Raw genomic sequence first — 40,479 nt, 5'->3', positions numbered from 1 at the left:
CACTGATGCTCAACCACCCCGCCATCGCACAGTCCGCAGCCGTCGGCGTCCCCGACGACAAGCGCGGCGAGTCGGTGAAACTCTTCGTCTTGCTCAAACCCGAGTACATCGGCTCCGTCACCGAGCAGGAACTCATCGACTGGGCCCGCGAGAACATGGCCGCCTACAAGTATCCGCGCCAGATCGCGTTCCGCGAGTCGCTACCGGCAACGGGCGCGGGCAAGGTGCTGCGGCGGTTGCTCAAAGATGAATGATCACACGGTTGCACTTGCCAGTGGCAGTGCAGCAGCGGCCTCACGGGGAAACCAAAGCTGCGCCCGCCTCGTCCGGCCACCTTATGGCTTGATGCAAGTCTGTGGTGATGACACTGGTAGGACGACAATTCAGAACACTACCTAATGGGCTAGCCATGAGCTTAAATCAGTTAGCATGTTCTTGAACATGAGTAGTTTGATGAAACACTACGCGGCGATACGCGACGCGATCGCCAACGCCTGCGGCGCCCGCTGATCAGCGCGGGCGCGCACTGGGCAATAAAGAAACAGCCGGCACCGCATGCGCTGTTCACGGGGGCAACTGCCCCGGAGGAGACATGGCACACACCGCCGCACCGGAGCGCACACAACAGGGCAACGGTATCACCACCCCGGACACCGCCGGGCACGTCTGTGGCGGCCCGCGACTGCGGGTGGAGAACCTCACCGTCTCGTTCGACGACGGAGAGGGCGGAGCACACATCGCCCTGCGCGATGTCTCCTTCGACATCAAACGGCGAAGCTGCGTGGGCATCATCGGCGAGGCTGGTGCCGGCAAGACGCTCACCGCACGATCGCTGCAACCACACCACCTGCCCGCCGATGCCCGCATGGACGGCCGCATGCTGCTGGATGGGGAGGACATCCGGGAGTGGCCGCCCGGCAGCGCCGGCATCCAGGTGCTGACACGCAATCCGATGAATGTGCTCAACCCGGTTCGCACCACTGGTCAGCAGCTCACCGACGCCTTCCGCCATCGCCACGATATCTCCGATCGGTTCGCCCGGCAGCTCGCCCTGGAGGCGATGGAGCAGGTGGGCATACCGACGCCGCGGCGCAGCCTGAGCCGCTATCCCCACCACTTCTCCGGTGCCATGCGGTACCGGGTGATGGCGGCGGCCCTGACCATCAACCCGCCGCGGATGCTGGTGATGGATCAACCGCTGGGACTGGACCACGGGGCGCAGGCGGAGCTCACGGGACTGCTGTGCGATATTGCCGACCGCGTCGGGTCGGCAGTGCTGCTGTTGAGCCGCACCCCGGCCCTGATCGCCGGCCACTGCGACCGGCTGGTGAGCCTGTACGCGGGCGAGTTGATGGAGAACGCGCGCACGGATGATCTGCTGCAACGACCGGCGCACCCGTATACGGCGGCACTGCTCGAGGGTGCCGAGGCAGCGCAGACCGGAATGCCCCCGGCCGCGACGGCGTGCACCACCTCGGAGGGTTGCCTGTTCCGTGGGATTTGCCCACACGCCATGGCCGGTTGTGAACGCAGCCAGCCGATGGTGGTGGATCAACGGGGTCGCCGGGCGCGGTGCTGGCGGCATGGGGAGTTGAATCTGAGGGCGGTCGGGGGGTGATCGCGGGATTGGTCAGGGGATGGTGGACCTGAAGGTCCACCATCTCAAAAAAAACGGCGCCCCTCGGGGCGCCGCACTCCTCCTCCAGGTATTACTCCCGGTTGATCAGCGCTTCATTGATTCGAAGAATTCACTGTTGACCTTGGTATCCTTGAGCTTGTCCAGGACGAACTCGATCGCGGCCAGTTCGTCCATGGAATGCAGCACCTTCCGCAGGATCCAGATCTTCTGCAATTCGTCCTGGGGCATCAACAGCTCTTCACGGCGTGTGCCGGAGCGGTTGATGTTGATGGCCGGGAAGATACGCTTCTCGGCGATGCGCCGGTCCATGTGCACTTCCATGTTGCCGGTGCCCTTGAACTCCTCGTAGATGACATCGTCCATGCGCGACCCGGTCTCCACCAGCGCCGTGGCGAGGATGGTGAGGCTGCCGCCTTCCTCCACATTGCGGGCGGCGCCGAAGAAGCGCTTGGGCCGGTGCAGGGCGTTGGCGTCGACACCGCCGGTGAGCACCTTGCCGGAAGACGGCACCACGGTGTTGTAGGCGCGGGCGAGACGGGTGATGGAATCGAGCAGGATGACCACGTCGTGCTTGTGCTCGACCATGCGCTTGGCCTTCTCGATGACCATCTCGGCCACCTGCACGTGCCGGCTCGCCGGCTCGTCGAAGGTGCTGGAGACCACCTCGCCGCGCACGGAGCGGGCCATCTCGGTGACCTCCTCGGGCCGCTCGTCGATGAGCAGCACGATCACGTAGCACTCGGGGTTGTTGGTGGTGATGCTCTGGGCGATGTTCTGCAGCATCATGGTCTTGCCCGCCTTGGGGGGCGAGACGATCAGGCCGCGCTGACCCTTGCCGATGGGGGCGCACATATCGATGACACGCGCGGTGAGATCCTCGGTGCTGCCATTGCCGCGCTCCAGCCGGAAGCGCTCGCGGGAGAACAGCGGCGTGAGGTTCTCGAACAGCACCTTGTGCTTGGCGTTCTCCGGCGGCTCGAAGTTGATCTCGCTGACCTTGAGCAGCGCGAAGTACCGCTCGCCCTCTTTCGGCGGCCGGATCTTGCCGGCGACGGTGTCACCGGTGCGCAGGCTGAAGCGGCGGATCTGACTCGGGGAGACGTAGATGTCGTCCGGGCCGGCCAGGTAGGAGCTGTCGGCGGAGCGCAGAAAGCCGAAGCCGTCCTGCAGGATCTCCAGAACGCCGTCGCCGTGGATGTCCTCGCCCTTTTTGGCGTGGGCCTTGAGAACGGAGAAGATGAGATCCTGCTTGCGCGAGCGGGCCATGCCCTCGATTCCGAACTCCTGAGCAAGATCGAGGAGTTCCTTCGCGGGCATTTTCTTGAGTTCAGTCAGATTCATGGTGTCGTCTGTCAGTGAGTGTTCGCTCGGATTTACGGGCCGCGCCCTGCCCCGGTGAGGGACACCGGGATCGTTGTTATCGCAAGGATTGTGCTTCTGTTCCCTGGAGCAGTGGCCGCGGGAGCGACCGGCTGCGCCGGCGCCAGGACGCCCGTTCAGATGTTGCTGTCGATGAATGCCGCCAGCTGCGATTTCGACAGGGCGCCGACTTTCGTGGCCTCCACCTCGCCATCACGGAAGAGCATCAGCGTGGGTATGCCACGGATGCCGAACTTCGGAGGCGTCTCGGGGTTCTCGTCGATGTTGAGCTTCGCAACCTTCAATCGGCCCTCGTATTCTTTTGCCACTTCTTCGAGGATCGGCGCAATCATCTTGCAGGGGCCGCACCATTCCGCCCAGTAATCCACCAGCACCGGCCCGTCGGCCTGCAGCACGTCCTGATCGAAGTTGTCATCCGTAACAAAGACTATCTCTCCGCTCACGGTTGGGTGCCTCCCGAGTGCCTGGTTCGGAGTCTTCCGGAAAAGTCGACAGTTGATGGAATGCGAAGCGGGGATCCGCGTCGGGCGCGCTCGCTGGAGTCGAGGCGGCCGGTTGATTGATGACAGCAACGATAGCCGCGGTGAAACGGCGTGTCAATCATCGACCATTGAGTGAATGCAAATCCGAGCAACATTGCAACCGCCCCCTCGCACGCATTAACCTCGGCTGCAGATATTAATGAGAATAGCGGGTGCCGTGTTGGCACGGAACGCCCACAACCCGGAAACATGAATGTGTCCACCCTGTTATCCAGATTCCAGTGGAAGCCGGAGCACCTGCAACGGCTGGCGTTCCCGTTAACGGCGCTGCTGGTGGTGATGGTTGCCTACGGTTCCGCACGCCTCACATGGGACATCATGCCGGCTCCGGAGCCTTCCACCTCGGCACCGCCCCCGCGGGATGGGGCAGGAAGCGGGGACGTTGCGGGCGGGGGCGAGTCGCTTGAGTCTATCGCCCGCTGGCAACTCTTTGGCGAGGCGGACTCGCGCGACGATGACGATGGACGCATTGACGCGCCCGAGACGAACCTCGCCCTAGAGCTCAAGGGCGTGTTCTATAGCCCGAAGGCCGGCCGCGCCAGCGCGCTGATCAGCAGCCGCCGGGACGGAACGCGCCAGTACCGGGAAGGAGACAGTCTCGCCGGTGGCAGCATCGAGGCCATCTACGAGAACCGGGTCGTACTTCGCAGACAGGGCGCATTCGAAACATTGTCGCTGGAGGCAGCGCGCATCCCGCTTGATCGAACGGTCGACGATCTGGATACAAGTCTCGCGGACGGAAAGGCCAGCGGGACGCCGACGGCCGACCAGGGTCAGGGGGATGGCAGCGGGGAAAGCGACGAACTGGAACACTACCGGCAGCAGCTGGCCGACGACCCGCGGCAACTGTCCCAGATGGTCGGGCTGCAGCCCGCCACCGAGGATGGCGAAATGGTCGGCGTACGAGTCTCGCCCGGCGAGGATGAACGCGTCATGGAGCTGCTGGGGCTGGAGCCCGATGACGTGGTGACGTCCATCGGTGGCACGGCGCTGGACAGCCCCTCCCGCGCCTTCGAGGCGGTGCAGGGCCTGGAGGGCGGCGAGCCGGTGGAACTGGGCGTGCGCCGTGACGGCGACGAGCAGACGCTGCAGATCGATTTCAACTGACAGGAACCACGATGATGACATGGCGCACACTGCTGCTGCCGGCAGCCCTCACCGTCGGCCTGCTCTCCGCGGCGGCCGCCCAGGACGACGCCGTGGACGTGGACAGCGACGACCGGGTGACCCTGAACCTGCAGGAAGCCGACATCACGGCACTGATCAACACGGTGGCCGATGTCACCGGCCGCAACTTCATCATCGACCCGCGGGTGCGCGGCACCGTCACCGTTGTCACCAGCCAGCCCATGGACGAGGACGCCCTCTACCGGGTGTTTCTGTCGATTCTGGAAACCCACGGGTTCGCCACCATCCCCACTGGCGACATCATCAAGATCGTGCCGGACGCCACGGCGAAACAGCTCGCCACCGGGGACTCGCCGGAGGCCCCGGGCGACATGGTTACCGCCGTCATCCACGTGGAGAACGTGCCCGTAGAGCAGCTGGTGCCCATTCTGCGCCCGCTGGTGCCCCAGGAAGGCCATTTGGCCGCCTACCCGCCCGCCAACGCGCTCATCATCTCCGACCGCGCCGGCAACATGGAGCGGATTCAGCGACTGGTGGACGACGTGGACCAGGCCGGCGACGAAGATGTGGACATCGTCCCGGTGGAGAACGCCTCCGCCAGCGAAGTGGCGCGCATTCTGCAGAGCCTGCAGCGCACCGACGCCGAAACGCGCCCCGGGGCGGAACTGCGCATTGCCGTGGACGAGCGCACCGGCAGCATCCTCCTCTCCGGCGATCATCACCAGCGGCTGCGCATGCGCGCACTCATTGCCGAGTTGGACGAGCCGGACGACGAAGAGGGCGACACCCACGTCATCTATCTGCGCTACGCCCGCGCCGAGGACATGGTGGAGACGCTCACCGGGGTCAGCGAGAACATCCAGGAACGGCGCGAGACGGAGAGCAGCGCCGACGAGCCGGCCGTGAGCATTCAGGCCGACGAGGCCACCAACGCGCTGGTGATCACCGCCCAGCCCAACCTGGTGGACTCGCTCCGCCGGGTGATCGAGCGCCTGGACATCCGCCGGGCGCAGATCATGGTGGAGGCGGCCATCGCCGAGATCTCCACGGAGCGGGACGCCGAACGGGGCGTGCAGTGGTTCGTCGACGGCGGCGCGGAAGGGGCCGCCGGCCTGACACGGTTCGGTGGCATCGGCACCCCGGTGGAGAGCCTGCTCACGCTGGGGACCGACTCGCCGCAGGTGGATGACGGCGTCAGCGCCGTGATCGGTGACCTGGACAGCCGTGTCCAGTTCGGCGCATTCGTGCGCGCGCTCTCCCAGGACCGGGACACCAACATCCTGTCGACGCCGTCGCTGGTGACCATGGACAACCAGGAGGCGGAAATCCGCGTCGCCGAGAACCGCCCGTTCGTCACCGGCCAGTTCAGCCAGGAAGGCCGCAACGTCGCCAACCCCTTCCAGACCATCGACCGCGAAGATGTGGGCATCATTCTCACGATCACGCCGCAGATCAACGAGGGGGACGCCATCCGGCTGGATATCGAGCAGGAAGCCTCCAACGTCATCGGCGAGACCTCCGAGGCCGGGCCGATCACCAACCGCCGGACCATCCAGACCAGCGTGCTCGCCGACGATGGCCAGGTCATCGCCCTGGGCGGCCTCATGGACGACGAAGTGCAGGAGCAGGAGCAGCGCGTCCCCGGGCTTGGTTCGCTGCCATTTCTGGGAGAGCTGTTCCGCTACCGCTCCACCAGCGAGACCAAGCGCAACCTGATGGTGTTCATGCAGCCGAACATCATCCGCGACAGCGCTACAGCCGAGGGGCTGACCGGCCGCAAGTACAGCTACATGCGTGCGCAGCAGCTGGATCAGCGCGAGCGCGATACCGGCCTGCTGCGCGACACGGACTCTCCAACGCTGCCGCGGCTGGACCGACCGGAGCTGCCGACCCCCTTTGCCGGTGACTGACATGGACACCACGAACCCGGACAGCCCGCCACAGACTGCGCCCGGCGCCGGCAGCGGGCAGCGGCCGTCGTTCGCCTTTGCGCGACGGCACGGTGTGTGTGTCACGGCGCTGGAGCCGGACCATGCGCAGGTCGCCTACCGGCCCGGCGCAGCCACCGCGACCTTCCAGGAGCTGCGCCGCAGCCTCGGCGTGCCGCTGCAGCTCGAGCGCATGGAGCCGGAGGCGTTCGAACAGCTCCTGCAGCGGACCTACGAGCGCGGCACCGGTGAAACCCAGCAGATCGTCGACGATATCGGCGACGACCTCGACCTCAACCGCATCGTCGAGAGCCTGCCGGAACCGGAGGACTTGCTGGAGAGCGAGGACGACGCGCCGGTGATCCGGCTCATCAACGCCATCCTCACGGAATCCATCAAGGAGAACGCCTCCGATATCCACATCGAGCCGTTCGAGAACCGCCTGGTGGTCCGTTTCCGCGTGGACGGGGTGCTGCGCGAGGTGCTGGAGCCCCAGCGCGCCCTGGCGCCACTGCTGATCTCACGCATCAAGGTCATGGCTCGGCTGGACATCGCCGAGAAACGCCTGCCCCAGGACGGCCGCATCGGCCTGCGGGTGGCCGGCCGCGCCGTGGATATCCGCGTCTCCACCCTGCCCTCCGGGCATGGCGAACGGGTGGTACTGCGCCTGCTGGACAAGCAGGCCGGCCGCCTCGATCTAAAACACCTGGGCATGCCCGAGACGCTGCGCCAACCCCTGGACACCATCATCCACCGCCCCCACGGGATCGTGCTGGTCACCGGCCCCACCGGCTCCGGCAAGACCACCACGCTCTATGCCGCGCTGACCGAACTCAACGACCAGAGCCGCAGCATTCTCACGGTGGAAGACCCAATCGAGTACTACCTGGAAGGCATCGGCCAGACTCAGGTGAACACCAAGGTGGACATGACCTTCGCCCGCGGCCTGCGCGCCATCCTGCGCCAGGACCCGGACGTGGTCATGGTGGGGGAGATCCGCGACCTGGAGACCGCCGAGATCGCCGTACAGGCGAGCCTGACCGGTCACGTGGTGCTCTCCACCCTGCACACCAACACCGCCGTGGGCGCCGTGAGCCGGCTGCGCGACATGGGCGTGGAGCCGTTTCTGCTGGCCTCCAGCGTCATCGGCCTCATGTCCCAGCGCCTGGTGCGGATGCTTTGCGAGCACTGCAAGGCCCCCTACACCGCCAACGCGGTGGACTGTGCCACCCTGGGCATCAGCCCGGACGACCCGCCCACGCTCTACCGGCCGGTGGGCTGCAGTCACTGTAATCAGCAGGGCTACCGGGGCCGCGGCGGCATCTTTGAGCTGATCCCGGTGGACGAGCGCGTGCGCAACATGATCCACGACGGCGAGACGGAGCAGGCCATCGAACGCTACGCCCGGGAGCGTACGCCCAGCATGCGCCAGGACGGCGTGCGCCGCGTGCTCGCGGGTCAGACCACCATTGACGAGGTGTTGCGGGTCACGGTCGAGGATACGGCGCCGATGGAGGCGTAAGGGAAACGGTGGGAGTCGGGGCTGAAGCCCCTCCCACGCAGGTCCTGAGATCGCCACTTGTGGGAGGGGCTTCAGCCCCGATACAACGAAGACAGGTAGCAATGGGCGCATTCGAATACGCGGCGCTGGACCCCGGCGGCAAGGAGATAAAGGGCGTACTGGAAGGCGACACCGCCCGCCAGGTACGCCAGCAGCTGCGCGACAAGGGCTGGATCCCCGTCTCGGTGGACCCGGTCGCGGAGAAACCGGCGGGGGGTGAGCGCCTGGGCCTGCAACTGGGCGGCGGCATCCGTTCCGCCGAGTTGGCGCTGGTCACCCGCCAGCTCTCCACGCTGGTGGGTTCCGGACTCCCCCTGGAGGAGGCGCTGCGCGCCACGGCCGCCCAGGCCGAGCGCCCGCGGATCCGTACGATGCTCACCGCCGTGCGCGCCCGGGTCATGGAGGGGCATACCCTGGCGGACGGCCTGGCCCAGTTCCCCCGCGCCTTCCCGGAGCTCTACCGCGCCACCGTCGGCGCCGGCGAACAGACCGGCCATCTGGACGTGGTCCTGGAACGACTGGCGGACTACACCGAAAGCCGCCAGCAGATGCAGCAGAAGATCCAGAATGCGCTGATCTACCCGGTGGCTCTGGTGGTCATCGCCACTGCCGTGGTGGTGCTGCTGCTCGCCTACGTGGTGCCACAGGTCACCGAGGTATTCGCCGACGTGGGCCAGCGGCTGCCGCCACTGACCGTGGGGCTGATCGCCGTCAGCGATTTCCTGCGCGCCTGGGGCATCGTGCTGCTTGCCCTGCTGGCCCTGGGCACGGTGGCGTTCGGCTACGGCATGCGCCGTGAGGGCTTCCGCTACCGGGTGCATCGCTTCGCGCTGCGCCTGCCGCTGGTCAGCCGGGTCACACGCGGTGTCAACGCCGCCCGGTTCGCGCGCACTTTCAGCATTCTCGCCGGCAGCGGCGTGCCGGTGCTGGACGCCATGCGCATCGGCGCCGAGGTGATGTCCAACCTGCCCATGCGCCAGGCCGTCACGGAGGCGGCCGTGCGCGTGCGGGAAGGCGGCGCCATCCACAAGGCGCTGTCGGACAGCGGGCAGTTCCCACCCATGCTCATCCACCTGATCGCCAGCGGCGAGAATAGCGGGCGGCTGGAGGAGATGCTTGAACGGGGCGCCATCAACCAGGAGCGCGAAGTGCAGGGACTGGTGGACACCGCACTGGCGGTGTTCGAGCCCGCACTGATCGTGATCATGGGCACGGTGGTGCTGATCATCGTCGCGGCCATTCTGCTGCCCATCTTCGAACTCAATCAGCTGGTCGCCTGACGGCGGGCGGCCCGATCCAACCACGGAGGAACACACACAATGAAACAACGCACCGGCCCAAGGGCGCGCGCCCAGAGCGGCTTCACGCTCATCGAGATCATGGTGGTGGTGGTGATTCTCGGCATTCTGGCTGCATTCGCCGTGCCCAACATCATGAGCAACCCCGAGCGGGCCCGCATTACCCAGGCGGAGAGCGACATCCGCACCCTGGAGTCGCAGCTCGAGATGTACCGCCTCGACAATCACCGCTACCCCACCACCGATCAGGGGCTGGACGCGCTGGTGGAGCGCCCGCGCAGCCAGCCGGAGCCGCCCAACTGGCAGGAGGGCGGCTACATGCGCAGCGTGCCCACCGATCCCTGGGGCAACCCCTATGAGTATCTGGACCCGGAGGACGCGGACGGCCGCGTCATGATCTACACCTACGGGCCGGACGGGCGCCAGGGCGGAGACCCGGAGATCACCAACCGCGACCTGGACTGAGCAGCGGCGATGCACGCACGGGCGCAATCCGGCTTCACCCTGCTGGAGATCATGGTCGTGGTGGTGCTGATCGGCATTCTCACCAGCGTTGCCGTCATGCGCATCGGCGGCGGTGACGACCGGCCGGAACGGGAAGCGCGCCGACTGGCCGCGGTGCTGAGTGCTGCCACGGACGAAGCCGTGATTCAGGCCCGGGAACTGGGCCTGCGGCTGGACGATGACGGCTACACCGTGGTGCGGCTAGACGGCGACGCCTGGGACGCCGACGCCTTCGGGCACGACCGGGCGCTGGCGCCACACACCCTGCCCCGCGATCTCACCCTGGAGATCAGCACCGACGACCTCCCCGGCGAACGCGAGCCCGGCGACGGCGACGACACCCCGCACGTACTGATCCTCTCCAGCGGCGAGCTGACCCCCTTCGAGGTGGAGATCCGCGTCCCGGGCACCGACGAGCCCGCATGGATCGTCAGCGGCGACCTGGACGGCAGTATCGTCTACCACCAGGAGGGGGACGCCCCATGAGCCGACGGCAACGGGGCTTCACCCTGCTGGAGGTCATGGTCGCCGTGGCCGTGCTCGCCATCGCCATGACGGCGGTGATCAAGGCCGGCGCGGAGATGACCGCCAACGCCCGCCACCTGGAAGAGCGCACGTTCGCCCAGTGGGTCGGCGGCAATGTGCTCACTGAGCTGCAGGCCGGCGACTTCTGGGACGACGAGGGCGACACCGGCGCCCAGGCCATGGGTGGCCGCGAGTGGCACTGGGAAGCGCAGGTGGAGGAGACCCCGAACCCGGACTTCCGCCGCGTGGACGTGGACGTCTTCCGCGACGAGAACGATGACAATCCTGTTGCCACCATGACCGGGCTGATCAGCAATCCCCGCCTCACCGACACCATGGACGAGCTGCCGCCGGAGGCGATGGAATGAACCCGGCGCGCGGTTTCACCCTGATCGAGATGCTGGTGGCACTGGCGATCTTCGCCATGGTCTCGGCGGTGAGCTTCACCGGCATCATGGTCATGATCGACAACCGCGAGCGGGTGGCGGGCCACGCCGACCGGCTGGCCGCGGTGCAAACCGCCATGGCCCTGATCGAGCGCGATCTGCAGCAGGCCGTCGCCCGGCCCATCCGCGACCCCCTGGGCGACCCGCGCGCCGCCATGCTGAGCGACGATCTGGCGGCGCTGGAATTCACGCGCAGCGGCCGCTCCAACCCGCTCGGGGTGCGCCGCAGCGAACTGGAGCGGGTGGCCTACGGCATCGAGGAGGACACCCTGGTGCGGCTGAGCTGGGACGCCCTGGATCAGCCCCCGGAGCCGGGGCGGCGCGACCGGGCGCTGCTCGACGGCGCCACGGACATCGAGCTGCGCTTCATGGACGATGATGCCCAGTGGCGCTCCACCTGGCCGCCGGCGGACGCCCTGCCCGGCTCACCGCAACTGCCGCGGGCGGTGGAGATCAGCATCGCGCTGGACGACCTGGACACCATCACCCGCGTACTCGGCCTGGTGGACACACCCGCCCGGACGCAGGCCGCGCCGGAGGTGACGCCGTGACCGCGCCACGCGGCCAACGCGGCGTCGCCCTGATCACCGCCCTGCTCGCGGTGGCGCTGGTCACCGTGCTCGCGGTGGAACTGGTCAGCCGGCAGCACATGGACATCCGCCGCACCCAGAACCTCCTGGCCCGGGATCAGGCCTACGCCTATGCCCGGGGCGTGGAGGAGTGGGCCATTGCCATGCTGGTGGAGGACCGCCGGCAGAACGACCACGCCGTGGACCACCTCAACGAGCCCTGGGCCCAGGCGATCACGCCGCCCCCGTTTGAAGGCGCAACCATGCGCCTGCGGCTGGAGGACCTGCAGGGACGGTTCAATATCAACACACTGGTCACAGGCCCCGGCGAAGACGACGAAACGGCAGGCGAGCAGCTCACCGCACTGCTGCTGGCGCTTGAAATCGAGCCGCCCCTCGTCCAGGCAGCCGCGGACTGGATCGACGTGGCCCCCGAGGTGCGCTTCCCCGACGGCGCCGGAGACGACTGGTACTCGCGGCTGGATCCGCCCTACCGGGTCGCCAACCGCCCCATGGCCAGCGCCTCCGAGCTGCGGCTGGTGCGCGAGGTCGACGACGCCCAGTGGCGACGCATGGCCCCGTACGTCACCGCCCTGCCCGAGGCAACGCCGATCAACGTCAACACCGCACCACCGCCCGTGCTCCAGGCCGTGGCGCCTGGGCTGTCGGCCGATGCGGCCGAGGACCTGGCGGCCGACCGACCGGAAGACGGCTGGGAATCCGTGGACGCATTCCTCGCACACCCGGCGGTCGCCGGCGCCGCGCTCGAACCGGGACACCTGAGCGTCGGCAGCAACTATTTCCTCCTGCGCAGCGAGATCTCCCTCGGCCGGGTTACCATCCGCACCGAGAGCGTGGTCTATCGCCAGGGGGAAACCGGCGGCGCCGTGATCATGCGCCGGCAGGGATTCTTCGATTGAGCAGCGTATCCATGGAGAGCGACCGATGACCCCGACACTGCTGCTGCGGCTGCTCCCCGGCGACACCGGTCACGCCCGGTGGGCCGCCACCGACCGGGACGGCCAGGTGGAAGCCCGCGGCCATGACGCGCTGGACACGCTCGCCGACCGCGCGGGCGGGCGCAGAGTCGTGGCCCTGGTGCCCACCGAGGAGATCCTGCTAACCCACGTCACCATCCCCACCCGCAACCACCAGAAGCGCCTGCAGGCGATCCCCTTCGTTCTGGAGGATCAGCTGGTGGGTGACATAGACGACCTGCATTTTGCCACGGGCGCCCCGGACGCGGCGGGCACCAGCACCGTTGCCGTGGTGGCGCACGAGCGAATGCGCGCCTGGACTGACGCCCTGGATCAGGCCGGGCTGGCGCCTGCGCACATGACTGCCGACGCCCTGGCGCTGCCGGAGCACGGGGATGCCTGGACGGCGCTGATGGAAGGCGGGCGTTTCGTGGTGCGCACCGGTGCTGATACCGGCTTCGCCGGCGAAACGGAGAACCTGGCGGTCCTGCTGGAGGCGGCTCTGGCCGAGCACGCGGAGCCAGCACCACAGAAGCTGGTGACTTTCGGCGATGCGCCTCCCGGGACTGCGGCGCTCCCGCTCCCCGTGGAGCCCGCCGACCGCCCACCGGACGCGGCACTGGCCGACCGGGTGAGTCGCGGCGCGCTGGAGCTGCGTCAGGGCACCCACGCCGTGGCCAGCACAGGCCATGCCCGCTGGCGGCCGTGGCTGCCGGCGGCGGCGCTGCTGGTGGCGTTCCTGCTGGTGGACACCAGCCGGGTGCTGGTGGAACGCTGGCAACTGCAGGGCGAGCTGGCCGACCTGGAGGCGCGGGTCGAATCGGTGTTCCGCGACGTCTTCCCCGACGCCAACCGGGTGGTGGCCCCGCGTTCGCGCATGGAAACGCGCCTGGAGCAGGTCCGGGGCGGCGATACCGCCGGTGGCGGCGACCTGCTGGATACCCTGCTCGCCCTCGGCCCGCATATCCGGCAGGCGGACGGGCTGCAGCTGGGCAGCCTCAACTGGCGCGGCGACACCCTGGAGCTCGACGTGGACGCCGGCTCGTTGCAGCAGCTCGACCGCCTGAAGCAGACCCTGGATGACGAGAACGGCTTCAGCGCGGAAATCCGCCAGGCCCGATCGGAGGACGATACCGTCCAGGGCCGTGTCATCATCCGCAGGGAGGCCTCATGAGACAGTGGTGGCAGGGGCTCGCCCCCCGGGAGCGGCGCGTGCTGATACTGGGCGGTGGCGCGCTGGTGGTGATTCTCTACATCTTCGCCCTGCGCCTGCCCGCCGAACGCGCGGTGGCCGACCTGGACGAGCGGGTTGCCCAGGAACGCGCGCTGGCCGGTTGGATGGAACAGACCCGGGACCGCATTCTCGCCCTGCAGGGCGAAGCGCCCGCCGACCCGGACGCCGCCGACCGGGATCAGGCGCTGTTCTCACTGGCGGACCAGAGTGCCCGGGAGCACGGTTTCGGATCGCAGCTCGCGCGCATCGAACCCGCCGGTGAGGACGGCGCCCGTGTAAACTTTGAAGGCATCGCCTTCGATGCGCTGATCCGCTGGCTCGTCCACCTGCGCCAGACCTACGGCGTCACTGCCGATCAGGTCACCGTCCGGCGCGCCGGTGAAGAAGGGCGCGTGGACGCACAACTGCTTCTGGAGCCGTGATGAAGCGACGTATCGCTCTGATCGCGCTGGGCGTGACGGTCTTCCTCGTCACGCTGGCGCTCACCATTCCCGCGTCCCAGGCCTACCGGCTGCTGGAAGGGGATCTGCCGCTGGACGCCATGGAACTGCAGGGCAACCTGCTGGACGGCGGTGCGGACACCGTGGTGATCGAGGGGGTCCGCATCGACCAGCTCCGCTGGCGCCTGGACACCTCGGCACTCCGCAGCGCCCGAGTGGCCTACCACGTCTCCGGCCAGGTGGCCGACGGCCGGTTCAGCGGCCACGTCAGCCCGGGAACCGACGGCCGGGTCACGCTCAGCGACGTGCGCGCCGAGATCGGCGCGGACGCACTGGTGCGGCTGGTGGGCGAGACTCACTACCCGGCAACCCTGGGTGGCCGGGTGGATGCCTACATCCGTGACGCCGAACTCCGCGACGGGCAACCGGCCCGGCTGAACGGCATCGTCAACTGGACCAGTGCCAGCGTCACGGCCCTGGGCGAGACTGTCCCCCTCGGCAGCTTCGGCGCACGCGCCGAGACCACGCCGGGCGGCGGCCTGCGCAGTGACCTGCGCAACACCGAAGAGGGCCCGTTGGACGTGGACGGCATGATCGAACTGGCGCTGGACGGTACCATGACCGGAACGACACGGGTGGCCACGACCGATGCGGCCAGCGAGGAGCTCCTGCAGGGCATGATGGCGCTGGGCATCCCCGACCCCACGGAGTCGCTGGACATCCGTTTCGAGGGCAACATCAACAACCCCATGGGCTTCCAGGGGCGGCTTCAGTAACCGGACACGCGAACCAATGGCAGACAAACCCGAGATTCTCGACACCCGCACCGTGGCGCAGTCACAGCTCTTCCGCGTGGAGGCGGTGGACCTGCGTTTCAGTAACGGCGCCGAGGTCACCTTCGAGCGCATGCGCGGCTCCGGCCGGGTGGGCGCGGTGATCATCGTACCGGTAACAGGCGACGGCACCCTCAAACTCATCCGCGAGTACGGCGTCGGCACCGAGCGCTACGAACTGGGGCTTCCCAAGGGCCGTGTGGAACCGGGCGAGGACATGCTGGTCGCCGCCAACCGCGAGATCATGGAAGAGATCGGCTACGCCGCCGAGCGACTCACGCCCCTGCGCGCGCTGAGCCTCGCCCCCGGCTACTTCGGTCATCGTACCCAGGTGGTGCTTGCCGAAGGGCTCTACCCTGACCCGGCGCCCGGCGACGAACCGGAGCCGCTGGAAGTGGTGGACTGGCCGCTGGCCGATCTGGAATCCCTGGTGCTGGAGGACGAGTTCAGCGAGGGCCGCTCCATCGCCGCGCTCTATCTTGCCCGCGACTTCCTCCGCCAGCGGGAAGGGGGAGGCGGCACGCTCCGGTGAATCAGCAGACCCTGCGACGACTGTTGCCCCAGGCCTGCCAGCTCGCCCGGCAGGCAGGCGTGGTCATCATGGGGATCTACCGTCAGGGCTTCGACGTGGACACCAAGGCGGACACCACGCTGATCACCCCGGCGGATCGCCGCGCCAACGCACTGCTGCGCCACGGCCTGGCCCGGCTCGGCCCCGAGCTGCCCATCGTCTCCGAAGAGACCGCCCCGCCGCCCTTCAGCGAGCGGCGTGGCTGGCGGCGTTACTGGCTGCTGGATCCGCTGGACGGCACCCGCGAGTTCGTGCGCCGGTCGGATCAGTTCACCGTCAACATCGCACTGGTGGAGGATCACCGCCCGGTGCTGGGCATCGTGCACGCACCCGCCCTCGGGCAGACGTGGTTCGGCGGGCCGGACCTGGGGGCGTTCCGGCAGGCGGACGGCGGCGAACCCGTCCCCATCCGCACCTCCCCCCAGGCGCGCGACCCGCTGCGCGTGGTGCTCGGCCGCAGCAACCCGGGGCCGCGGACCCGCGGCACCCTGGCGCGCCTGCCGGAGCACGCCACCGATGTGTGGGGGGCATCGCTGAAGTTCTGTCTCATTGCCGAAGGTCGCGCCGACTTCTTTCCCCGCTACGGCCCCATCTCGGAGTGGGACATGGGCGCGCCCCAGGCGATTCTGGAGGCAGCCGGCGGCTACATCACGGACATGCGCGATCTCGCCCCGGTCCGTTACAACACGCGGGACGCACTCACCACCAGCGACATCCTCGCATTCGCGGACGACCGGGTGGATTGGCGTAAATACCTGGGGCAGGGGGAATGACCGGCGGATTGGGTAGCGTGATGGTGGACCTGAAGGTCCACCCTACGGGTGAGAGCGCCGCGGCCGCATTGAGGCGTAGGGTGGACGTTTACGTCCACCATCAGGCCGCGGCCGGCATTCCGCCGGGCTGGCTGCGTAGGGTGGACCTTCAGGTCCACCATGACGCCACTCAACCATCGTTTTCCGGCTTGCGCCCGCCGCAATTCCAGCACTGCGCAAACTGCGGCTCCAGCTCCTCACCACACCCGGAGCAACGCCAGTTGCGCTCGCCGGAGGGGGTGTCGTCCAAAGCCGCGGCGACAATGCGCTCGGCGCGTTCGTAGTCGATCTCCCGCTCCACCCACAGCTCCGGCCAGACGGCCGTGGGCGGCAACTCCCCGGCCGCGCCGGCAAGCCCCATGTTGCGGGTCGTGCAGCGGATGCCCTCGGTCTCCAGCAGGTTGCGCACGTGTCCCACCATCAGCGGGCTGTGGGCACTGTAGACGCGCTTCATGGTGACGGCCTCCCTCGCGGACGGACCAGCCCGCTTGCGCGTCTACCATAACAGCGACCGGGCGTGGCGGGCGATCATGCCCTCCTCGTCCGTGGGCAGCACCAGCACTGGCGCGCTGTCTGCGGCGCTGATGAACAGGGCGTTGGCCTCATTGGCAGGAGCGCTCAGCGCCAGGCCGAGGCTGCCCAGGCGATCGACGATGCCGGCGCGCACCGCCGGGGCGTTCTCGCCCACACCGGCGGTGAACACCAGCGCATCCACGCCGTCCAGCGCCACGGCCAGGGAGCCAATCTCCCGCGCCGCCCGGTAGCAGTAGGTCTCGACCGCCTCCGCCGCTTCCGGGGCGTCGCTGGCCAACAGCTCGCGCATGTCGTGACTGATGCCGGACATGCCCAGCAGGCCGGAGCGGTGGTAGAGCATGTCCTGCACGTCCTCACGGCTCATGCCCTGCTCCAGCAGATAGAGCACCACGCCCGGATCCAGGGCGCCGCAACGCTGGCCCATGGGCAGGCCGTCCAGGGCGGTGAATCCCATGCTGGTGGCCACACTGCGGCCATCGCGCATGGCACAGAGGCTGGCGCCGTTGCCAAGATGCGCGGCAATCACCCGCCCGGGCGCAATGCGCGGGTGCGCCTCGCGCAATGCCGTGGCGATGGCCTCGTAGGACAGCCCGTGAAAGCCGTACCGGATCACGCCGCGCTCCCCCCACTGACGCGGCAGGGCGAAGCGCTGGGCCACGGCGTCCTGGGTGCGGTGGAAGGCGGTATCGAAGCAGGCTACCTGCGGCAGGTCCGGGCGCAGATCGGCGAGAATCCGCACCGGCGCCAGATTGTGGGGCTGGTGCAGCGGGGCAAGGCTGCTCAGGGACTCCAGCGCGGCGGTGTTGTCTTCGGTGAGCCGCACCGGCGCGTGGAAGTCGACACCGCCGTGCACCACCCGGTGCCCCGCGGCCAGCAGGTTCTCGTAGCCCACCGTCTCGTCCAGCCAACCCAGCAGCCGCTCCAGGGCAGAGCGATGATCGCTGTCCTTCAGCGCCTCGTCGGCGACCACCCCGCCGTCGGCGTCGCGCACCCGAAAGCGCGCCTGTTCGCCGCCGAGGCCATCGGCCTGACCGCGCCAGCGATTCACCGGCGGTTCACCATCGCCATACACGGCGAACTTGATGCTGGACGAGCCGGCATTGAGCACCAGCAGACTGGACGCGTCGCTCATGGCTGGCGACCCTCCCGATAGTAGGCGGCAAGAAGCAGCGCGATGGCGCAGGACGCGGTGCGCGAGAAGACATCATCGGCGCGGCTGGTGAGCACGATAGGCACCCGCGCGCCGAGCACGATACCGGCGGCCTCGGCCTCCGCCAGGTAGTGCAGCTGCTTGCCCAGCATGTTGGCGGACTCCAGGTCCGGCGCCAGCAGCACGTCCGCCCGGCCGGCCACCTCGGAGCGGATGCCCTTGGTCTGCGCCGCCTCCTCGGAGATGGCATTGTCGAATCCCAGCGGCCCATCCAGCCGACCACCACGGATCTGATCGCGGTCGGCCATCTTGCACAGGGCCGCGGCGTCGATGGTGGAGCGGATCTGCGGGTTGACCTCCTCCGTGGCGGAGAGGATGGCCACGCGCGGGCTGTCCACACCCAGGGCCTGGGCCAGTTCAATGACGTTGCGGCAGATGTCCGCCTTGGTGGTGAGATCGGGGCTGATGTTCAGCGCCGAATCGGTGATCAGCAGCGGCCGCGGGTAGGTGGGCACGTCCATGGCCCAGACGTGGCTCATGCGCCGGTCGGTGCGCAGACCGCCCCGTCGGGCGACCACCGCCTGCATCATCTCGTCGGTGTGCAGTTTGCCCTTCATGAGCGCTGCCACGTCGCCCGTGGCCGCCATGCGCACGGCCGTCTCGGCGGCCTCGTGGCTGTGCTCGGTGGCAACGATCTCCGCGTCGCCCAGTTCCAGGCCCGCGCTCTCGGCACAGGCACGGATCTTCGCTTCCGGCCCGACCAGCACCGGTTCGATCAGCCCACGCCGGGCCGCTTCCATGGCGCCTGCGAGGCTCGGCTCGTCCACCGGATGAACCACGGCGGTACGCAGGGCCGGGAGCCCCTCGGCCATCTGCAGAAGGCGCGTGAGCTGGCGCCGGGGCTCTCCGTGGTGTGCGGTCTGCTTGTTGCTCATGCCTGCTCCCAGGGTTCAGCCGACGATGTGGTAGCCGGCGTCAATGTAGGTCGTATTGCCGGTCAGGGTCTTCGCCCGGTCGCTGACCAGCAGGGCGGCCATGGCACCGACGTCGTCAATGTCGGCGAGGCTGTCCTGCGGTGCCCGTTCCCGGGCCCGTTCCAGCAGTTCGTCGAAGCGGTTGATGCCGGACGCCGCGCGCGTCTTCAGAGGCCCGGGCGACAGCGCATGCACGCGGATACCACGCGGGCCGAGCTCAGCGGCGGCATAACGGACACTCGCCTCCAGCGCCGCTTTCACCGGCCCCATGAGGTTATAGTCGTCTACCACCTTTTCCGCCCCGTAGAAGCTCACGGTCAGCAATGCGCCGCCATCCCGCATCAGGGGCTCGGCCAAGCGCGCCATGCGCAGAAAGCTGTGGCAGGAGACGTCCATGGCCTGCAGAAAGCCGGCCTGGCTGCAGTCCACCACCCGCCTGTGCAGGTCCTCGCGCGGGGCGAACGCAATGGAGTGGAGCAGGAAATCCAGCCCGCCCCAGTGCTGCTCAATGCGCTGGAAGAGCGCCTCGAGCTGGCCCTCTTCCCGCACGTCGCACGGCTCGAACAGCGACGCGCCGACCCGGCGCGCCAGCGGCTCCACGTGGGGGCGGGCCTTGTCGTTGACGTAGGTCAGGGCCAGCTCGGCACCGAGGTCGCGAAACGCCTTTGCACAGGCCCAGGCGATGGAGTCTTCGTTGGCGACACCGACCACGAGACCGCGTTTGCCGTGCAGCGAGAGAAACTCCGACATGCATGCCCTCCTGTTTCAGGGTCCGGAGCAAGGTTACCCCTCTCGCCCCCCGACCTCTTGATCCTGATCATCATCGGGTGCGGCCTGCTGCACGGGGAATGGGCGGGTAGCACGGCCGGTGTAGAGGCTGACATGCGGGTAGGGAATCTCCACGCCGTGCTCGTCGAACGCCCTCTTGATCTCCAGCGGCAGGGTGTTGCGCAACTCGATGAAATTGTCCCTGACCGCCCACACCGACACCTGCAGATCCACCGACGAGCTGCCGAACCCCTGGAAGAAAATCTGCGGTTTCGGCTCTTCGAGACACAGCGGATTGGCATCCATGACGCCCTCCAGCACGGTCTTCACGCGACCAATGTCTTCCTTGTAGGCGACGCCCAGTTGCAGGTCATAGCGGCGGATGGGGAACCGCGAGTAGTTGGTGACCTGGGTCTTCACCAGCGTCTCGTTGGGCACGCGCACGAACAGGTTGTCGCGGGTGCGCAGCTTGACCGAGAGCAGGTCGATGGCCAGCACCTCGCCCATGGTGTCGCCAATCTGGACGAAATCACCGATCTGGAACGGCCGCTCGGCGATCAGGAACAGGCCGCTGATCAGGTTCGACGCCGAGGTCTGCGAGGCAAAGCCGATGGCCACGGTCAGAATGCCGGCCGCACCCAGCAGCACACCCAGACGGAATCCGAGCTGATGCAGCGCCGAGGCGATGACCAGGCCGAGGATCACGTAGAAGATCACCCGCCGGGCGATGGTGGTCTGGTGCAGATCCAGGCGAAGGCTCAACACCCGCGCCGCCGACCGCGACACCAGCCGCGCCAGCAGCCAGCCTACGGCGAGTATGATGACGGCCTGCACCATACCGGCCCAGTTGACAGCCAGGAACTGATCCCAGAGGGTTGCGCCGAACTCTCCCACCTACAGCTTCCTCCACACGTCAGTGTTGCGACCGCTCAGAACAGAGCGCTGAACGCCCGCACCAAGGTGTTGCGCTGGGGCGCTTCCCGCGGCTGGGCAATGATGGTGGCACCATCGGCCTCGGCAGGGGCTCCACGCCCCAGCTCCAGGTCGGCCAGGCCACCGTCGGCGCGCCGGGTCAACGTCACCTCCTCGCTCCAGAAGCGCCCGTCGCCATCACGATACAGGCTGAGGGTCGATACCGGCAGCCGCACTCGGTCCAGCAGCAGCGTATCGTCGCCGTGGTTGCGGATGACCAGGGGCGTGGTCGCCCGGTAGGGCAGGTGCGGGTGATCGGCGAGGTTCAGCCGGCACCGGCTGCGGGTGGCGTAGCAGACAATGCCTTCGCGGGTATTGTCGCCAAACCACGTATCGGACAGACGCATGCTCGGGAACTCGATCATCTGCCGTCGCGGCTCACCCGCAGACACCATCACCCAGAGCGGGTAGCTGAGGTACAGGCGCACCGTCTCCCCGGACGGGATGCTCAAAGGGGTCAGCGGTCGCGAGACAATCCCGCGATCCGGCAGGCGCACGCTGATGGTGAGGTCGGGGCTATTGCCGCCGAGCACGAAACGGTGCTCCTTGCGGTCCGCCGTTTCATTACGGACCTCTTCCCGCCGTTCCATGGTGACGGTGTCGGCATACAGGTCGCCATCGCTGTGCTCGCGCAGCATCCACTCCATGGGGCTGCGGTGGATGGTGAGCGACAGCGGGCCGACCACCAGTGCCAGCGTGGTATCCACCGGCACGGAGAAATCCCCGACCCAGGCATCCGGGCGCAGGCGTTCGGTCATGCTACTTCCCCCGGGACGGCACCATGAGTACGGCTTCCCCCGTGGTGACGGGCTTGTCGTCAACGTAGCAGGTGGTGGCGCAGGTGACGATGTTCTTGTCCGGCCGCAGGCCGGTGACCTCCACCCGGGCGATGACCCGGTCACCGATCCGGACAGGCGCCTTGAAGCTCAGGGTCTGGTTGAGATAAACCGCGCCGGGCCCGGGCAGCTTCATGCCCATGACCGCGGACAGATATGCACCGCTCAGCATGCCGTGGGCGATACGGGTGCCAAAGCGCGTTGTGCGGGCGTAGTCTTCATCCAGGTGGAGCGGATTGAAGTCGCTGCTCACGCCCGCGAAATTCACCAGATCCGCCTCCGCGACAGTCTTGGAAAACGACGCGTGCATCCCCAGTTCCAGCTCTTCGAAACGGTATCCGTCGGTCAACGATCAGCCTCCCTTTGGTGGACAACCAGACAATGACAGAAAACGGGCCGTGGCTCAGCCTTCATCCGCCTCCTGCAGCAGCCGCATCGGCGAGGCGCGGTAGAGTCGTCGCGTCGCCGCCAGCCCCGCCAGTGCGACCACCACCGCGCCGATCAATGCGCCAACCAGCGGCAGCCACGGGTTGAAGACGTAATCCAGCTCGAACAGCTGGCGCGCCATGACCACACCGGCGGTGGCCGCCCCGGCACCGGCCAGCAACCCGGCCACCGCGCCGAGCAACAGGAACTCGGTGGCCGCCAGGCGGCGGATCAGCACCCGGCGCGCGCCCATGGCCCGCAGCAGCGCGCTCTCGAACTGCCGCTCTTCCCGGGTGACCTGCAGCGCTGCCAGCAGCACCACCAGCCCCGAGAGCAAGGTGAGAAACGCCATCAGCTCCACCACGCGCGCCCCCTGGTCCATGATACCCCGCACCGTGTCGAGGATGGCCGTGACGTCAATCAGGGTGACACTGGGGTGCTGGCGCACCAGCTGCGCCAGCAGTGACGACTGCTCCGGTGGCAGGTAGAAGCTGGTGATGTACGTAGCCGGGGCATCGTCCAGCAGCCCGGGGGCGGCGGCGGCAAAGAAGTTCACGTTGAAGCTGTCCCACTGCACGGCGCGCAGGTTGGTAATGGGCGCGCTGTAGCGCTCGCCGGCGATGTCGAAGTGCAGGCTGTCACCCACGCCGACGCCGAGGCGCTCCGCCATCTCCTTTTCCAGCGAGAACTGCTCCGGGTCGGCCGGATCCGGCTCCCAGAAGGCGCCGGCCACCACGCGGTTGTCCTCCGGGAGCCGCTCCAGCCAGGAGAGATTGAACTCTCGCGCCACAAGGCGCTGGGTGCGCGGTTCGTCGTAGTCCGACGGGCGGATGTCCCGGTCGTTGATGCCCACGAGACGGGCCCGGACCATGGGATACACCGACGTCTCCACGCCGGCGTCGTCGAGCATGGCAGCGAGGTCGTCGGCCTCGTCCGGCTGGATATTGATGAGGAAGTAGTTGGCGGCGTCATCGGGCACGCCCCCCTGCCAGGTGGCCAGGAGATCGTTGCGCACCAGCGTCAGCAGCACCAGCGCCATCAGCCCGAGACCCAGCGCCATGATCTGGATGACCGCCGTCCACGGGCGACGGGTGAGGCCCGAGAGCAGCAGAGACGCACTGCCACGCCGGCCGCGCTGACGCCGCAGGAACCAGATCACGCCACCACCGGCCAGCGCCAGGGCAGCAAGCGTGCCCATGACGGCGCCGAAGACGTAGACACTGAGCAGCAGATCGCCCGCCTGCCACCACATCAGGGCGAAGACCGCGGCCAGGGCGAAGACGTAGATGCTGGCGCCACGGTAGACGTGATTGCCCAGGTCCCGGCGCAGCACCCGCAGCGGCGGCACGCGCTTGAGCCGGAGCACCGTGGGGATGGCGAAGCCCAGCAAGATCACCTGGGCTGCGAGAATGCCCACCGCGGCCGGCCGGGGCGACGGGGGCGGCAACGCAGGCAGGTAGTCGGCCAGCAGCTCCAGCATGGCCAGATGGACCAGGAACCCGAGCGCGGTACCGGCCACCGCGGCGAACAGGCCCAGCCAGATCATCTTCCAGGTCAGCATGGCGACGATCTGCCTCTGGGTGGCGCCCAGGCAACGCATCACCGCGACCCGATCCAGGTGACGGGCCGCGTAGCGGCGGATGGTCAGCAACATGGCAACACCCCCCACCACCACGGTGAGCAGCGCGCTCAGGCCGAGGAACCGCTCCGCGGCCTCCATGGCCTGGGCGACGCCGGGCTGCTCCTGCCCCGGGGCCTCCAGTGCCTGGTCGTCGCCGAGCCGGCGCTCCACCTGGCGCGCCCATTCGGCAACGTCACCGCTGTCGCCGGCCACCAGCAGGCGGTGTGTCACGCGGCTGGCCTCCTGAACCAGACCGGTGTCGGGCACGTCATCCAGGTGCATCATCACTCGCGGCGACAGGCTCTGGAAACCACCCCCGCGGTCGGGCTCCAGGAACAGAAGCTGGCTCAGGGTGAAGCGGCTGGCGCCCAGCTCCACCGCGTCACCGGGATCCAGACCGAGTTGCAGGAGCAGCCGCGGCTCGGCCCAGACCTCGCCGCGCGAGGGGATGCCGTCGACCGGCCGGGCGTCGGCGTCCGGGTCGCTGCCCACTTCAAGGCGGCCGCGCAGGGGGTAGCCATGGCTGACCGCCTTCACGGCAGTCAGCTGTGTTTCATCGCCGGCCAGTACGACACTGGTGAACTCCAGCGTGCGCGCGGTGGTCAGACCAAGCTCAAGGGCGAGGCTCTCCGGTTCGGGGCCGATGGCGGAGTTGCTCACCAGCGCCCGGTCGGCACCCAGCAGTTCGGCAGCGCGCCCCTCGGTGCCGGCGGCGACGCGATCCGCCAGCCAGGCCACCGCGGTAATGGCCGTGACCGCCAGCACCACGGCGGTGGCCAGCAGGCGCAGCTCACCGGCTCGCCAGTCCCGCCTGAGCAGGCGCAGCCCCTGGCGCGGCGCTCTCATGCGGCCACCAACTGGCCGCGATCCAGGTGCAGGGTACGGTGGCAGCGCGCCGCGAGCTGCGGGTCGTGGGTGACCACCACCAACGTGGTGCCGTGGGCCCGGTTGAGCTCGAACAGGAGATCCTGAATGCGCGCACCGGTGGTCTGGTCCAGATTACCCGTGGGTTCATCGGCGAACAGCACCCGCGGTTCGCCGACAAAGGCCCGGGCGATGGCGACGCGCTGCTGCTCGCCGCCGGACAACTGATTCGGGTAGTGCTCCATGCGCTCCGCCAGCCCGACCTGCTCCAGCGCCCGCCGCGCGGGCGTCTCCGGGTCTTTGCGGTTGGCCAGTTCCAGGGGCATCATCACGTTCTCCAGGGCGGTCAGCCCGCCCAGCAGGTGAAACGCCTGGAAAACGAACCCCACCTGCTCGCCCCGCACCCGCGCGCGCTGGTCTTCGTCCAGCGCGGTCAGTTCGGAGCGGCCGATGTGCACACGGCCTTCAGTGGGCATGTCGAGGCCGGCCAGCAGGCCGAGCAGCGTGGATTTTCCGGATCCGGAGGCGCCGAGAATCGCGAGCGTTTCTCCCTGCGCGATGGCAAGATCGATATCCTGAAACAAACGAATGTCACCATCGGGACCGCGGAAGACCATGCCGAGCCCTTCAGCACGAAGCACACTGCCGCTTGCACCTTCACCCATCACTCACACCCTCCTGCTGCGCCTCGCCGTGGCGGCGTTCCTGTTACTGGGCCTGGCCGGCGGGGTCGCCGCCGGCGACCGCACCATTCTCGTTCTCGGCGACAGCCTGAGCGCCGCCTACGGCATGGACCGCGACCAGGGCTGGGTTGCCCTGCTGGAGCAGCGACTGGCCGACGAAGAGCTGCCGTGGCGCACCGCCAATGCCAGCACCGGCGGTGACACCACGCGCAACGGCCTCAGCCGCCTGCCACAGGCCCTGGAACGCCACGAGCCGGCGATCGTCGTGGTCGCCCTGGGCGGCAACGATGGCTTGCGCGGCGTCAGTCCCGGGGAGATCGAGCGCAATCTGGAACGCATCGTGGAGACGGCCCGCGACGCGGGCGCCCGGGTTCTCATCGCCGGCGTCCGCATTCCCCCGAATTACGGCCAGGCCTATACTGAACGGTTTGCCCAGGCTTTCGCCAATGTTGCCACGGAATACGATCTGGCGCTGGTGCCGCGCATCCTCGACGGCGTCGCCGAGGATCCGGGCCTCATGCAGAGCGATGGCATCCACCCTGCCGCCGACGCCCAGCCCCGGATTCTGGACAACATCTGGTCGGAGTTGAGACCCATGCTGGCCGAGTAAGGTTCCCGGGGTCACCGGCAGAAACTCCGGGGGATGGTGGACCTGAAGGTCCACCCTACGGGGTCGGGCCCGGGTGCCGGGCGTGGTAACCGGGCGCTCGACGGTTGCGCGGTGGACCTGAAGGTCCACCCTACTCCCGGGGCGGCACAGTGCCCCAAGCTCGGCGTAGGGTGGACCTTCAGGTCCACCATGTGCGGGCGCTCCCGCCCGGGCACGGGCGTAGCCTTACCCCATGCGCGCGTTCAGGCGGCGGCGGTCGCCCGCGGTCACTCCTCGTTCAGTACGTCCAGCAGCCGCGGGATCAGACGCGCCAGCTCCAGGCTCATGATGGTGAAGTCGCTGTCGAAGCGCTCGGCGTCGGTGTTCGTCTCGGTCTCCGCACGCTCGTCCTGGACGGCGTCCAGAAACCGCAGGCGCTTGATGCTCATGTCGGCATCCAGCATGAAGCTGACGCGATCCTGCCAGGTCAGGGAGAGACGGGAGACCCGTTTGCCGGCCTTGATGTGGTTCTTGACCTCGGTGGAGGAGAGGTCGATGCGCTTGCAGCGGATCTCGCCCCCTTCCAGCTCCGGATCGACAAGCACGCATTCGTCGCCGAGGGCGAAGTCCGTGGGCAGGCTGTCGCGGGTGAGCCAGCGCGTCATCACCGACTGCGGCGCGGCATCCGGCTCCGCGGGTGCCACCGGCAGGGTGCCGAGCACATCGCGCAGGCGCTCGCTGAACTCCTCCGCCTTCTTCCAGTTGGCGGCGTCCACCAGCAGCCAGCCGTTTTTCGTGTCCACGTAGCCGAAGGTGCGCTTGCTGCGGCTGAACGCCCGCGGCAGCAGATCCAGCACGATCTCGTCCTTGAGGCGGTCCTTCTCCTTCTTGCGGACCTTGCGCGCCTCCTGTTCCTCAATCACGTGCACCCGCTCCTGCAGCGATTCACGGATCACGGCGGCCGGCATGAGCTTGCTCTCCTCCTTGAGTGCCAGCATCAGGCAGCCACCGGCAGGATGAACGAGTGGGGCGTGCCCCTCGCCCAGGGGCGGGCTCCAGCCACCGGATTCCATGTCCAGCCGGCCGCAGGGTTCGAACACGTCTCGGGCCAGACGCTCGTCCAGGGCCTCGGCATCGTGGGGGAAGTCCTGCTCCAGGACGTAGAGGCAGAGGTTCTTGAACCACATAGTGTGTTCCTTGTCGGTGTTGGGAGTCATGGGGTGGTGGACTGGATCGGGGTGGTGGACCTGAAGGTCCACCCTACGCCCGATTCATGCAACCAGGCCTGGCTCACGGGTAGGGTGGACCTTCAGGTCCACCATCGACGTTACCGCGTCAGGGCCGCCCGTGCGGCCAGGGCGCGCTGCCGGGCGTCATCGTGATCGCGACCGAATGCGACCATGTGCCCCATCTTGCGCCCCGGCTTGGCTTCGCTCTTGCCGTACAGGTGCAGCTTGACCTGCGGGTCGCCCAGGGCGGCCGACCAGTCGGGCTCGCCCGCGGCCCAGAGATCGCCGAGCAGATTGACCATGGCCGCCGGCCGCAGCAGTTCGGTACTACCGAGGGGCAGGCCGCACACGGCGCGCACCTGCTGCTCGAACTGGCTGGTGACGCTGGCATCGAAGCTGAAATGCCCGGAGTTGTGGGGGCGCGGCGCCAGTTCGTTGACCATCAGCTCGCCATCGGCGCGCAGGAAGAACTCCACGCACAGCACGCCCACCACGTCCAGCGCCTCGAGGATGCCGCGGGCGACGTCCACAGCGCGCTCGCGCACGGGAGCCGGCAGCGGCGCCTCCGGGACGGAGACATCGAGAATGTGGTCGCGGTGATCGTTGATGACCACGCCCCAGTGGGCAAAGCTGCCGTCGGTGCCGCGCGCGGCGACCACGGAGACCTCGCACTGGAAGTCCACCAGCGTCTCCAGCACCGCCGGGCCGCTGCCGATACTCTCCCAGGCGGCATCCACTTCAGCCGCGTCGCGGATCACCGCCTGCCCCTTGCCGTCATAGCCGAAACCGGCGGTCTTGAGCACGGCGGGCAGGCCGAGGGCAGCGATGGCACCGTCCAGCGCCTCGCGGGAGTCCACGTCCCGGAACGGGGTCACCGGGAAGCCGTGGCCGTTGAGAAACCCTTTCTCGCGGCTGCGATTCTGGCACACGTGCAGCACCTGCCCGGCCGGCCGCACCGGCGCGTAACGCTCGGCGCACTCGGTGGTTGCCGCAGGCACGTTCTCGAACTCGAAGGTGAGCACATCCACACCGCGGGCGAAGTCGGCGACGGCGTTGAGGTCGTCATACTCGGCCGTCACTTCGCGATCGGCAAGATGGCCGGTTGGTGTGTCGGCACCGGGTGACAGGGTGTGCACGCGATAGCCGAGCCGGCGCGCCGCCGAGGCGGTCATCCGCCCGAGCTGGCCGCTGCCGAGAATGCCGATGATGGCGCCGGGGAGAATGGCCTCGCTCACGGCAGGGTGTCCTCCATGACTTTCTGCGCCTGTGCGCGCCGGAAGCCGTGCAGTTTCTCCCGCAGCTCCGGCCGGCTGTTGGCGAGAATCGAAACCGCCAGCAGCGCGGCATTCTTCGCCCCTGCGGTGCCGATGGCCAGCGTGGCCACGGGCACGCCGCCGGGCATCTGCACGATGGAATACAGGGAGTCGATGCCTTTCATGGTCCGGCTCTCCACCGGCACACCAAGCACCGGCACGGTGGTCTGGGCGGCGACCATACCGGGCAGGTGAGCGGCGCCGCCGGCACCGGCGATGATCACTTCCAGGCCGCGCCCTTCCGCCTCGGCGGCGTACTGGGCCATCCACTCAGGGGTCCGGTGCGCGGAGACGATCCGGCACTCGTGGGCCACCCCGAACTCGGTCAACGTCTCGTCGGCGTGGATCATGGTGTCCCAGTCCGACTTGCTGCCCATGATCACGCCCACCAGCGGCTGTTCACTCATATCTGCATCCGTTCGCGGAAAAAACCAGAGATTCTAGCACCTCACGGCGCACAAACAGAGTGCCCTCAATCGCCCGCAAATACGCGGACATTCTCGAGAAACCCGGGCAGGTCGTCCTGATGTGGCGAGTGCCCCGCCAGAGCGTGTACCCGCAGGCGTGAACCCGGCGTGTGACGGTGTACGTAGCGAGCCACGTCCAGCCCGTAAAAACTGCGGGCACCAAAGACGAGCAGTGTGGGAACCTCCACCCGCTCCACTTCCGCACGGTAGTCGCGCCGGGAGAAGTGCTCCCAGCAGCGAACCCAGGGTTCCGGGTCGAGGGCTTCCAGACGCTGCCGGCGCGTCTCGCGGAACATGGCCTCCAGCCGCGCCGCACCACTGCCCGGCTCCACCTGACGCCCCCGGGTGATGAACGCCATGGTCGTGCCGACGAAATCCCTGCGCAGTTGCTCGATGAAGACTTGATTCTCGGCCTCGCTGAACGACCCGAACAGCCCCAGCGACCAGTCCGCATCGGTGAGCAGGCGCGGAGACTGGTCGACCAGACAGAACCGGCCGATGCCGTCGCAGCCGAACTGGCGCACGTACTCCCAGCAGGTCAGCGCACCCATGGAGTGACCCAGCACCAGCGGCGCCTGCAGGTCGAACGCCTGAATCAACGCCCGCAGGTCGGCTGCGAGCGCATCAATCCCCGTGACCTTCGGGTCAAAATAGGGCCGCGCTTCCCAGACATAACAGGTCCGGTCCCGGGCCAGACGCTGGACCACGGGATACCAGTCGGTGTAGGCGCCGAGCCAGCCGGGAACAACCACCAGCGGCGGGCCGGTGCCCAGTACCCGCACCGGCAGGCGCAGACCGTCATGGCTCTGAAAACTGTGCTCGCGCATCGCTGCCGCTGCCGCTGAAACGGGCCGCCGATTATGGGCAGGGTGGCCGGCGGGGGCAAGAGACCGTGACGCAGGTCACACCGGCAACGCAAGGGGGTGGTAGACTGCGAGCATCTCACGGGTGTGTTCAATGGAGGCACCATGGATATTGCCAGCGCGTTTTACTCTGCCACGGCCGGGCTGCAGCGGGCCGATCAGGAAATGCAGCGCAACGCGGAAACGGTGGCGCGGGTCACTGCCGGCACGGAGGAGAACGAGGACCTCAACACGGCCCTCGTGGAATCCACCCAGAATGAGACGCTTGCGCGCGCATCGGTGAACACCGTGCAAAGCGTCGATGAAGCGGAGCAGACACTGGGCCGGAACCTGGACACCGAAGCCTGATCCCCTTCCGGCGGGCCATTCCCTGCCGCCGGCGTCATGCGGCGCCGGCAACCTCCTCCGCAAACGTGCTGAGTTGCTCGTCTTCGCGACGGCAACTCATGCCGATGTTGTTCAGCTTCGGCTCGGAGATGCCGCGCAGAATTCGGCGCGTCGGCCGATCCTCGTAACCCGCCCGGTACCACTCGACGCAGGCTCCCACCATGTCGGTCAGGCGCCCCCAGTCACCCTGGTAATCGGGGTCGGCATGGTGTGCAACCACGGCCACCAGCGGTTCCGGAAGGTCCCAGGTGGACAACAGGCGACTACCGGACTCGTAGTGATCAAAGCCCAGCTCGCGCAACTCCCGCTCCGCGACGCTGGTCTCGTCGCGATCATCGGCGGTCAGGACACGCTGCATGGCGTCAGGGAAGACGTAGGCGTTGGCGAGAACGCCAACATTGTGAAGCAGCCCCGCCAGATACCCGGCCGCCGTCTCGGTCTCCAGCGGCACATAGTTGCCCAGCTTGCTGGCACAGAGCGCCACGTTCATGCTCGCCCGCCAGAAACGGCCCTGGTCGAAGGCCGGGCAGGCGCTGGACTGGAACTGCGCACTCAGCAGCGTCGTCGTGGCAAGCACCCGCACCCGGTTGAGACCCAGCCGCACGGCTGCGTCGTCGACGCTGTAGATGGGCTGATACCCGGTGAAGAAGGCGGCATTGGCGGCAGAGACCACACGGCCGCTGGTGCCGGGGTCCATGGCGAGGGCGGCCGCGACATCAGGCAGGGGGGCGTCCTTGTCGTTCACCACTTTGAGGATGTCCTGCACGAAACGGGGCAACGTGGGGAGTTCCTCGATCTTGTCCAGATCCTGCTGTGCCATTGTCACCTGCCAGGGACGTTACAGACGTTGCAGCCGCTCGAAACGGCCCGATTCGTCATAGTAAAGCCGAAATCGGCCGTGCACGCCGTCGTGGTTCACAAAAGCGCGAAGCTGATTCGCCGGGAATTGCACCCAGATGCCATCGTCGCTACAGACCACGACCTGGCTGCTGTAACCGGCATAGTAGACCAGCATATCGTCGCGCGAGACGTTGAGCGTGAATTCGACCGTTGCCACGCCGGTATCTTACACGTTCCCGGAGCGCCGCAAAGCCGATCAGGCCTCTTCCCGAACGTAGCCCCCCGGCGCGTCCTCAATCACGGACAGCGCCCCGTCACCCGGTTGCCGCGCGGCAACCGTCTCCGACTCCTGGCCGGCGAGCCACCGCTCCCACTCCGGCCACCAGGACCCGGGCGCCCACTCGGCGCTGTCCAGCCATTCGGCGGCGGTGCCGGGCGTGTTGTCACCCACCCAGTAACCGTATTTCTCCCGCGAAGGGGGATTGATGATACCGGCGATGTGGCCCGACCCGCCCAGGATGAACCGCGGCCGGCCGCCAATCAGGTGCACGCCCTCGTAGCAGGTCTTCCAGGGCGCGATGTGGTCTTCCCGGGCCGAGACGAAGCAGCTGGGAATGTTGATCTTGCCCAGATCGATGGGCACACCGTCCAGCTCGATCCCGCCGGGCTCACGCAGGCGATTCTCCTGGTACATGTTGCGCAGATAGAAGGTGTGCATCTGCGCAGGCATGTTGGTGCAGTCCTGGTTCCAGTACAGCAGGTCGAACGGAAACGGATCGTCGCCCTTGAGGTAGTTGTTGATGAAAAACGACCAGATCAGGTCGTTGGCACGCAGGGTCGCCATGGTCGTGGCCATGGCCCGCCCTTCAAGAACCCCCTGACTGCCCATGCGGCGCTCCAGATTCTGGAGCTGCTCTTCGTCGATGAAGATCTCCAGCTCCCCCGGCTCGGAGAAGTCCAGCATGGCGGTGAAGAAGGTGATGCTCCTGATGCGCGCATCCTTGTTCGCCGCCATGTACGCCAGAGTCGCCCCCATGAGCGTGCCGCCCAGGCAATAGCCGACGCAGTTGACGTCACGCTCGCCGGTCGCCTGTTCGATGGCATCCACAGCCGCCAGCGGCCCCTCCACCATGTAGTCAGCAAAAGTCTTGTCGGCGTAATCGCTGGAGGGATTCTTCCAGGAGATCACAAACACGGTATGCCCCTGATCCACCATGTACTTGATCATGGAGTTCTTCGGCTGAAGGTCCAGGATGTAGTACTTGTTGATCCACGGAGGCACGAACAGCAGCGGCCGCTTGTAGACCTGATCGGTGGTCGGCGTGTACTGGATGAGCTGGATCAGCTCGTTCTGGTACACCACCTTGCCGGGGGTAATGGCCAGATTGTGGCCCACCTCGAAGGCCTCGGTGTCGGTCATGCTAACCCGCAGCTTGCCCTGACCCGCGGCCAGGTCGTCGAGCAGGTTGCGCAGCCCCCGCAGGAGGTTCTGCCCGCCGGTCTCGACGGTCTTCTCCAACACCTCCGGATTCGTTGCGACGAAATTGGTGGGTGACAGGGCATCCACGAACTGCCGGGTGTGGAAGTCCACCTTGCGCGCCGTCTGCTCGTCGAGCCCCTCTACATTGCGCACCGTGGAGTGCACGTAGTCCGCCGCCAGCAGATAGGATTGCTTGATGAAATCGAAAATGGGGCTGTCTTCCCAGGCGTCATGACTGAACCGCTTGTCGCCCCGCTCCGGGTCGATCACCGACTCGCGGTTCTGCCCCAGGAACCGCATGGTGGTGTTGTTCACCAGCTGTGCGTAGTCCTGCCAGAAGGCGATCTGCGACTGGGCAAGCTGCATCGGATTGGAGACCATCCGCGAGGCGAGCTGCTGGAACAGTCCGGACATGTGCAGGGCGTCATCAAGATCAATGTGATGCGCCGACTGCTCGCGGGTCACGAACTCGTTGACAAGCTCCTGGCTGCGGGTCGTGATATCCACCAGGGTGCGGGAGAGCTCCTGGGGGTCCAACGTGGATGTGGGATCAAACTGTTTCTCGACCATGAACGTCGACCTCGAAAGCCGCCGGGTATGCCGGCCGAAGGAGCGCCGCCGCCCGGGGAAGACAGCCCCAGCGCGCCGGAACCGGCGCTTGCGCGCGCTTGCAGGTATCTTACGGCACACCGGCAGGGCACTCAACTGGAATCGAGTCGACGCATAGCCCACAGGATATTGATTTGAAAGATTTTTCCGAAAAACCCAGCGACACAGAACAACGGTGTTACGTCACACACGACGGTACACCGGACGCTGGCACGGCGGCAGCCGCCCTGGCCCACCGCTGGAATCTGCCGCAGGAACGGGCTGAAACCCCGGCCGGATTGCGGCTGGTGGTGGGCGCCACCGCGGTGACGCTCACGGACAGTCGCGAGGGCAGACCCGGCGGCATCCGGGTGGATTTCCTGGAGCCACGCTTCCTGCAACGCCTGCAGCAGGCGGGGCCGTCCCGGGAGCCGCTGGCGCGGGCCGTGGGCGCACGGCGCGGCGACCGCCCTTTGGTACTGGACGCAACCGCCGGCCTGGGCCAGGACGCCGCCATTCTCGCCATGATCGGCTGCACGGTCACGCTGGTGGAGCGCTCCCCGGTGCTGGGCGCCCTCCTGGAAGACGGTTTGGCGCGGGCGCAACGCGATGCGCGCACGCAAACCATGGCCGAACGAATGCAGCTCGTCAGCGCCGACAGCAGCGACTATCTGACCGGCCTGCAGACGGCCGAAAGGCCGGACGTGGTCTACCTTGACCCGATGTATCCGCACCGCCGCACCGGCGGCAAATCCGGCAAGACAATGCAGCACCTGCAGGCGCTGCTTGGCCCGCCCGGCGACGCCGGCCCGCTGCTGTCCCCGGCACTGTCCACGGCACGGCGGCGCGTGGTCGTCAAACGCCAGCGCCGCGGCGCGGCGCTGGCGGGAGCCCCCCCCGATCTCACCGTCGGCGGCAGCAGCACCCGCTTCGACGTCTACCTGCGAGCGCCGGAAACCAATGGCACCTAACCGCGCCGGGACAGACCCGGACAGACCCCGACCCGTTCGGTACCATGACCCCAGAACCCATACCACCGTATTTTCACATTCGAAAAAGGCCGAACCACCGCGAGGCAGCGATGCACGATCTCACCCACCGCCAGGAACGCATCATGGAACGGGTCAGAAAGGAGGGCTTCGTGGCCATCGACGGCCTTGCCGACGAATACGCGGTTACGCCCCAGACCATCCGCCGGGACATCAACCAGCTCTGTGCCGCGGGCCTGCTGCGGCGCCACCACGGCGGTGCCGGCCTGCCGTCGAGCGTGGAGAACGTGGCCTACCGCGCCCGCAAGGTCATGCAGCTCGAAGCGAAACAGGCGATCGCCCGCACACTGGCCGCTCAGGTCCCGGACCAGGCCTCGCTGTTCATCACCCTGGGCACCACCAACGAGGAGATCGCCAAGGCGCTGCTGCAGCACGACGGCCTGCGCATCATCACCAACAACCTGAACGTCGCCACCATACTCACCAACAATCCCACCTTCGAGATCATCCTGGCCGGGGGCGTGGTGCGGCCTCGGGACCGCGGCATCACCGGCGAGGCCACCATCGACTTCATGCGCCAGTTCCGGGTCGACTACGGCATTACCGGCATCTCCGGGATCGACGCCGACGGTACGCTGCTCGACTTCGATTACCGCGAAGTGCGGGTGGTGCAGGCCATCATGGCCCAGGCGCGCCAGTTCTGGCTGGCTGCCGACTACAGCAAGTTCGGCCGCAGCGCCATGGTCGAACTCGGCCATCTGCGCGAGCTCGACGCCCTGTTCACCGACCGTCAGCCCCCGGGCGAGTGGCTCCAGCAGCTGCGTGAGGCCCAGGTGCGGATCTTCACACCGGACACCTGACCACTTTCCAACGCGACCCCCGTTCGTCCGTCAACATTTGTTTTCGCATTGTGCTCGATTTTGTTCGTGCTATGTTCATTCGAACATTCTCACGAAAAACACGAACCGCACATGACAAATGAAAACAGCAGCTACGATCTGGTCGTAGTCGGAGGAGGCATCAACGGGGCGGGGATTGCGCGGGATGCGGCGGGCCGGGGCCTGCGGGTACTGCTCTGCGAGCGAGACGACATCGCGGCACACACGTCCTCCGCCAGCACCAAGCTCATCCACGGCGGCCTGCGCTACCTCGAACACTACGAGTTCAGCCTGGTGCGCAAGGCACTCAGGGAGCGCGAGGTGCTGCTCAAGGCAGCGCCCCACATCATCTGGCCGATGCGCTTCGTCATGCCGCACACACGCTCCCTGCGGCCCCGCTGGATGATTCGCGCAGGCCTGTTTCTCTACGACCACCTGGGAGGTCGCAGCCGCCTGCCCGGCTCCCGGAGCGTCAAGCTCGCCTTCGATCCCGCCGGGCAGCCGCTGCGCCCGGAGTTCACGGACGGCTTCGCCTACTCCGACTGCTGGGTGCAGGACTCGCGACTGGTGGTCCTGAACGCCCTCGACGCCGCCGAGCGCGGCGCCGAGGTGCTTACGCACACCGCGTGCGTCGGCGCCCGGCGCGACGACGACCTCTGGACGGTCGCGTTGCAGGATCAGCACTCCGGAGCGAACTGCAGCGTCCGCGCCCGCGCGCTGGTCAACGCGGCCGGCCCCTGGGTGAGCCGCTTCCTGGAGTCCGTCACCGGCAGAAGCGAGCACGCCGACGGCAAACATGTGCGGCTGGTGAAGGGCAGCCACCTGGTGGTACCGAGGCTGTTTGAGCACGATCAGGCCTACCTGCTGCAGAACGACGACCGCCGGGTGATCTTCGTCATCCCCTACGAACACGACTACACCCTGATCGGCACCACCGACGAGACCTTCGAGGGCGACCCGCGCAGCCTGTCTATTTCGGACGCGGAAACGGAATACCTCTGCGACACCATCAATCACTACTTCAAGCGTGCCGTCACCCCGGCAGACGTCGTGTGGAGCTACGCCGGCGTGCGACCGCTGTACGACGACGCGGCGGCGGACGCCTCGGCAGTCACCCGCGACTACGTCCTGGATCTGGACGCCGATGGCGGACAGGCGCCACTGCTGTCGGTGTTCGGCGGCAAGATCACCACCTACCGCACGCTGGCCGAAGACGTGCTGGCACAGCTTGCCGGGCCACTCGGCCTCACCGCCCGCCCGTGGACGGCGACGGAGGCGCTCCCCGGAGGCGACATTCCCGCGGCCGACTTCGACGCGTGGCTGGCGGGGCTCGCCAACGACTACCCCTTTCTGCCGCCGGACCTGCTGTGGCGCTACGCCCGGAACTACGGCACCCGCATGCGCGCGCTGGTGGGTGAGGCGCAGTCGCTGACCGACCTGGGGGAGCACCTCGGCGACGGCATGTACACAGCGGAACTGGATTACCTGATTCGGTACGAGTGGGCCCGGACCGCGGACGACGCGCTCTGGCGGCGTTCGCGCATGGGTCTGCACGTCTCCGAAGCCACCAGGCAGGCAATCGATGCCTGGTTCTCGCAGCGCGGTGCACCGGAGCAACAGGGATTATCCCGGGAGGCTCACCAAGCGGCGCGCTGATACCAACCTGAAGACCTGCACAGCCAGCACGGAATCCACGAGAGCGGACCAAGACGCCCGCCATATCCGTGCTGGTTCGTCATATGGAGGAGGAGTAAGGCATGACACCGTTTATCGGCGAAATCATAGGGACCATGATTCTCATCATCTTCGGCGGCGGCGTGGTGGCGGGGGTCCTGCTGAACCACTCCAAGGCCCAGGCCGGTGGCTGGATCGTCATCACCGCCGGCTGGGGCATGGCAGTGGCGCTTGCCATCTACGCAGTGGGCGACATCAGCGGCGCCCACATCAACCCGGCGGTGACAGTCGGGCTGGCGGCCATCGGCGAGTTCCCCTGGGCCAGCGTACCCGCCTATATCGTGGCGCAGATGATCGGCGCCTTCATCGGGGCCTGTGTGGTCTTTCTGGCCTACTATCCCCACTGGGCGGCAACGGATGATGCCGGCGCTAAACTGGGCGTCTTCAGCACCGATCCGGCGATTCCCCACACGCCGGGTAACCTGCTGTGCGAGATCATCGGTACCTTCGTGCTGGTCCTGGCGATTCTTTTCATTGGCGCCAACGAGTTCACCGAAGGGCTGAACCCGCTGATCGTGGGGCTGCTGATTTTCGCCATTGGGCTCTCTCTGGGCGGACCCACCGGCTACGCCATCAACCCGGCAAGGGATCTCAGCCCGCGTATCGCCCACTTCGTACTGCCCATCGTGGGCAAGGGCGGTTCCAACTGGCAGTACGCCTGGATTCCGGTGATCGGCCCACTGATTGGCGGCGTCTGCGGCGGGCTGTTCTACGCTTTCGTTTTCGAACAGGGCAGCCCAACCGCGCTGATCATCGCCTTCGCGGTGCTGGGGGCGTGCATTCTCGCGGCGTTCACCGGCCTGCAGCAGGCCCCCGCCGTGAGCGCTCGCGCCGCGTCGGACGAGCGCGACGGCGGCTCCTGAGTCCCGCGGGGGAACCTGGACGACTGCAACGAAATCAATAATGTGGAATACGGAGGAGTGAGATCATGGACAAGCAATACATCCTGGCCTTCGACCAGGGCACAACCAGCTGCCGGGCCATCCTGTTCGACCGCGACGCCCATATCGTCGGCGTCGCCCAGAAGGAGTTCAACCAGTACTATCCGGAGCCCGGCTGGGTGGAGCACGACGCCATGGAGATCTGGGGCGCCCAGATGGGTGTCGCCCGCGAGGTGCTGGAAACCCAAGGCGTGAAGCCCTCGCAGGTGGCCGGCATCGGCATCACCAACCAGCGCGAGACCACCGTCGTGTGGGACAAGGAGACCGGCCGGCCGGTGCACAACGCCATCGTCTGGCAGGACCGTCGCACCGCCGCGCTGTGCGACGACCTGAAGGCCCGCGGCCTGGAGGAGCACATCCGCGACACTACCGGCCTGGTGGTGGACGCCTACTTCTCCGGCACCAAGATCCGCTGGATCCTGGACAACGTGGAGGGTGTCCGTGAACGGGCGGAGCGCGGCGAGCTGCTGTTCGGCACCATGGACACCTGGCTGGTCTGGAACCTCACCCGCGGCGAACGCCACGTCACCGATTACAGTAACGCCTCGCGGACACTGCTGTATGACATCCGCGAGCTGGACTGGGACGAACGGATGCTTGAAGAACTGGGTATTCCCCGCTCCATGCTCCCGGACGTGCGCCCCTCCAGCGAGGTATACGGGCATACCGGCAAGGAGATGTTCGGTGGTGCCCAGGTGCCCATTGCCGGCATCGCCGGTGACCAGCAGGCGGCGCTGTTCGGCCAGACCTGTTTCGACAAGGGCATGGTGAAGAACACCTACGGCACCGGCTGCTTCCTGCTCATGAACACCGGCGAGACGCCCGTGCCGTCGAAGTCCGGCCTGCTCACCACCATCGGCTGGGGGCTGGACGGCAAGGTGGAGTACGCCCTGGAGGGCGCGATCTTCATCGCCGGCGCGGCGGTCCAGTGGCTGCGGGACGAGCTCAAGCTCATCGACTCCGCCGAAGACTCGGAGTACTACGCCAGCAAGGTGCCCGACTCCGGTGGCGTCTACGTGGTGCCGGCCTTCGCGGGGCTCGGCGCGCCCTACTGGGACATGTACGCCCGCGGCGCCATCTTCGGCCTCACCCGCGGCACGCGCAAGGAGCACATCACCCGTGCGACGCTGGATTCACTGGCCTATCAGACCAAGGACGTCATCGACGCCATGCAGGCGGACTCCGGCATCACCCTGAAGGCCCTGCGCGTGGACGGCGGTGCCGTGGCCAACAACGTGATGATGCAGTTCCAGGCGGACATGCTGGGGGTCAACGTGGAGCGCCCGCAGGTCACCGAGAGCACCGCGCTGGGTGCGGCCTACCTGGCGGGCATCGCCGTGGGTGTGTGGACCAAGGACGAAGTGGTCAGCAAGGGCGCCCTGGACCACACCTTCACCCCGGACATGGACCCGGCCGTGCGCGAGCAGCGCTACAAGGGCTGGAAGAAGGCCGTGCGCCGGACCATGCACTGGGAGAAGGACGAGGACTGACCCGCACCCGCCCGGCACCGATGGATGGTGCCGGGCGGCATGCCCTTCCACGGCCGCTCCTTCGTTAGGACAGGGCTCAGCGCCCGCCGGTGACCCGTTGCCCCGGCCCCGCGCCGGACACCACAGCCCGCCCCAGGAACTCCCGCACCGAGTCCAGGAAGATGTCGTTGCCGTCACCCGCAACCATGTGGCTGGCGTCGCTGACGTTCACATACTCCGCATGCGGGCAATCCGCGAGAAACGCCCGCGCACCCGCTTCGCTGAGCACATCGGAGAGCGCACCACGGACCAGCAGCGTCGGCACCCGGAGCTGTCGGGCCCCGTTCTCCAGTCGCTGACGGCGCATCTCGAAATCCCGGCGTACCTGAAGAAAGGCCGGATCCCAGTGCCAGTAGTAGCGGCCGTCGCTACCCTGGCGCACGTTCTTGGCCAGCCCTTCCGGGTTGGCACTGCGGCGACGATGGGGCTGATAGCCCTGGATCGCCTCGGCGACTTCATCCAGGCTGGCGAAGCCGTCGGCATGGCGCTGCATGAACGCCATGATCCGGGCGACGCCGTCGTGCTCCATCTGAGGCGCAATGTCCACGAGCACCAGCGCGGAGACGTCGGCCCGCCGCTCGCCGGCGGCCAACAGACCCACACCGCCACCCATGGAGGCGCCCACCAGCGCCGCGGGGCGATCACCGAAAGCGCGGATCATGGCGTTGAGGTCATCCACCATGACGCCCTGTTCATACCCGCCTTCACCGGCCCAGTCCGAATCACCATGGCCACGGGCGTCGAAGGCAACGGCCCGGTAGCCCGCTGCCCCCAGGGCTTCCCCGGCCCCCTTCCAGGCATGACGGGTCTGGCCACCGCCGTGCAGCAGCATGACCAGCGGCGCATCCGGATCGCCCCAGGCGTCGGCCGCCAGACGCAGTCCCGCATCCGTGTCGATGGTATACATGGGCTCCGGCGTCCCCGGAAGTCGCTGTCCCGCGCTCATGCCGTGGCGGCTCCTGTTCTGGTGATGGTGGACCTGGGAGGGTCCACCCTACCGTGGTTTTGGGGCCCGTGCATGGAGCGGGGCGAAACCTCCGGTGGACCTGAAGGTCCACCCTACGGATGCCGGAATGCCGGAATGCCGGATGCCGGAATGCCGGAATGCCGGAATGCCGGAATGCCGGAATGCCGGAATGCCGGAATGCCGGATGCCGGATGCCGGATGCCGGATGCCGGATGCCGGATGCCGGATGCCGGATGCCGGATGCCGGATGCCGGGTGCCGGGTGCCGGGTGCCGGGTGCCGGGTGCCGGGTGCCGGGTGCCGGGTGCCGGGTGCCGGGTGCCGGGTGCCGGGTGCGCGGGGCGCGGGGCGCGGAGGGCGTAGGGTGGACCTTCAGGTCCACCACCCCCGCCCAGGCACCGCCGCTACAACCACTCCGCCGGCATGGCCCCGACCGCATCATCCCCGGCCAGCACCGCCGGCAGCAGCGCT

General features: G+C 67.5%; 41 protein-coding genes and 1 pseudogene. 23 read left to right on the top strand and 19 right to left on the bottom strand.

The genetic code is table 11. From position 1 onward, the window contains the following. Together ACNSTU_RS16590 and ACNSTU_RS16585 are read left to right on the top strand one after the other, a co-directional pair. Positions 1-254, top strand: a 254-nt coding sequence (locus tag ACNSTU_RS16590; protein WP_418212727.1) for an AMP-binding enzyme, incomplete at its 5' end; no start/stop codon positions are given. A 338-nt stretch (positions 255-592) separates the two neighbouring features. Then, a complete protein-coding gene (locus ACNSTU_RS16585) occupies positions 593-1,618 on the top strand; it encodes an oligopeptide/dipeptide ABC transporter ATP-binding protein (RefSeq protein WP_418212726.1) in 1,026 nt (341 codons plus the stop codon). A 105-nt stretch (positions 1,619-1,723) separates the two neighbouring features. On the opposite strand, the gene rho is transcribed toward ACNSTU_RS16585, so the two are convergent. Next, positions 1,724-2,980 (bottom strand): transcription termination factor Rho, encoded by a 1,257-nt coding sequence (rho, locus tag ACNSTU_RS16580; protein WP_418212725.1) that lies wholly within the window; start codon positions 2,978-2,980, stop codon positions 1,724-1,726. Positions 2,981-3,135: 155 nt separating this feature from the next. Next, positions 3,136-3,462 (bottom strand): thioredoxin TrxA, encoded by a 327-nt coding sequence (gene trxA / locus ACNSTU_RS16575; RefSeq protein ID WP_290633994.1) that lies wholly within the window; start codon positions 3,460-3,462, stop codon positions 3,136-3,138. A gap of 294 nt (positions 3,463-3,756) precedes the next feature. Between trxA and ACNSTU_RS16570 the strand changes: the two genes are divergently transcribed. The 14 genes from ACNSTU_RS16570 (at position 3,757) to cysQ (ending at position 16,348) form a co-directional block, all read left to right on the top strand. Then, positions 3,757-4,668, top strand: coding sequence for a type II secretion system protein N (locus ACNSTU_RS16570; protein WP_290633992.1), 912 nt, complete (start codon positions 3,757-3,759; stop codon positions 4,666-4,668). Between the two features lie 11 nt (positions 4,669-4,679). Beyond that, positions 4,680-6,599 (top strand): type II secretion system secretin GspD, encoded by a 1,920-nt coding sequence (gspD, locus tag ACNSTU_RS16565; protein WP_290633990.1) that lies wholly within the window; start codon positions 4,680-4,682, stop codon positions 6,597-6,599. Between the two features lies 1 nt (position 6,600). Further along, complete coding sequence (gspE, locus tag ACNSTU_RS16560; RefSeq protein WP_418212724.1) at positions 6,601-8,139, top strand: type II secretion system ATPase GspE; 1,539 nt, start codon at positions 6,601-6,603, stop codon at positions 8,137-8,139. A 101-nt stretch (positions 8,140-8,240) separates the two neighbouring features. Next, entirely contained in the window at positions 8,241-9,458 is a 1,218-nt protein-coding gene (gene gspF / locus ACNSTU_RS16555) for a type II secretion system inner membrane protein GspF (protein ID WP_290633986.1), read from the top strand. 39 nt (positions 9,459-9,497) lie between these two features. Continuing rightward, positions 9,498-9,941 carry a type II secretion system major pseudopilin GspG gene (gene gspG / locus ACNSTU_RS16550; protein WP_290633984.1) on the top strand — a complete coding sequence of 148 codons (444 nt, stop codon included), beginning with the start codon at positions 9,498-9,500 and terminating at the stop codon, positions 9,939-9,941. Positions 9,942-9,950: 9 nt separating this feature from the next. Then, positions 9,951-10,466 carry a type II secretion system minor pseudopilin GspH gene (gspH, locus tag ACNSTU_RS16545; protein ID WP_290636905.1) on the top strand — a complete coding sequence of 172 codons (516 nt, stop codon included), beginning with the start codon at positions 9,951-9,953 and terminating at the stop codon, positions 10,464-10,466. Further along, a complete protein-coding gene (gene gspI, locus ACNSTU_RS16540; protein ID WP_290636906.1) occupies positions 10,463-10,873 on the top strand; it encodes a type II secretion system minor pseudopilin GspI in 411 nt (136 codons plus the stop codon). The genes gspH and gspI overlap by 4 nt, the downstream gene beginning before the upstream one ends. Beyond that, positions 10,870-11,502: a type II secretion system minor pseudopilin GspJ gene (gene gspJ, locus ACNSTU_RS16535; protein ID WP_290636907.1), complete on the top strand. Its 633-nt coding sequence runs from the start codon at positions 10,870-10,872 to the stop codon at positions 11,500-11,502. The genes gspI and gspJ overlap by 4 nt, the downstream gene beginning before the upstream one ends. Further along, a complete protein-coding gene (gene gspK / locus ACNSTU_RS16530) occupies positions 11,499-12,440 on the top strand; it encodes a type II secretion system minor pseudopilin GspK (RefSeq protein ID WP_290636908.1) in 942 nt (313 codons plus the stop codon). The genes gspJ and gspK overlap by 4 nt, the downstream gene beginning before the upstream one ends. Before the next feature lie 25 nt (positions 12,441-12,465). Further along, entirely contained in the window at positions 12,466-13,671 is a 1,206-nt protein-coding gene (gspL, locus tag ACNSTU_RS16525) for a type II secretion system protein GspL (RefSeq protein ID WP_290636909.1), read from the top strand. Further along, a complete protein-coding gene (locus ACNSTU_RS16520) occupies positions 13,668-14,153 on the top strand; it encodes a type II secretion system protein M (RefSeq protein ID WP_290630929.1) in 486 nt (161 codons plus the stop codon). The genes gspL and ACNSTU_RS16520 overlap by 4 nt, the downstream gene beginning before the upstream one ends. Continuing rightward, on the top strand, positions 14,153-14,947 hold the full coding sequence (gspN, locus tag ACNSTU_RS16515) for a type II secretion system protein N (RefSeq protein WP_290630927.1): 795 nt from the start codon (positions 14,153-14,155) through the stop codon (positions 14,945-14,947). The genes ACNSTU_RS16520 and gspN overlap by 1 nt, the downstream gene beginning before the upstream one ends. A gap of 16 nt (positions 14,948-14,963) precedes the next feature. Next, complete coding sequence (nudE, locus tag ACNSTU_RS16510; RefSeq protein WP_290636910.1) at positions 14,964-15,536, top strand: ADP compounds hydrolase NudE; 573 nt, start codon at positions 14,964-14,966, stop codon at positions 15,534-15,536. Next, positions 15,533-16,348 (top strand): 3'(2'),5'-bisphosphate nucleotidase CysQ, encoded by an 816-nt coding sequence (gene cysQ, locus ACNSTU_RS16505; protein ID WP_290630923.1) that lies wholly within the window; start codon positions 15,533-15,535, stop codon positions 16,346-16,348. Before nudE ends, cysQ begins: the two co-directional genes overlap by 4 nt. A 169-nt stretch (positions 16,349-16,517) precedes the next feature. Here the strand turns inward: cysQ and ACNSTU_RS16500 are convergent, their stop codons facing one another. The 9 genes and pseudogenes from ACNSTU_RS16500 to ACNSTU_RS16460 form a co-directional block, all read right to left on the bottom strand. Beyond that, a complete protein-coding gene (locus ACNSTU_RS16500; RefSeq protein WP_290630921.1) occupies positions 16,518-16,841 on the bottom strand; it encodes a DUF2007 domain-containing protein in 324 nt (107 codons plus the stop codon). Positions 16,842-16,883: 42 nt separating this feature from the next. Then, positions 16,884-18,053 (bottom strand): acetate/propionate family kinase, encoded by a 1,170-nt coding sequence (locus ACNSTU_RS16495; RefSeq protein ID WP_418212723.1) that lies wholly within the window; start codon positions 18,051-18,053, stop codon positions 16,884-16,886. Next, positions 18,050-18,970: pseudogene (locus tag ACNSTU_RS16490) on the bottom strand (bifunctional enoyl-CoA hydratase/phosphate acetyltransferase); the annotation flags it as partial. The gene ACNSTU_RS16495 and the pseudogene ACNSTU_RS16490, both read right to left, overlap by 4 nt. Positions 18,971-19,021: 51 nt before the next feature. Further along, entirely contained in the window at positions 19,022-19,795 is a 774-nt protein-coding gene (fabI, locus tag ACNSTU_RS16485) for an enoyl-ACP reductase FabI (protein ID WP_290630918.1), read from the bottom strand. A gap of 33 nt (positions 19,796-19,828) precedes the next feature. Beyond that, positions 19,829-20,650 carry a mechanosensitive ion channel family protein gene (locus ACNSTU_RS16480; RefSeq protein WP_290630935.1) on the bottom strand — a complete coding sequence of 274 codons (822 nt, stop codon included), beginning with the start codon at positions 20,648-20,650 and terminating at the stop codon, positions 19,829-19,831. Positions 20,651-20,742: 92 nt separating this feature from the next. Then, positions 20,743-21,543 (bottom strand): hypothetical protein, encoded by an 801-nt coding sequence (locus ACNSTU_RS16475; protein WP_290630916.1) that lies wholly within the window; start codon positions 21,541-21,543, stop codon positions 20,743-20,745. Between the two features lies 1 nt (position 21,544). Beyond that, on the bottom strand, positions 21,545-21,970 hold the full coding sequence (locus ACNSTU_RS16470) for a MaoC family dehydratase (protein WP_290630914.1): 426 nt from the start codon (positions 21,968-21,970) through the stop codon (positions 21,545-21,547). Positions 21,971-22,024: 54 nt separating this feature from the next. Beyond that, on the bottom strand, positions 22,025-24,514 hold the full coding sequence (locus ACNSTU_RS16465) for an ABC transporter permease (protein ID WP_418212722.1): 2,490 nt from the start codon (positions 24,512-24,514) through the stop codon (positions 22,025-22,027). Continuing rightward, positions 24,511-25,197 carry an ABC transporter ATP-binding protein gene (locus ACNSTU_RS16460; RefSeq protein ID WP_290630910.1) on the bottom strand — a complete coding sequence of 229 codons (687 nt, stop codon included), beginning with the start codon at positions 25,195-25,197 and terminating at the stop codon, positions 24,511-24,513. The genes ACNSTU_RS16465 and ACNSTU_RS16460 overlap by 4 nt, the downstream gene beginning before the upstream one ends. Before the next feature lie 28 nt (positions 25,198-25,225). Between ACNSTU_RS16460 and ACNSTU_RS16455 the strand changes: the two genes are divergently transcribed. Continuing rightward, entirely contained in the window at positions 25,226-25,825 is a 600-nt protein-coding gene (locus ACNSTU_RS16455) for an arylesterase (RefSeq protein WP_290630908.1), read from the top strand. A 266-nt stretch (positions 25,826-26,091) separates the two neighbouring features. Here the strand turns inward: ACNSTU_RS16455 and rdgC are convergent, their stop codons facing one another. From rdgC to ACNSTU_RS16435, 4 genes are all read right to left on the bottom strand, one after another. Beyond that, positions 26,092-26,991, bottom strand: a complete 900-nt coding sequence (gene rdgC, locus ACNSTU_RS16450) for a recombination-associated protein RdgC (protein ID WP_290630906.1) — start codon at positions 26,989-26,991, stop codon at positions 26,092-26,094. 140 nt (positions 26,992-27,131) lie between these two features. Further along, positions 27,132-28,268, bottom strand: a complete 1,137-nt coding sequence (locus ACNSTU_RS16445; protein WP_290636915.1) for a 5-(carboxyamino)imidazole ribonucleotide synthase — start codon at positions 28,266-28,268, stop codon at positions 27,132-27,134. Beyond that, entirely contained in the window at positions 28,265-28,753 is a 489-nt protein-coding gene (gene purE, locus ACNSTU_RS16440; protein WP_290630902.1) for a 5-(carboxyamino)imidazole ribonucleotide mutase, read from the bottom strand. The genes ACNSTU_RS16445 and purE overlap by 4 nt, the downstream gene beginning before the upstream one ends. A 65-nt stretch (positions 28,754-28,818) precedes the next feature. Then, positions 28,819-29,640 (bottom strand): alpha/beta fold hydrolase, encoded by an 822-nt coding sequence (locus ACNSTU_RS16435; RefSeq protein ID WP_290630900.1) that lies wholly within the window; start codon positions 29,638-29,640, stop codon positions 28,819-28,821. 141 nt (positions 29,641-29,781) lie between these two features. Here ACNSTU_RS16435 and ACNSTU_RS16430 point away from each other — a divergent pair, with 141 nt between their 5' ends. Next, positions 29,782-30,024 carry a hypothetical protein gene (locus ACNSTU_RS16430; protein WP_290630898.1) on the top strand — a complete coding sequence of 81 codons (243 nt, stop codon included), beginning with the start codon at positions 29,782-29,784 and terminating at the stop codon, positions 30,022-30,024. 34 nt (positions 30,025-30,058) lie between these two features. Here the strand turns inward: ACNSTU_RS16430 and ACNSTU_RS16425 are convergent, their stop codons facing one another. The 3 genes from ACNSTU_RS16425 to ACNSTU_RS16415 are packed head-to-tail and all read right to left on the bottom strand — an operon-like array spanning position 30,059 to position 32,953. Continuing rightward, on the bottom strand, positions 30,059-30,883 hold the full coding sequence (locus ACNSTU_RS16425; RefSeq protein WP_290630896.1) for an HDOD domain-containing protein: 825 nt from the start codon (positions 30,881-30,883) through the stop codon (positions 30,059-30,061). An 18-nt stretch (positions 30,884-30,901) separates the two neighbouring features. Beyond that, entirely contained in the window at positions 30,902-31,120 is a 219-nt protein-coding gene (locus ACNSTU_RS16420; RefSeq protein ID WP_290630894.1) for a DUF2835 family protein, read from the bottom strand. 39 nt (positions 31,121-31,159) lie between these two features. Further along, a complete protein-coding gene (locus tag ACNSTU_RS16415; RefSeq protein ID WP_290630892.1) occupies positions 31,160-32,953 on the bottom strand; it encodes a PHA/PHB synthase family protein in 1,794 nt (597 codons plus the stop codon). 173 nt (positions 32,954-33,126) lie between these two features. Between ACNSTU_RS16415 and ACNSTU_RS16410 the strand changes: the two genes are divergently transcribed. The 5 genes from ACNSTU_RS16410 (at position 33,127) to glpK (ending at position 39,003) form a co-directional block, all read left to right on the top strand. Next, positions 33,127-33,942 carry a class I SAM-dependent methyltransferase gene (locus tag ACNSTU_RS16410; protein WP_290630890.1) on the top strand — a complete coding sequence of 272 codons (816 nt, stop codon included), beginning with the start codon at positions 33,127-33,129 and terminating at the stop codon, positions 33,940-33,942. 110 nt (positions 33,943-34,052) lie between these two features. Continuing rightward, entirely contained in the window at positions 34,053-34,820 is a 768-nt protein-coding gene (locus tag ACNSTU_RS16405; protein WP_290630888.1) for a DeoR family transcriptional regulator, read from the top strand. Positions 34,821-34,931: 111 nt separating this feature from the next. After that, positions 34,932-36,494: a glycerol-3-phosphate dehydrogenase gene (gene glpD / locus ACNSTU_RS16400; RefSeq protein WP_418212721.1), complete on the top strand. Its 1,563-nt coding sequence runs from the start codon at positions 34,932-34,934 to the stop codon at positions 36,492-36,494. A gap of 101 nt (positions 36,495-36,595) precedes the next feature. Further along, the gene (locus ACNSTU_RS16395; protein ID WP_290630884.1) at positions 36,596-37,435 is read left to right on the top strand and encodes an MIP/aquaporin family protein; all 840 of its coding nucleotides are present in this window, start codon (positions 36,596-36,598) and stop codon (positions 37,433-37,435) included. A 65-nt stretch (positions 37,436-37,500) separates the two neighbouring features. Beyond that, positions 37,501-39,003: a glycerol kinase GlpK gene (gene glpK / locus ACNSTU_RS16390; protein WP_418212720.1), complete on the top strand. Its 1,503-nt coding sequence runs from the start codon at positions 37,501-37,503 to the stop codon at positions 39,001-39,003. A gap of 76 nt (positions 39,004-39,079) precedes the next feature. On the opposite strand, the gene ACNSTU_RS16385 is transcribed toward glpK, so the two are convergent. Then, positions 39,080-39,988 (bottom strand): alpha/beta fold hydrolase, encoded by a 909-nt coding sequence (locus tag ACNSTU_RS16385; RefSeq protein WP_290630880.1) that lies wholly within the window; start codon positions 39,986-39,988, stop codon positions 39,080-39,082. Positions 39,989-40,479 lie beyond the last annotated feature (491 nt).

The organism is Aquisalimonas sp. APHAB1-3, from assembly GCF_048323695.1.
In the GTDB taxonomy this organism is placed as follows: Bacteria; Pseudomonadota; Gammaproteobacteria; order Nitrococcales; family Aquisalimonadaceae; genus Aquisalimonas.
Note: the sequence above shows the minus strand (reverse complement) of the source record. Positions and strands in the feature narration are given on the sequence as shown.

What these genes read in the sequence shown, in the direction of transcription:
- gspD (WP_290633990.1), top strand. Translation starts at nt 4,680, where the DNA reads ATGATGACATGGCGCACACTGCTGCTGCCGGCAGCCCTCACCGTCGGC.
- ACNSTU_RS16520 (WP_290630929.1), top strand. Translation starts at nt 13,668, where the DNA reads ATGAGACAGTGGTGGCAGGGGCTCGCCCCCCGGGAGCGGCGCGTGCTG.
- ACNSTU_RS16430 (WP_290630898.1), top strand. Translation starts at nt 29,782, where the DNA reads ATGGATATTGCCAGCGCGTTTTACTCTGCCACGGCCGGGCTGCAGCGG.
- purE (WP_290630902.1), bottom strand. Translation starts at nt 28,753, where the DNA reads ATGAGTGAACAGCCGCTGGTGGGCGTGATCATGGGCAGCAAGTCGGAC.
- fabI (WP_290630918.1), bottom strand. Translation starts at nt 19,795, where the DNA reads ATGTCGGAGTTTCTCTCGCTGCACGGCAAACGCGGTCTCGTGGTCGGT.
- gspF (WP_290633986.1), top strand. Translation starts at nt 8,241, where the DNA reads ATGGGCGCATTCGAATACGCGGCGCTGGACCCCGGCGGCAAGGAGATA.
- ACNSTU_RS16480 (WP_290630935.1), bottom strand. Translation starts at nt 20,650, where the DNA reads ATGGTGCAGGCCGTCATCATACTCGCCGTAGGCTGGCTGCTGGCGCGG.
- ACNSTU_RS16385 (WP_290630880.1), bottom strand. Translation starts at nt 39,988, where the DNA reads ATGAGCGCGGGACAGCGACTTCCGGGGACGCCGGAGCCCATGTATACC.
- gspE (WP_418212724.1), top strand. Translation starts at nt 6,601, where the DNA reads ATGGACACCACGAACCCGGACAGCCCGCCACAGACTGCGCCCGGCGCC.
- gspI (WP_290636906.1), top strand. Translation starts at nt 10,463, where the DNA reads ATGAGCCGACGGCAACGGGGCTTCACCCTGCTGGAGGTCATGGTCGCC.
- ACNSTU_RS16395 (WP_290630884.1), top strand. Translation starts at nt 36,596, where the DNA reads ATGACACCGTTTATCGGCGAAATCATAGGGACCATGATTCTCATCATC.
- nudE (WP_290636910.1), top strand. Translation starts at nt 14,964, where the DNA reads ATGGCAGACAAACCCGAGATTCTCGACACCCGCACCGTGGCGCAGTCA.
- glpK (WP_418212720.1), top strand. Translation starts at nt 37,501, where the DNA reads ATGGACAAGCAATACATCCTGGCCTTCGACCAGGGCACAACCAGCTGC.
- ACNSTU_RS16460 (WP_290630910.1), bottom strand. Translation starts at nt 25,197, where the DNA reads ATGGGTGAAGGTGCAAGCGGCAGTGTGCTTCGTGCTGAAGGGCTCGGC.
- gspN (WP_290630927.1), top strand. Translation starts at nt 14,153, where the DNA reads ATGAAGCGACGTATCGCTCTGATCGCGCTGGGCGTGACGGTCTTCCTC.
- ACNSTU_RS16465 (WP_418212722.1), bottom strand. Translation starts at nt 24,514, where the DNA reads ATGAGAGCGCCGCGCCAGGGGCTGCGCCTGCTCAGGCGGGACTGGCGA.
- ACNSTU_RS16475 (WP_290630916.1), bottom strand. Translation starts at nt 21,543, where the DNA reads ATGACCGAACGCCTGCGCCCGGATGCCTGGGTCGGGGATTTCTCCGTG.
- ACNSTU_RS16585 (WP_418212726.1), top strand. Translation starts at nt 593, where the DNA reads ATGGCACACACCGCCGCACCGGAGCGCACACAACAGGGCAACGGTATC.
- gspG (WP_290633984.1), top strand. Translation starts at nt 9,498, where the DNA reads ATGAAACAACGCACCGGCCCAAGGGCGCGCGCCCAGAGCGGCTTCACG.
- rho (WP_418212725.1), bottom strand. Translation starts at nt 2,980, where the DNA reads ATGAATCTGACTGAACTCAAGAAAATGCCCGCGAAGGAACTCCTCGAT.
- ACNSTU_RS16435 (WP_290630900.1), bottom strand. Translation starts at nt 29,640, where the DNA reads ATGCGCGAGCACAGTTTTCAGAGCCATGACGGTCTGCGCCTGCCGGTG.
- ACNSTU_RS16495 (WP_418212723.1), bottom strand. Translation starts at nt 18,053, where the DNA reads ATGAGCGACGCGTCCAGTCTGCTGGTGCTCAATGCCGGCTCGTCCAGC.
- rdgC (WP_290630906.1), bottom strand. Translation starts at nt 26,991, where the DNA reads ATGTGGTTCAAGAACCTCTGCCTCTACGTCCTGGAGCAGGACTTCCCC.
- ACNSTU_RS16425 (WP_290630896.1), bottom strand. Translation starts at nt 30,883, where the DNA reads ATGGCACAGCAGGATCTGGACAAGATCGAGGAACTCCCCACGTTGCCC.
- ACNSTU_RS16405 (WP_290630888.1), top strand. Translation starts at nt 34,053, where the DNA reads ATGCACGATCTCACCCACCGCCAGGAACGCATCATGGAACGGGTCAGA.
- ACNSTU_RS16415 (WP_290630892.1), bottom strand. Translation starts at nt 32,953, where the DNA reads ATGGTCGAGAAACAGTTTGATCCCACATCCACGTTGGACCCCCAGGAG.
- ACNSTU_RS16500 (WP_290630921.1), bottom strand. Translation starts at nt 16,841, where the DNA reads ATGAAGCGCGTCTACAGTGCCCACAGCCCGCTGATGGTGGGACACGTG.
- gspH (WP_290636905.1), top strand. Translation starts at nt 9,951, where the DNA reads ATGCACGCACGGGCGCAATCCGGCTTCACCCTGCTGGAGATCATGGTC.
- gspJ (WP_290636907.1), top strand. Translation starts at nt 10,870, where the DNA reads ATGAACCCGGCGCGCGGTTTCACCCTGATCGAGATGCTGGTGGCACTG.
- gspL (WP_290636909.1), top strand. Translation starts at nt 12,466, where the DNA reads ATGACCCCGACACTGCTGCTGCGGCTGCTCCCCGGCGACACCGGTCAC.
- glpD (WP_418212721.1), top strand. Translation starts at nt 34,932, where the DNA reads ATGACAAATGAAAACAGCAGCTACGATCTGGTCGTAGTCGGAGGAGGC.